At 51.1% G+C, this 57671-nt stretch carries 58 protein-coding genes (2 of these 58 cut by a window edge); 47 read left to right on the plus strand and 11 right to left on the minus strand.

The genetic code is table 11. From position 1 onward, the window contains the following. The 7 genes from WMO29_RS12320 to WMO29_RS12350 all read left to right on the plus strand — a co-directional run. Positions 1 to 750 carry the end of a V-type ATP synthase subunit I gene (locus WMO29_RS12320; RefSeq protein ID WP_349164995.1) on the plus strand. It extends 1179 nt beyond the left edge of the window, so only the last 750 of its 1929 coding nucleotides appear in the window; its start codon lies off the left edge, out of view; it ends in the stop codon at positions 748 to 750. A 71-nt stretch (positions 751 to 821) separates the two neighbouring features. Further along, positions 822 to 1256 (plus strand): ATPase, encoded by a 435-nt coding sequence (locus tag WMO29_RS12325; protein ID WP_178039860.1) that lies wholly within the window; start codon positions 822 to 824, stop codon positions 1254 to 1256. Between the two features lie 27 nt (positions 1257 to 1283). After that, complete coding sequence (locus WMO29_RS12330; protein WP_178039859.1) at positions 1284 to 1592, plus strand: V-type ATP synthase subunit F; 309 nt, start codon at positions 1284 to 1286, stop codon at positions 1590 to 1592. Between the two features lie 22 nt (positions 1593 to 1614). Beyond that, a complete protein-coding gene (locus WMO29_RS12335) occupies positions 1615 to 2202 on the plus strand; it encodes an ATPase (protein ID WP_178039858.1) in 588 nt (195 codons plus the stop codon). After that, the gene (locus WMO29_RS12340) at positions 2195 to 3961 is read left to right on the plus strand and encodes a V-type ATP synthase subunit A (protein WP_349164996.1); all 1767 of its coding nucleotides are present in this window, start codon (positions 2195 to 2197) and stop codon (positions 3959 to 3961) included. Before WMO29_RS12335 ends, WMO29_RS12340 begins: the two co-directional genes overlap by 8 nt. Before the next feature lie 15 nt (positions 3962 to 3976). Then, on the plus strand, positions 3977 to 5356 hold the full coding sequence (locus WMO29_RS12345; RefSeq protein WP_178039856.1) for a V-type ATP synthase subunit B: 1380 nt from the start codon (positions 3977 to 3979) through the stop codon (positions 5354 to 5356). 34 nt (positions 5357 to 5390) lie between these two features. Continuing rightward, a complete protein-coding gene (locus WMO29_RS12350) occupies positions 5391 to 6005 on the plus strand; it encodes a V-type ATP synthase subunit D (protein WP_349164997.1) in 615 nt (204 codons plus the stop codon). 85 nt (positions 6006 to 6090) lie between these two features. Here the strand turns inward: WMO29_RS12350 and WMO29_RS12355 are convergent, their stop codons facing one another. Genes WMO29_RS12355 through WMO29_RS12365 form a run of 3 tightly spaced genes read right to left on the minus strand, consistent with a single transcriptional unit; the run spans position 6091 to position 9602 of the window. Continuing rightward, positions 6091 to 7629 (minus strand): 2-oxo acid dehydrogenase subunit E2, encoded by a 1539-nt coding sequence (locus WMO29_RS12355; RefSeq protein ID WP_349164998.1) that lies wholly within the window; start codon positions 7627 to 7629, stop codon positions 6091 to 6093. A 12-nt stretch (positions 7630 to 7641) separates the two neighbouring features. Next, positions 7642 to 8625: an alpha-ketoacid dehydrogenase subunit beta gene (locus tag WMO29_RS12360; protein ID WP_349164999.1), complete on the minus strand. Its 984-nt coding sequence runs from the start codon at positions 8623 to 8625 to the stop codon at positions 7642 to 7644. After that, positions 8622 to 9602, minus strand: coding sequence for a thiamine pyrophosphate-dependent dehydrogenase E1 component subunit alpha (locus WMO29_RS12365; RefSeq protein WP_349165000.1), 981 nt, complete (start codon positions 9600 to 9602; stop codon positions 8622 to 8624). The genes WMO29_RS12360 and WMO29_RS12365 overlap by 4 nt, the downstream gene beginning before the upstream one ends. Positions 9603 to 10123: 521 nt before the next feature. Here WMO29_RS12365 and WMO29_RS12370 point away from each other — a divergent pair. From WMO29_RS12370 to WMO29_RS12445, 16 genes are all read left to right on the plus strand, one after another. Continuing rightward, positions 10124 to 10828 (plus strand): GntR family transcriptional regulator, encoded by a 705-nt coding sequence (locus tag WMO29_RS12370; protein ID WP_178039852.1) that lies wholly within the window; start codon positions 10124 to 10126, stop codon positions 10826 to 10828. 120 nt (positions 10829 to 10948) lie between these two features. Continuing rightward, positions 10949 to 12037, plus strand: coding sequence for a LacI family DNA-binding transcriptional regulator (locus WMO29_RS12375; RefSeq protein ID WP_349165001.1), 1089 nt, complete (start codon positions 10949 to 10951; stop codon positions 12035 to 12037). A gap of 116 nt (positions 12038 to 12153) precedes the next feature. Next, positions 12154 to 13269, plus strand: coding sequence for a sugar ABC transporter substrate-binding protein (locus WMO29_RS12380; RefSeq protein WP_349165002.1), 1116 nt, complete (start codon positions 12154 to 12156; stop codon positions 13267 to 13269). A gap of 114 nt (positions 13270 to 13383) precedes the next feature. Further along, positions 13384 to 14955: a sugar ABC transporter ATP-binding protein gene (locus WMO29_RS12385; protein WP_349165003.1), complete on the plus strand. Its 1572-nt coding sequence runs from the start codon at positions 13384 to 13386 to the stop codon at positions 14953 to 14955. Positions 14956 to 14957: 2 nt separating this feature from the next. Then, positions 14958 to 15944 carry an ABC transporter permease gene (locus WMO29_RS12390; RefSeq protein WP_349165004.1) on the plus strand — a complete coding sequence of 329 codons (987 nt, stop codon included), beginning with the start codon at positions 14958 to 14960 and terminating at the stop codon, positions 15942 to 15944. Between the two features lie 28 nt (positions 15945 to 15972). Continuing rightward, positions 15973 to 16965 carry an ABC transporter permease gene (locus WMO29_RS12395; RefSeq protein ID WP_349165005.1) on the plus strand — a complete coding sequence of 331 codons (993 nt, stop codon included), beginning with the start codon at positions 15973 to 15975 and terminating at the stop codon, positions 16963 to 16965. A 39-nt stretch (positions 16966 to 17004) separates the two neighbouring features. Beyond that, positions 17005 to 17793: an SDR family NAD(P)-dependent oxidoreductase gene (locus tag WMO29_RS12400; protein ID WP_349165006.1), complete on the plus strand. Its 789-nt coding sequence runs from the start codon at positions 17005 to 17007 to the stop codon at positions 17791 to 17793. Between the two features lie 13 nt (positions 17794 to 17806). Continuing rightward, entirely contained in the window at positions 17807 to 18853 is a 1047-nt protein-coding gene (locus WMO29_RS12405) for a zinc-dependent alcohol dehydrogenase (RefSeq protein WP_349165007.1), read from the plus strand. An 11-nt stretch (positions 18854 to 18864) separates the two neighbouring features. After that, complete coding sequence (locus WMO29_RS12410) at positions 18865 to 19968, plus strand: aldose 1-epimerase family protein (protein WP_349165008.1); 1104 nt, start codon at positions 18865 to 18867, stop codon at positions 19966 to 19968. Beyond that, positions 19952 to 20890, plus strand: a complete 939-nt coding sequence (gene rbsK, locus WMO29_RS12415; RefSeq protein WP_349165040.1) for a ribokinase — start codon at positions 19952 to 19954, stop codon at positions 20888 to 20890. Before WMO29_RS12410 ends, rbsK begins: the two co-directional genes overlap by 17 nt. Positions 20891 to 20906: 16 nt before the next feature. Further along, a complete protein-coding gene (locus WMO29_RS12420) occupies positions 20907 to 21413 on the plus strand; it encodes a hypothetical protein (protein ID WP_349165009.1) in 507 nt (168 codons plus the stop codon). Positions 21414 to 21430: 17 nt separating this feature from the next. Continuing rightward, positions 21431 to 21883, plus strand: coding sequence for a cupin domain-containing protein (locus WMO29_RS12425; RefSeq protein WP_349165010.1), 453 nt, complete (start codon positions 21431 to 21433; stop codon positions 21881 to 21883). After that, positions 21880 to 22812 (plus strand): ribokinase, encoded by a 933-nt coding sequence (locus WMO29_RS12430; protein WP_349165011.1) that lies wholly within the window; start codon positions 21880 to 21882, stop codon positions 22810 to 22812. The genes WMO29_RS12425 and WMO29_RS12430 overlap by 4 nt, the downstream gene beginning before the upstream one ends. Beyond that, positions 22809 to 23480, plus strand: a complete 672-nt coding sequence (gene deoC, locus WMO29_RS12435; protein ID WP_349165012.1) for a deoxyribose-phosphate aldolase — start codon at positions 22809 to 22811, stop codon at positions 23478 to 23480. The genes WMO29_RS12430 and deoC overlap by 4 nt, the downstream gene beginning before the upstream one ends. A 33-nt stretch (positions 23481 to 23513) precedes the next feature. Beyond that, positions 23514 to 24293: an MBL fold metallo-hydrolase gene (locus WMO29_RS12440; RefSeq protein WP_349165013.1), complete on the plus strand. Its 780-nt coding sequence runs from the start codon at positions 23514 to 23516 to the stop codon at positions 24291 to 24293. A gap of 267 nt (positions 24294 to 24560) precedes the next feature. Then, positions 24561 to 25520 carry an L-lactate dehydrogenase gene (locus tag WMO29_RS12445; protein WP_349165014.1) on the plus strand — a complete coding sequence of 320 codons (960 nt, stop codon included), beginning with the start codon at positions 24561 to 24563 and terminating at the stop codon, positions 25518 to 25520. A 113-nt stretch (positions 25521 to 25633) separates the two neighbouring features. Here WMO29_RS12445 and sucD read toward each other — a convergent pair whose 3' ends face one another. From sucD to WMO29_RS12470, 5 genes are read right to left on the minus strand one after another with little or no spacing between them, the layout of a single operon-like run. Next, complete coding sequence (sucD, locus tag WMO29_RS12450) at positions 25634 to 26518, minus strand: succinate--CoA ligase subunit alpha (protein ID WP_349165015.1); 885 nt, start codon at positions 26516 to 26518, stop codon at positions 25634 to 25636. Next, complete coding sequence (sucC, locus tag WMO29_RS12455) at positions 26515 to 27678, minus strand: ADP-forming succinate--CoA ligase subunit beta (protein ID WP_178039836.1); 1164 nt, start codon at positions 27676 to 27678, stop codon at positions 26515 to 26517. Before sucC ends, sucD begins: the two co-directional genes overlap by 4 nt. A 3-nt stretch (positions 27679 to 27681) precedes the next feature. Next, positions 27682 to 29049 (minus strand): aldehyde dehydrogenase family protein, encoded by a 1368-nt coding sequence (locus WMO29_RS12460; RefSeq protein WP_178039835.1) that lies wholly within the window; start codon positions 29047 to 29049, stop codon positions 27682 to 27684. A gap of 59 nt (positions 29050 to 29108) precedes the next feature. After that, positions 29109 to 30356, minus strand: a complete 1248-nt coding sequence (gene larAH6, locus WMO29_RS12465) for a nickel-dependent malate racemase, LarAH6 family (RefSeq protein WP_349165016.1) — start codon at positions 30354 to 30356, stop codon at positions 29109 to 29111. Then, positions 30353 to 31729: a transaldolase family protein gene (locus WMO29_RS12470; RefSeq protein ID WP_349165017.1), complete on the minus strand. Its 1377-nt coding sequence runs from the start codon at positions 31727 to 31729 to the stop codon at positions 30353 to 30355. The genes larAH6 and WMO29_RS12470 overlap by 4 nt, the downstream gene beginning before the upstream one ends. 540 nt (positions 31730 to 32269) lie before the next feature. On the opposite strand from WMO29_RS12470, the gene WMO29_RS12475 reads away from it, so the two are divergent. From WMO29_RS12475 to WMO29_RS12495, 5 genes are all read left to right on the plus strand, one after another. Further along, the gene (locus WMO29_RS12475) at positions 32270 to 33247 is read left to right on the plus strand and encodes a Bug family tripartite tricarboxylate transporter substrate binding protein (protein ID WP_349165018.1); all 978 of its coding nucleotides are present in this window, start codon (positions 32270 to 32272) and stop codon (positions 33245 to 33247) included. Positions 33248 to 33395: 148 nt separating this feature from the next. Next, on the plus strand, positions 33396 to 33854 hold the full coding sequence (locus tag WMO29_RS12480; protein WP_349165019.1) for a tripartite tricarboxylate transporter TctB family protein: 459 nt from the start codon (positions 33396 to 33398) through the stop codon (positions 33852 to 33854). 18 nt (positions 33855 to 33872) lie between these two features. Then, a complete protein-coding gene (locus WMO29_RS12485; RefSeq protein ID WP_349165020.1) occupies positions 33873 to 35378 on the plus strand; it encodes a tripartite tricarboxylate transporter permease in 1506 nt (501 codons plus the stop codon). A 21-nt stretch (positions 35379 to 35399) separates the two neighbouring features. Then, on the plus strand, positions 35400 to 35828 hold the full coding sequence (locus WMO29_RS12490; protein ID WP_349165021.1) for an HIT family protein: 429 nt from the start codon (positions 35400 to 35402) through the stop codon (positions 35826 to 35828). A 3-nt stretch (positions 35829 to 35831) separates the two neighbouring features. Beyond that, the gene (locus tag WMO29_RS12495) at positions 35832 to 36212 is read left to right on the plus strand and encodes a hypothetical protein (RefSeq protein ID WP_349165022.1); all 381 of its coding nucleotides are present in this window, start codon (positions 35832 to 35834) and stop codon (positions 36210 to 36212) included. Between the two features lie 73 nt (positions 36213 to 36285). Here WMO29_RS12495 and WMO29_RS12500 read toward each other — a convergent pair whose 3' ends face one another. Genes WMO29_RS12500 through WMO29_RS12510 form a run of 3 tightly spaced genes read right to left on the minus strand, consistent with a single transcriptional unit; the run spans position 36286 to position 39455 of the window. After that, positions 36286 to 37644, minus strand: coding sequence for a four-carbon acid sugar kinase family protein (locus tag WMO29_RS12500; protein WP_349165023.1), 1359 nt, complete (start codon positions 37642 to 37644; stop codon positions 36286 to 36288). Between the two features lie 34 nt (positions 37645 to 37678). Then, positions 37679 to 38515, minus strand: coding sequence for a class II fructose-bisphosphate aldolase (locus tag WMO29_RS12505; protein ID WP_349165024.1), 837 nt, complete (start codon positions 38513 to 38515; stop codon positions 37679 to 37681). A 25-nt stretch (positions 38516 to 38540) separates the two neighbouring features. Further along, positions 38541 to 39455 carry a carbohydrate kinase family protein gene (locus WMO29_RS12510; protein ID WP_349165025.1) on the minus strand — a complete coding sequence of 305 codons (915 nt, stop codon included), beginning with the start codon at positions 39453 to 39455 and terminating at the stop codon, positions 38541 to 38543. 270 nt (positions 39456 to 39725) lie between these two features. Between WMO29_RS12510 and WMO29_RS12515 the strand changes: the two genes are divergently transcribed. From WMO29_RS12515 to WMO29_RS12605, 19 genes are all read left to right on the plus strand, one after another. After that, positions 39726 to 40448, plus strand: a complete 723-nt coding sequence (locus tag WMO29_RS12515) for a FadR/GntR family transcriptional regulator (RefSeq protein ID WP_349165026.1) — start codon at positions 39726 to 39728, stop codon at positions 40446 to 40448. Between the two features lie 342 nt (positions 40449 to 40790). Next, positions 40791 to 41615 (plus strand): CoB--CoM heterodisulfide reductase iron-sulfur subunit B family protein, encoded by an 825-nt coding sequence (locus WMO29_RS12520; RefSeq protein ID WP_349165027.1) that lies wholly within the window; start codon positions 40791 to 40793, stop codon positions 41613 to 41615. Next, entirely contained in the window at positions 41602 to 41994 is a 393-nt protein-coding gene (locus tag WMO29_RS12525; protein WP_158364904.1) for a 4Fe-4S dicluster domain-containing protein, read from the plus strand. The genes WMO29_RS12520 and WMO29_RS12525 overlap by 14 nt, the downstream gene beginning before the upstream one ends. Before the next feature lie 17 nt (positions 41995 to 42011). After that, a complete protein-coding gene (locus WMO29_RS12530; RefSeq protein WP_349165028.1) occupies positions 42012 to 43997 on the plus strand; it encodes a 4Fe-4S binding protein in 1986 nt (661 codons plus the stop codon). Further along, on the plus strand, positions 43988 to 44428 hold the full coding sequence (locus WMO29_RS12535; protein ID WP_186872041.1) for a hydrogenase iron-sulfur subunit: 441 nt from the start codon (positions 43988 to 43990) through the stop codon (positions 44426 to 44428). Before WMO29_RS12530 ends, WMO29_RS12535 begins: the two co-directional genes overlap by 10 nt. Next, a complete protein-coding gene (locus WMO29_RS12540) occupies positions 44416 to 45390 on the plus strand; it encodes a 4Fe-4S dicluster domain-containing protein (RefSeq protein WP_349165029.1) in 975 nt (324 codons plus the stop codon). The genes WMO29_RS12535 and WMO29_RS12540 overlap by 13 nt, the downstream gene beginning before the upstream one ends. Before the next feature lie 2 nt (positions 45391 to 45392). After that, positions 45393 to 46445, plus strand: coding sequence for a 4Fe-4S dicluster domain-containing protein (locus tag WMO29_RS12545; RefSeq protein ID WP_349165030.1), 1053 nt, complete (start codon positions 45393 to 45395; stop codon positions 46443 to 46445). Beyond that, positions 46438 to 47301: an FAD/NAD(P)-binding protein gene (locus WMO29_RS12550; protein ID WP_349165031.1), complete on the plus strand. Its 864-nt coding sequence runs from the start codon at positions 46438 to 46440 to the stop codon at positions 47299 to 47301. Before WMO29_RS12545 ends, WMO29_RS12550 begins: the two co-directional genes overlap by 8 nt. Before the next feature lie 166 nt (positions 47302 to 47467). Then, positions 47468 to 48142 (plus strand): 4Fe-4S dicluster domain-containing protein, encoded by a 675-nt coding sequence (locus WMO29_RS12555; protein WP_178039819.1) that lies wholly within the window; start codon positions 47468 to 47470, stop codon positions 48140 to 48142. A gap of 14 nt (positions 48143 to 48156) precedes the next feature. After that, on the plus strand, positions 48157 to 49761 hold the full coding sequence (locus tag WMO29_RS12560; protein ID WP_349165032.1) for an FAD-dependent oxidoreductase: 1605 nt from the start codon (positions 48157 to 48159) through the stop codon (positions 49759 to 49761). Between the two features lie 40 nt (positions 49762 to 49801). Then, positions 49802 to 50965 (plus strand): aspartate-alanine antiporter-like transporter, encoded by a 1164-nt coding sequence (locus tag WMO29_RS12565; RefSeq protein WP_349165033.1) that lies wholly within the window; start codon positions 49802 to 49804, stop codon positions 50963 to 50965. A gap of 91 nt (positions 50966 to 51056) precedes the next feature. Beyond that, on the plus strand, positions 51057 to 51899 hold the full coding sequence (locus tag WMO29_RS12570; protein WP_178039816.1) for a fumarate hydratase: 843 nt from the start codon (positions 51057 to 51059) through the stop codon (positions 51897 to 51899). 1 nt (position 51900) lies between these two features. Next, positions 51901 to 52461, plus strand: a complete 561-nt coding sequence (locus tag WMO29_RS12575; RefSeq protein ID WP_178039815.1) for a Fe-S-containing hydro-lyase — start codon at positions 51901 to 51903, stop codon at positions 52459 to 52461. 23 nt (positions 52462 to 52484) lie between these two features. Beyond that, positions 52485 to 53177 carry a YoaK family protein gene (locus tag WMO29_RS12580; protein ID WP_349165034.1) on the plus strand — a complete coding sequence of 231 codons (693 nt, stop codon included), beginning with the start codon at positions 52485 to 52487 and terminating at the stop codon, positions 53175 to 53177. 66 nt (positions 53178 to 53243) lie between these two features. Beyond that, complete coding sequence (ybaK, locus tag WMO29_RS12585) at positions 53244 to 53732, plus strand: Cys-tRNA(Pro) deacylase (protein WP_349165035.1); 489 nt, start codon at positions 53244 to 53246, stop codon at positions 53730 to 53732. Between the two features lie 162 nt (positions 53733 to 53894). Further along, the gene (locus WMO29_RS12590; protein ID WP_349165036.1) at positions 53895 to 54572 is read left to right on the plus strand and encodes a response regulator transcription factor; all 678 of its coding nucleotides are present in this window, start codon (positions 53895 to 53897) and stop codon (positions 54570 to 54572) included. 2 nt (positions 54573 to 54574) lie between these two features. Beyond that, the gene (locus WMO29_RS12595) at positions 54575 to 56074 is read left to right on the plus strand and encodes a sensor histidine kinase (protein WP_349165037.1); all 1500 of its coding nucleotides are present in this window, start codon (positions 54575 to 54577) and stop codon (positions 56072 to 56074) included. Positions 56075 to 56091: 17 nt separating this feature from the next. Then, entirely contained in the window at positions 56092 to 56367 is a 276-nt protein-coding gene (locus WMO29_RS12600) for an acylphosphatase (RefSeq protein ID WP_349165038.1), read from the plus strand. A gap of 35 nt (positions 56368 to 56402) precedes the next feature. Then, positions 56403 to 57671: the 5' portion of an ASKHA domain-containing protein gene (locus tag WMO29_RS12605; protein ID WP_349165039.1), read on the plus strand. Its footprint extends 228 nt past the window's final position; 1269 of the gene's 1497 nt are visible here — the first part of the coding sequence; its start codon is at positions 56403 to 56405; its stop codon lies off the right edge, out of view.

Raw genomic sequence — 57671 nt, forward strand, 5'->3', positions numbered from 1 at the left:
GGTATCTTCTCTACCTTCTTCGGTTTCATGTACGGCAGCTTCTTCGGTTTCGAGGATGTGCTTCCGGCCCGCTGGCTGAAGCCCAAGGAAGCTATGATGACGCTTCCGGTGGTTGGTCAGATGAACACCGTATTCGTGGTAGCCATCGTATTTGGTATGTTCCTGATTCTGACTGCGATGATTCTTCATATTATCGTGGCGGTGCGGAATCATGATATCGAAGGCACCTGGTTTGATACCAACGGTGTGGCAGGCTTTATCTTCTACGGCTTTGTAGTAGCAAGCCTGATTCTCTTTATGAGCGGACATGCGCTTCCGGCTACCATCATTATGGTACTGGTTCTGGGACTGCCCCTTCTGGCTATGGCCTTTAAGGAGCCGCTGACCGCCTGGATGGAGAAGAAGAAAGCAGAGCTGGATGGCGGCGTGGCCATGTATCTGGTGCTGACCTTCTTCGAGATGTTTGAGGTGCTCTTAAGCTTCTTCTCAAACACTCTGTCCTTTGTCCGTATCGGAGCCTTCGCAGTCAGCCATGCGGCCATGATGGAGGTCGTTCTGATGCTGGCAGGCTTCGAGAACGGCGCTACCGGCAACTGGCTGGTCATCGTACTGGGCAATGCCTTTGTCTGCGCGATGGAGGGTCTGATTGTAGGTATTCAGGTACTTCGTCTGGAGTACTACGAGTTATTCAGCCGTTTCTACAAGGGAACGGGACATGCGTTCAAGCCTTATAAGATGAACGAGAAATAAAGATACAGAAGCAATAATTTAAATTATTTATAAAAATTATTACAAAAGGTATTTAAAGGAGGAAATTCAAAATGTCTATGTTAGTGAAAGTATTACTGGTTGCAGCTCTTGTTTTAAGCATTATGGTTCCGTTCGGAGCATATTTCCTGGGACAGCCCTCCCGCAGCCGTTATAAGAGAAGCCTTGGATGCAACTGCTTCTTCTTCTTTGGTACTCTGGCTCTGGCAGCCGTTCTTGCATACGGCGGAAACGTACAGGCAGCTGAGACTGCCGCAGAGACCGCAGCAGGCATGTCCACAGGTCTTGGATACATCGCAGCAGCACTGGCTACCAGCCTTTCCGGTATCGGTTCCGGTATCGCAGTAGCATCTTCCGCAAGCGCAGCACTGGGTGCAATCAGTGAGGATCAGAGCATCTTCGGTAAGTCCATGATTTTCGTAGCTATGGCCGAAGGTATCGCGCTGTATGGTCTGATCATCTCCTTCATGATTCTTGGTAAGCTGTAAATCTCTGACCCGAAAGGCGGAATCCATATGAAGATGTATTTGATAAGCGACAATATCGATACCTGCACAGGCATGCGCCTGGCAGGTATCGAGGGCGCTGTCGTTCATGAAAAAGAGGAGCTGAAGGCGGAACTGAACCGCGCCATGGCAGATAAGGATATCGCTGTGGTGGTTCTGACGGAGAAGTTCGGTCAGGAATTTCCGGAGGTCATCGCCGAAGCCCGCCAGGGCCGCAGCCTGCCGCTTCTCATTGAAATTCCGGACCGCCATGGCACCACCAGAGGAGAGAATTTTATTACCTCCTATGTGAACGAAGCCATCGGAGTCAAGCTTTAGAGTGAAAAGGAAGGTGATCGCAATGACGACAGAAGAAAAACTGCAGCATTTTACGACCTATGCCATGGAAGAGGCGAGAAATAAAAGCGACGCCATGATCCGCGAATATACGGATGCCATGCGGAAGATTTTTGAGGAGCATCAGGAGAAGAAGCGTCGTCAGGAGGAGCTTGAGATCAAGACCGAGACCGATCGTCTGGTACGTGAGAATAACAAGCAGTTCTCCGAGGAACAGATTGAAATCAAGAGAACCTTAAGCAAAAAGCAGGATGAACTGAAAGAAAAGCTTTTTGTAGAGGTAAAGGATCTGCTGGCAAACTTTGCGGAGACCAGGGAATATCATCAGATGCTGGTGAAACAACTGCGCGAGGCAAGGGAGTTTGCAGGCGGAGACGAAGTGATTTTATATATTGACCCGTCCGATGCGCAGAAGAAATACAGCATCGAGTCAGAAGTAGGCGCGCCGGTGACGGTCAGCGAATACTCCTTTATGGGCGGAACACGCGCCGTACTGCCGGGACGGAATATCCTCATCGATAATTCCTTTGAGAGCAAGCTGGCAGGGGCGAAGGAAAGCTTCCAGTTAAAAGGAGGAGCACACCATGAATAGAACAGGCGTTATCTATGGAATCAACGGCCCTGTTGTATACATCAAAGGCAACACCGGCTTTAAGATGGCCGAGATGGTCTATGTAGGCAAGGAAAAGCTGGTAGGCGAGGTCATCGGTCTGGATAAAGACAGAACAACCATTCAGGTATTCGAGGAGACCACCGGAATCAAACCGGGTGAAATCGTAGAGGCTACCGGAGACGCTATCTCCGTATACCTGGCTCCCGGAATCCTGCATAATATTTTCGACGGTATTGAGCGTCCCTTAAGTGAGATCGCGAAAATCGGCGGCGCTTATATCAGCCGCGGTACCGTTGTAGATTCTCTGGATAAGGAGAAGCTCTGGGACGCCCACATGATTGTAAAGGAGGGCGACCGCGTCAGCGGCGGATCCATCATCTGTGAGGTACCGGAGACAAAGGCAATCGTTCATAAGGTTATGGTTCCTCCGAATCTCTCCGGCGTACTGACAAAGGTAATGCCGGACGGCCAGTATACCATCTGTGATACCATTGCGGTTCTGCAGCTGGACGACGGTACAGAGAAGGAACTGACCATGATGCAGAAATGGCCTATCCGTGTGCCGAGACCGACCACCAGGCGTTACCCGGCTTCCAAGCCGCTGGTTACCGGACAGCGTATCCTGGATACCCTGTTTCCTATCGCCAAGGGCGGTACCGCAGCGATTCCCGGCGGATTCGGAACCGGTAAGACCATGACCCAGCATCAGATCGCGAAATGGTCTGATGCGGATATCATCATCTATATCGGCTGCGGCGAGCGTGGCAATGAGATGACACAGGTACTGGAGGACTTCTCCAAGCTGGTTGACCCGAAGACAGGCAACCCCTTGATGGAGCGTACCACCCTGATTGCCAATACCTCCAACATGCCGGTGGCAGCCCGTGAGGCAAGTATTTACACAGGTGTTACTCTGGCAGAGTACTATAGAGATATGGGCTATGACGTTGCCATCATGGCAGACTCCACCTCCCGTTGGGCCGAGGCGCTCCGTGAGCTGTCCGGACGCCTGGAGGAGATGCCCGCCGAGGAAGGCTTCCCGGCATACCTGGCGTCCCGTCTGTCCGCGTTCTATGAGCGCGCCGGCATGATGCAGAACTTAAACGGAACAGAAGGAAGCGTATCCATCATCGGAGCTGTATCCCCCCAGGGCGGCGACTTCTCCGAGCCGGTAACCCAGAATACCAAGCGTTTCGTCCGCTGCTTCTGGGGACTGGATAAGTCTCTGGCATATGCCCGTCATTTCCCGGCTATTCACTGGCTCAGCAGCTACAGTGAGTACGTATCCGATCTGGCGCCCTGGTACAAGGATCATGTGGCAAAGGATTTCATGGACTGCAGAAATCGTCTGATGGTCATCCTGAACCAGGAGAGCAGTCTGATGGAGATTGTAAAGCTGATCGGCAGTGATGTGCTTCCGGATGATCAGAAGCTGGTTCTGGAGATTTCCAGAGTAGTACGTCTGGGCTTCCTGCAGCAGAATGCATTCCATCCGGATGATACCTGTGTCCCCATGGAAAAGCAGATGAAGATGATGGAGATCATTCTCTATCTCTATGACAAGTCCAAGGCACTGGTTACACAGGGCATGCCCATGTCCGTGCTGAAGCGTGAAAATATCTTCGAGAAGGTCATTGCCATCAAGTATGATGTGCCCAACGACCACCTGGAGATGTTCGACGATTACAAGAAAGCGATCGATGAGTTCTACGATCGCGTACTGGAAAAGAACGCGTAAGGGGAGGAAGAGAAAATGTCAATTGAATATTTAGGCTTAAGTGAAATCAACGGCCCCCTGATTGCCCTGGAAGGCGTACAGAACGCGTCCTACGAGGAGATTGTAGAGATTACGGTGGACGGCAATAAGAAAGAGCTGGGCCGTATCATTGAGTGCTATAAGGATAAGGCGGTAATCCAGGTGTTCGGCGGAACGGACAATATGTCCCTTCGCAATACCCACACCAAGCTGACCGGTCATCCCATGGAGATTGCCCTTTCCCCGGAGATCCTGGGCCGTACCTTCAATGGTATCGGACAGCCTATCGACGGTCTGGGCGAGATCGTCTCCGATATTCACCGGAATGTCAACGGACAGCCGCTGAATCCGGTAACCCGTGAGTATCCGCGTAACTACATCCGTACCGGATTTTCCGCTATCGACGGTCTGACCACTCTGATTCGTGGACAGAAGCTTCCGATCTTTTCCGGAAACGGTCTGCCTCATGATCAGCTGGCAGCACAGCTGGTAAAGCAAGCTTCTCTGGGTGATGATTCGGATGAGCAGTTCGGTATCGTATTCGCAGCTATGGGTGTGAAGCACGACGTAGCGGATTTCTTCCGCCGCGCATTTGATGAGAGCGGAGCTTCCGAGCATGTTACCATGTTTATGAACCTGGCAAATGACCCGGTGGTAGAGCGTCTGATCACACCGCGTGTGGCTCTGACCGCTGCCGAGTACCTTGCTTTTGAGTGCAATATGCACATCCTGGTTATCCTGACGGATATGACTTCCTTCGCGGAGGCCATGCGTGAGGTATCTTCCTCTAAGGGAGAAATTCCGTCCAGAAAGGGTTACCCGGGTTACTTATACAGTGAGCTGGCTACCATCTATGAGCGTGCCGGCATTGTAGAGGGCGTCAACGGTTCTGTGACACAGATTCCGATTCTGACCATGCCCAACGACGATATTACCCACCCGATTCCGGACCTGACCGGTTACATCACCGAGGGTCAGATTGTACTGGATCGTGAGCTGCACGGACAGGCTGTTTATCCGCCCATCAGCGTGCTGCCGTCTCTGTCCCGTCTGATGAAGGATGGTATCGGTGCGGGCTACACCCGTGAGGATCATCAGGATCTGGCGAACCAGCTGTTCTCCTCCTACGCAAAGGTGGGAGACGCGAGAGCGCTGGCGTCCGTTATCGGCGAGGATGAGCTGTCTCCGATTGATAAGAAGTATCTGCAGTTCGGTAAAGCCTTCGAGGCCCGCTTTGTAGGCCAGGGTCCGGAGGAGAACCGTACCATCGAGGAGACTCTGAACATCGGCTGGGAGCTTCTCGGCATGCTGCCGAGAGAGGAACTGGACCGTGTGGATACCAAGATTCTTGATAAGTACTACAAGCCGGCAGAATAATGTAAACCGAGTTTTTTAAGAAGGAGGAAGCTGTATGGATAACAATGCAGTTCCTACAAAAGGCAACCTCATACGCGCGAAGAACTCCCTGAAGCTGGCAAAGCAGGGCTATGAGCTGATGGACAAGAAGCGGAACATTCTGATCCGTGAGCTGATGGGTCTGGTGGATCAGGCCAAGGATATCCAGGCTGAGATTCGCACCACCTTCACCACGGCTTACGCGGCGCTTCAGAGGGCTGACATGGAGCTGGGTATCAACGCAGTAGCCGATGTGGCCCGGAATGTGCCCATCGAGGATACGGTGGAAGTGAAGACCCGAAGCATCATGGGTACTGAGATTCCCCTGGTCCGCTATGACGCAGCCACCCGTACTCCGGCCTACGCCTTCTACAGCACGAAAGAATCTCTGGATATCGCCAGGGTCTCTTTTGAAAAGGTAAAGGATCTGACCATCAAGCTGTCCGCGGTAGAGAATTCCGCCTACCAGCTGGCGGCCAATATCAAGAAGGCCCAGAAGCGTGCCAACGCTTTGAAGAATATCACCATTCCCCGCTACGAGGCGCTGACGAAGGATATTTCCAACGCCCTGGAGGAGAAGGAGCGTGAGGAGTTCACGAGACTGAAGGTTATTAAGAGGATGCATTCGTAAAGAAAAAAGATATGAACTGACAAAAGAGCAGTGCTGACAGAATTCTCCGGAGAGAAGGAAGTCAGCACTGCTCTTTGTTTGAAAATCAGATCAGCAGCCCCGGATTCTCCAGCAGCTGCTTGATCCTGCGGAGGAACAGAGCAGCCGGAGCGCCGTCTACGACGCGGTGGTCGTAGGTCAGAGAAAGCTGCATCAGCGGTCGGATGACCAGTTGGTCATTGACGACAGCAGGTTTTTTCTCCATCTTGCCTACAGCCAGGATACCCACCTCAGGCTTGTTGACGATGGCAGTGAAACTCTCGATGTCAAACATACCCAGATTGCTGATGGTAAAAGTGCCGCCGGACATTTCGTCCGGGGACAGGCGGTTCTCCTTAGTGCGGGTTGCCAGATCATGGCTGATGGCAGAAATCTCAGGGAGAGATTTCAGATCCGCGTCGTGGATAACCGGAACCAGGAGACCCGTGTCGGTGGCTACTGCCATGCCAATATTTACGTAATCCTTGGTGGTGATAAAGGAGTCATCCATGGTAGCGTTCATCATGGGAAACTCAATCAGAGCCTTGGCGGTGCAGCGTATGACGATATCATTGTAGCTGATCTTCACATCCGCAGCTTTCAGCTGCTCACGCAGGCGAACCGCTTCCGTCATATCCACAGTGAGCCGATGGTTGGCTTGGGCCAGAGTATTCAGACTGTCTACCATGCGCTGCGCAATGATGCGGCGCATATTGGTGACCGGAATCTGATGCTCGCCGCGTACCGGTGTCACAGAAGTGTCCGGTGTGGGAATGGTTGCCGCAGTTGCTGTATTTGATTGGGTAACAGCGCCTAAAACATCGCGTTCAATGATCATTCCCATGGGGCCGCTTCCGGTGATGGTATGATAATCAACGCCAAGTTCTCTGGCACGCATGCGTGCTCGCGGAGAGGAAAAGCTGCGTGTTTCTTCTGACAGGGGTGTTGTCTCAGCCGGGGCAGAAACCGTCAGTTTATCAGGATTACCCGTCAGAATCGTCTGATAATCTGCACCTGCAGGTCCGATGACCGCAATAGGAGTCGCCACCTCGGCGGTTTCGCCCTCAGGGCAGAGAATCTTAAGAAGTGTACCGGAGGCCGGAGCGTCGATGGTGATGGCCAGCTTGTCGGTCTCCATGTCGAAGAGGGGTTCGCCTTCTTTGACAGTATCGCCCTCTTGGAAAAGCCAGGAGGAGATCATGCCCTCAGTCATCTGAAGCCCCTGTTTCGGCATGATAACAATGTGACCTTCCATAGGAGAAGTGTTATGTAATTCTGTATCTGCAGAAACAGGAGCAAGAGTGCTAGCTGTCGTTGCCTCTCCTGCGGAATCCGGATCGCCGGCCAGAATAGCCGCATAATCTGCACCCGGTTCGCCAATCACAGCAATGGGAGCTGCCACCTCGGCAGTTTCGCCCTCAGGGCAGAGAATCTTTAAGAGAGTGCCGGAGGCCGGAGCGTCGATAGTGATGGCCAGTTTGTCGGTCTCCATTTCAAAAAGAGGTTCGCCCTCTTTGACAGTATCGCCTTCCTGGAAAAGCCAGGAGGAGATCATGCCCTCAGTCATCTGAAGCCCCTGTTTCGGCATAATAACAATTTTGCCCATAATGATTCCTCCTTATGCCTGATAGAGAACAGCCTTGGCCGCCTTTATAATGTCTGCCACCTGTGGCGTCGCTGCGTTTTCCAGCCCCAGATTGAAGGGAAGGGGACAGGGAGCTGTGCCGAGACGAACCGGAGCGGCATCCAGATACGGGAAAGCAGCTTCTGTCACCTGAGCCGCGATCTCCGCTCCCCAGCCGGCATTACGGTGTGCCTCATGAACTACCACCAGACGTCCGGTCTTTTTGACAGATTTTATGATGGTATCGATATCCAACGGTACCAGAGTCCGGGGATCAATGACCTCGGCGTGAATACCCTCTTTTTCCAACTCATCGGCTGCTTCCAGCGCACGGCTCACATAGAGCAGGTTGGCTACGATAGTTACATCAGTTCCGGCGCGTTTCACATCAGCTTTGCCGAAGGGAATCAAGTATTCCGGATCATCGGGCACATCACCCTTGCGGGCGTAGAGGGCCTTGTGCTCAAAGAACATCACCGGATTGTCATCTCGGATGGCAGTGCGGAGCAGTCCGGCTGCGTCTGCGGGGGTGGAAGGACACGCTACCTTCAGGCCTGGAATGTGCATAAAGAAGGTTTCCACGCTTTGGGAATGAGTTGCCGCATTGCCACGCCCGATACCCTGTTGGCCACGGATGACAAGGGGAATTTTTGCGTTACCGCCAAAGATATAGCGGGTCTTAGCGGCCTGATTCAGCAGCTGGTCCATAGCTACAAAGGTGAAATCCATATACATCAGCTCTACAATAGGACGCATGCCTGCGCAGGCAGCTCCGATACCGGCACCCACAAAACCTGCCTCGGAAATGGGGGTATTGCGGACCCGTTCGGTTCCAAATTCCTTATAGAGATCTTTGGTGCAGCCAAATACACCGCCCAGAGTTTCTACGTCTTCGCCCATGATAAATACGCGATGATCCCGCCGCATTTCTTCAGCCATTGTATCCCGGATGGCCATTGCATAGGTCTTGATACTCATAAGGCAGCACCTCCTTCACCTTCATAGAAAACGTCATCCAGCAACTGGGCCGGATCCGGCTCAGGGCTGTTCAACGCAAATTCAGCAGCCTTGTCTGCTTCATCCTGCGCGGCTTTTTCGATTGCATCCAGTTCCTCAGCGGTAAACAGTCCTTCTTCCATGAGCTTCGTGCGGTAGCGCTTGATGGGGCATTTCTGCTTCCATTCTTCTACTTCATCGCGGGTACGATAGGGCTGCGGGTCACCGGTCCAGTGGCCCAGCCAGCGGTAAGTTTTGCACTCAATGAGGGTCGGTCCGTCTCCGGCTTTGGCCCGGGCAAGCGCAGTGGCAAAGGCTTCATCGATGGCTTCCACGTCATTGCCGTCCACAGTGACACCGGGAATATTGTAGGCTGCACCGCGGACACTGATGTCCTTGACAGAGGTGGACTGCCAGGAAGGTACGGAGATACCGTACAGATTATTCTCGCATATAAAGATAATCGGCAGCTTCCATACAGAAGCCAGATTCAGCGATTCATGGAAGGTTCCTTCATTGGAAGCGCCATCTCCGAAGAAAGAGACGCTGACATGACCGTTGTTCTGCATTTTGCAGGCCAGAGCGGCTCCGGTAGCGATGGGAATACCACCGCCTACGATCGCATTGGCTCCCAGATTACCTTTGGAGAGGTCTGCGATGTGCATGGAACCGCTGCGTCCTTTGCAGTAGCCGGTAGATTTTCCCATAAGCTCGGCCATGGCCCGATCGAGGGTAGCGCCCTTGGCGATACAGTGTCCGTGTCCCCGGTGTGTGCTGGCTATGTAGTCCTGATCCGTCAGTCGGGAGCATACAGTAGCCGCTACGGCTTCTTCGCCTACATAAAGATGTACGGAACCGCGCAGCTTGTTGGCTTCAAATAAAGAAACGGCTTTCAGTTCGAAGCAACGGATGCGGTTCATCGTCTGATAGATCAGGCGAGCCCGTTCTTTTTCTATCATAGGGTTACCTCCTTGTTAGTTTTTTTTTGATTGGTCTGACCAATTTTGCCTACATTATAGCATTGGAAAAAGCGCTTGACAAGTAGTTTGGATAAAAATTTAGAAAATTTAAAATATTAACTGCAATAACGTGATAAAATGGATAAAAAACCAAAAATAAGAAAAAACTTAACGGGAAAAAGACGGGATTGTACTTGAAAATATACAATCTGCACGAAAAATAGGGGCGAAAATATGGGGAAGAGGGGAAGAAAATACTGCACTTTTACTGAAAATGAGGTTTGGTAGGGGAAAACTATAAAAAAATATTGAAAACCAAAAGAGTCAGTGCTATAGTCAATTATAGAAAAAGCATTATTGGTCAGACCAATATTGCAAGAGCTCGAAAGGCCTTTGGATTACATTTTCAAACAGGGTTTGCAAAGGAAAGTTATAAGTGGGTTTACAAGAAATAAATTGCAAACGCGGAATATTATAAGTAAAATAGTAATATAGATAAAAAGAGTAACACAGGTGGGAAAATGTACGAAAAGACACAAAAGCTTTATGAAGAAGTAGCGGGAAAGCTGCAGGAAGAAATTAGAACAGGCACCTATCAGCCTGGGGACAGGCTTCCATCGGAGCGTATCCTGTCACAGGAATACGGGGTAAGTCGATCGGTCATCCGCGAAGCCTTTCGTTCATTGGAGCAGATGGGATGCGTGGAGGCGAGAACCGGAGGAGGCACCTATGTGAAGGCTCCGGAGATTTCGTCTATGGTAGACTCTATGTCGATGCTGATCAGTCTGGATGAAAGCTTTGCCATGGAGTTGGTGGAAGCCCGACTGGTGGTGGAGACCGAGATCGCGAGACTGGCAGCAGAACGACGGACAGAAGAACAGATAGTCATGATGCATAAGACCCTGGATGAGATGCGAAGAGAGGTATACGCGGGGGGCAAAGGCATTGAGCAGGACAGCAAATTCCACGGACAGTTGGCAGAGGCTGCCGGAAACCGGGTTCTTCAGATGATGTCCTCCAGTTGTGCGGAGGTCCTGAACCGGTCCATGGAAGTGACCCAGGCTATTGAAGGAGTTCCGAAGCTGGCATTGCTTGCCCACGAGGGGATCCTTTATCAGGTGGAGAAGCAGGACGGAGGAAAAGCAGAGGCTTGCATGAGAAAACATCTGATGAGCGCGGATGAGAATCTGCGACGGGTTTTTGCAGACAACACAAAAGTGTTGTAAAGCGCTGAAAAAGCCGCGAATCAAAAGCGGTTTTTTTAGCCCTATTTTCGTAAGCGCTTACGATTTATAAAATAACATTAAAATATACAAATTATCAGAAAAAATAATGAGGGACCACATTTGACAAATGGAGTAGACAAAAATAAGAAGATTACCATATATGATATTGCGCAGGAACTGCGTATTTCCATTGCTACCGTAAGCCGGGCGCTGAATGGAAAAGAGGACATCAGCGAGAAGACCAGAGAGGCGGTATATGAGGCGGCTGAGCGGATGGGATACAAGGCCAGCAAGACAGCAGCCAGTCTGTCCCGCAAGGAAAAGAAATTTGCGGCCCTGTTCCCGAATTTGATTCATGATTATGACAACGAGGTTCGCCGGGGAATCCAAAAAGCCGTAGAAGAGCTGCATGATTACCACGTAAGTGTGGAGATGATCACCATCGAGGGCAAGGCTGAAGGCTACATGGAGAAGCTGAAAGAGTTATCTTACAAGGATTACGATGGAGCACTTATCATTCCGCCGGAAGGGGAGGAGCAACTGTCGGAGCTTCTTCGAAGCACCCGGCTTGGCAAGCTGTCACTAGTGACCATGACCACGGACCTGGATCGGGATGTGAGAGTATTCGGAGTCCAGAGTAACGGTCTGGTAGCCGGACATATGGCAGGTGAGCTGCTGGCGACGCTTCTGGGACCGGGCAAAAAGGTAGCCCTGGTGACCGGACAGATGACCAGCCAGATACATAAAAGCACCGCAAAGGGCTTCCTGGACGAGGTGGAAGCGCAGAAGCTGACCTTTGCAGGCACTTACGAGCATTACGACGATCCGAAGAAGGCTTACGAGACAGCGGGAAGGCTGATTGCGGAGCATCCGGATCTGGATGGTATTTATCTGGCGACAGCCAACTCCGTCACCTTCTGCAGCAGACTGGTGGAGCTGGGATACGGCGGCAAGATCAAAATCATCGCGTCCGACGTATTTCCGAAAATGGTGGAGCTGGTCCGGTCGGGACTGGTGTACGCAACCATTTTCCAGAATCCTTTTAATCAGGGAAGGCTGGCAGTCCAGTACCTGTTCGAGTACCTGCTGGGGGAAAGAAAATTCGAGGAAGATGAGATTCTTCTGGATCCGCAGATTGTGATTCGCAGCAACATGGAGCTGTACGAAAAGAAATGCGTGGAGGTCATGAGCGAGGATATTTTGTTTTAGGTCATAAAAACAGGCAAAATAAATACTTTTTAAAGAAGGGAGGAAAGAAACAAGTCTGTTCAAAAAGGGAAAAGCAAAATAAGGGGTAACACTATAAAAATTAGGAGGGTTTTCGTATGAAAAAAAGAACAATTCAGAAACTTTGGGCACTGGGACTGAGTCTCGCAATGGTAGTTGGACTGACAGCCTGTGGAGGCGGCGGCTCTACTGAGACCACCACAACGGACACCACAGAGACCACAGAAGCAACCGAGACCACCGATACCGCGGAAGCGACGCCGGCAGACGATTTTGATCCGTCACAGTATTCCGTAGCCATCTGTATGGACAACATGAACCATCCGGTACACCGTATCGTACAGCTGGGCTTCCTGAAAGCAGCTGAGGCTCTGGGATATGACAATGCCAAGGTTATCGGTACCGAGGGTGGAGACACCAGCGAGGCTTTCGCGGCAGCAGAAGCATTTGCGGCAGAGGGCGGCAACGGACTTCTTCTCTGGGCAGGAGATTCCAGCTGCTACAACACCATCGCCAACGTGGCTGCTGAAGGCGTTATCGTAGGTATCCCGCACTTCAATCATCAGCAGGAAGACGGAAGCTATCCGGAAGGCCTGGCATTCAACATGGCATGTGATCCGAAGCTTTACGGCCAGCAGGTAGCAGAGCTGATGGCAAAGAGCCTGGACGGCAAGGAAGGCTCCGTAGCTCTGACCCAGAACACCAAGAACGTAACTGAGAACGCGGCAACCGATTCCTTCAAGGCAACCTGGGATTCTCTGAAGGGTACATACGATCTGAGCAAGATTAAGATTCTGGACGTACAGCTGGAAGGCGGCGTGGTAGACCAGGCAACCGCGATCAACCTTGCAATCATCCAGTCCAACCCGGATATCATCGGCGCTTTCGGTACCACCGGAAACTCCCCGATTACCTGGGCAGACGCAGCAACCAAGGCTGGTAAGAAAGACGGCGAAATCTTCATCGTAGGTATGGACGCAACCGAAGGCAACCTGGATTATCTGGAGGCAGGTAAGGTACAGGCAATCGTAGCTCAGCCGCTGTACGACGAGGCTTATAAGACCATGGAGTATCTGGATACTATCTTCCGCGGCGGTACTGTTCCGGAGTGGACCGACCTTGAGGCTCCTGTAGTTACCAAGGATGGCGAAGGCAAGAACGGTCTGGCATATCATCGCGACATTGCGAAGCAGGTAGAGGAGTTCTTCCAGTAAATCAAATAAGCAGCACAGATGTGTGACGGAAGGGTGCTACATGGGTGTTCCTGGTAACACCCTTCCATTTTTACAGACATAGTAAAGTTTACAGACATAGGAAGGGAAAATTGTATGGAGAGAGAATATGTACTGGAGGCTGTGGACATAACCAAAAGGTTTCCCGGTGTACTGGCGAATGACGCGGTCTGTCTGAATGTAAAATATGGCGAGGTGCTGGGTCTTATCGGAGAAAACGGTGCTGGAAAATCCACACTGCTGAAGATTTTAAATGGAATTTATCCACATGGAACCTACGAAGGAAAGCTGATTCTGGAGGGCCAGGAGGTACAGACCACCAGCACACAGGACGCTATGGCAGTGGGAATCGGCTATGTTCCCCAGGAGACCAACGTACTGAAGAATTTCAGCGTAGCAGAGAATATCTACATGTCGGATCTGCGTCTGACCAAGCTTCATCAGGGCGAAAAGCAGAGCAAGACTCCATTCGTAAATTTCCGGGAAATGTATCAGGCGTGTGAAACGCTTCTGAAAGAGAACCGAATCGATCTGGATCCCAAGGCGGACGTGCGGAAGCTTTCCGTAGGACAGCAGCAGATGCTGATGATTGCCCGGGCGCTGGCGACGAAGCCGAAGGTTCTGATTCTGGATGAGCCCACCACATCCTTATCAGGCAGCGATGTAAAGAGACTGTTTGAGGTAGTAAGAAATCTGAAAGAGAACGGAACGAGTATTATCTTTGTAACACATAAAATGGAAGAGATTCTGGAGCTGACCGACCGTGTCACGATTCTGCGGGACGGCAAGAACATCAGCACTTTTGAGAAAAAAGATTACGACACCGGAAAGATCATCGCGGATATGATTGGCCGTGAGATTTCCGAGCTGTATCCGGAACGGCATAACGAGATTGGGGACGAGGTTTTCCGCGTAGAGGGTCTGACAGTCGAGCATCCCTATATTGCCAACCGTGATCTGATTCACGACGTATCCTTCTGTGTACATGCCGGAGAGGTGCTTGGTCTCGGCGGACTGGTAGGAGCGGGAAGATCCGAGGTTTGCACGGCTATTTACGGCATGATGCCGATTAAATCAGGAAAAATATTCCTTAACGGGAAAGAAATACATATACGTAATACCGAAGAAGCGGTGAAGAACGGCATCAGCATGGTAAGCGAGGACAGAAAGCGTTACGGCCTGAACTTCAGCTGGGATATCGGAAAGAATATCGTAATTTCCAATCTGAAGCCGGTCAGCAAATGGAACTTTGTATCCACCAAGAAGCTTGCCGAGCGGGCAAAGCCCTATTTTGACAACCTGCATGTGAAGGCGCCCAGCCTCAATACCCGCGTGGCTACTCTTTCCGGAGGAAATCAGCAGAAGGTAGTTATCGCCCGCGCGCTGAACGCTTCCCCGAAGGTGATGATTCTGGATGAGCCTACCAAGGGAATCGACGTAGGATCCAAGAACGAGATTTATCAGCTGATCAATGAGCTGGCGGCCCAGGGCGTGGCAATCATTATGATTTCCTCGGAGCTGCCGGAGCTGATGGCCATGAGCGATCGCTTCGTCATTATGGCAGACGGCCATGTGGCGGGCGAGCTTGAGAAGGAAGAGACCAAGGAAGCAAGTATTATGCAGCTGGCAACAAAGAGCTTCCGACAGGACGGAAAGAAGGAGGCGTAGACATGAAGGAGAAACAGAAGACAAACAAATCAGGATTCTTGGTAAAGGTCCTGTTGAATCCGGAAATCGGTATCCTGATTCCGATTCTGATCATCTGTGTGGTAACCACCATGATCAAGCCCAATTTCCTGACCTGGAAATACATTTCCTCGATTCTGGTGGGAAGCATCTTTATCGGAGCGGCGACTCTGGGCGAATGTCTGATCATCATGTGCGGTGAGATTGACATGTCCCTTGGCTTCTGCGGCTGCCTGGCCGGCGTGATGATGGGAATCGCGGCAAGCGAATGGGGACTTCCCCTGATTCCCTGCATCCTACTCTGCCTGGCCACCGGAGCGGTAGTGGGACTGGTCAACGGACTGTGCGTCTGCAAGCTTGGCTTAAGCAGCTGGATTACCACACTGGCCACCCAGTTTATCTGCCAGGGTCTCGCGGTTACCATCAGCCAGGGACAGCCCATGTCTATCGCATCCCTTGGCACCGGCGCATTTACCAGAGCAAAACCTCTGGGACTGAACTGGCTGTTCTTTATCTTCGTTCTGATGATCTTGGCACTGGATGTGCTGCTTCGCAGAACCCGGTACGGCTATTATCTGAAATCCGTAGGCGGCAATCAGGACGCTTCTGTGATGGCAGGTATCAACGCGAAACGGATCAAAATCATCGCGTTCATTCTGGCAGGTCTGTTCGCAGCCATGGGCGGTCTGTTCGACGTACTGAACTCGGGAGCCTCCAACGCGGCATTCGGCAACGGACGTGAGTTCCGCGCCATCATCTGCTGTGCCATCGGCGGTATCTCCATGACAGGCGGCGCAGGTTCCTCCTTCGGAGTAGCCCTCGGCGTACTGCTGTTCCATACGCTCTGGTATTGCTTAAGAATCCTGGATGTAAATACAAATCTTCAGCTGGTGCTGATCGGTCTGATTCTGGTGCTGTCCGTAATCATGGACATCCAGCGCAAGAAGATCGAGGCACGGAAGCTGGTATAGAGTCTGGACGGAAGGAGAGTGAATACATATGAATGAGCAGGCAGTAAAAACAGGAAAATCCGGAAGTCTGAGAAAGATCTTCGGAAGTGACGAATTTGGCGTATTTCTGCCGCTGCTGGGAATTATCGTCGTGACAACGGTTCTGCGTCCGGACTTCTTATCTGTATCGAACTTTTCCGCCATGCTGGGACAGGTAACCTTCATAGCGCTGACCGCGCTGGGAGCAAGCTTCCCGCTGATGGTAGGACAGGTAGATATCTCTACGGGACGAGTGGCCGGCTTTGCGGGTATTATCATGTCGTCCATGGTAGTAGAGCATGGAATGGGAGCACTTCCGGCGATCCTTCTGGCCCTTGTGGCCTGCCTGATTGTGGGCGTAATCAACGGAATTCTGGTGGTCTATCTGGAGGTTCCGGATTTCGTGGCAACCATGGGAACCCTGTATATGGTAGGCGGAGCCAGATACCTCTTTGTAAAGGGTTATCAGTTCTCCCTGAATACCCAGGAGAATTTCCCGTTGGTAGAGATTTTTGACGGACGTTATCTGGGAATGCCGCTGTATTTCTGGATCATGGTTCTGATTTTTGTACTGGTGTATATCATCATCAAGAAGACTCTGTGGGGGCGGAGACTTCTGGCTACCGGCGACAACCGCGAGGTAGCGGCGCTGGCAGGTATCAACACCAACAAGATGCGGATGGAAGCCTATATGATTTCCGCGTTCCTGGCGGCTATCGCAGGTCTTCTGATTACGTTGGACGTAGGTATCGGTCTTCCGGAGACCGGAGACGGCTGGGAGTTCCGCGCGATCGCAGGCTGCGTAGTCGGCGGCGTCAGCCTGGCAGGCGGCAAGGGCTCGCCTCTTGGCGTACTGATTGGAACCGCGCTGGTATTCGTGGCGGAGAACGCGATTATCTTCCTGGGATGTCCGGCAACCATGAAGGTGGCTGTACAGGGTCTCCTGATGGCAGGCGCGGTATTGATTGACTTGTACAGGCAGAAGAGGAAGGTTCCGGCCTGATAAGGGGAGTTTTTACATTATATAAAGGAGGAGAAATTTATGCGGGTGGATTTGAAAGACAGAGTAGTGATCGTGACCGGCGGAGGCGGAGCCATCGGCGGAGCAATGGCGGAAGCGTTTGCGGAAAATGGAGCGAAGGTGGTAGTAGCCGGACGTACCATTAAGACGCTGGAAGCGGTGGTAGAGACCATCAAGGCAAAAGGGGGAGAAGCATCCGCAGTCATCGCGGACGTCAGCGACAGAGACAGCGCGGCCAATATGGTAGCGGAGACCGTGAAGCTGTACGGACGCCTGGATGTACTGGTAAATAACGCGGGAATCAACGGCGGACCGGATCAGAGAAAGCCGATTCACGAGTATTCCGACGAATTATGGGAGCGCATCATCAATGTAGATTTGAACGGCGTGTACTACTGCTCCAAGCCTGCGATTCAGCAGATGGAGAAGCAGGGCCAGGGCGGCAACATCATCAACATCGGTTCCATCGTGGGCCTGGCGCCCCTGAGACTGCAGTGCGCGTTTACCGCGGCGAAGGCGGGCGTATTCAACCTGACCAAGGCCATGGCTCTGGAGCTGGCGCCCTTAAATATCCGTGTCAATGGCATCGCGCCCGGATCCATTATGTTCGAGGGAACCAGAAAGCTCTTTTACGCGGATCCGGTGAAGGCGGAGGCTATGATGTCCCATATTCCTCAGCACAGACCCGGAGAACCGAAAGATATCGCCGGAATGGCCTGCTTCCTGGCTTCCGATGATTCCTCTTATATGACCGGAACAATCAATGTGGTAGACGGAGGCTGGATCTGCGGCTATACACGGGATTTCTGATAAAGGAGGGCCTATGAAGGTATTACTTGCTTATAAACCGGGCGAAATGCGGATCGTAGAGATGGAAAAGCCGGTACCGGGGCCCGGAGAAATTCTGGCGAAGGTGGCTCACTGCGGCATCTGCGCCACAGACGTAGCTATCGCGGACGGCACCCTGACGCTGGGCGACGGCATGGATCCCATCTATCCCGTGCGAATCGGACACGAGTGGTCCGGCGTGGTGGTGGAGACCGGCGAGGGAACCTGGAGACTGAAACCGGGCGATCGCGTCATCAGCGATACCGGATACTCCTGCGGCGAGTGCGAGGCCTGCCTGAATGGAGAATATCAGAGCTGTGAAAATGGCAGAGCCATCGGAACCACAGGAAACTGCTGGCCGGGAGCCTTCGCGGAATATATGCTGATGCCGGAGCGTCTGACCTTTAAAGTACCGGATAATGTACCTTTGGATGAAGCGGCGCTGGTAGAGCCCTCCAGCATCGGACTGTATGGTCTGCTGCGGGCCCATATCGGACCGGGCATGAATCTTCTGGTGGTGGGAACCGGCCCCATCGGTCTGGGCGGAATGGCCTGTGCCAAGGGCATGGGAATCGGCAAGACCATCCTGGCGGGACGGAAAGAGAAGAAGCTGGCCATCGGAAAAGAAATGGGAGCGGATATTCTGGTCAATACCACCAAAGAGGATCTGCATGAAGTAGTGATGCGGGAGACGAGAGGCCGCGGCATGGACGTGATTCTGGATACCACCGGAGATCCGAACATGTTAAACGATCTGCTGCTGATGCTTCGCGGAAGCGGAACCATCGTAATCCCGGGCTTTTATGAATGCGAGCTGAACGGCGTGAAGCTGGATCGGCTGATTGCAAAGAACTGTACCATGATCGGCGCGGCAGGAACGCCCAATATGGGCCGGAAGATTCTGGATATGCTGGCAAACGGCCACACATCCTTAAAACCCATGATTACCGAGCGGTATCCGTTCGATCAGGCCATTGAGGCGTTTGCGGCAGTGAAGGCGCACAATGACAGACGCGTAAAGATCATGATTGATTTTGACTGACGGAGGTCGGTATGAAGGACTGGAGACCGGAGGGAACGCAGCGATCCTGCGTGGAGCATTATGGCAACATGGCACAGCTGGCCGGGCTGAAACGCTATATTCTGGCGGACGGCAAAGCGGCGGGGGTAGTGGCTGTGGACGTGAATACAGGCGGAGGGCTGGAATTTACGGTCCTTCCGGGAAGAGGCATGGATATTGTGGGATGTCGTTACCGCGGTGTCCCGGTATCCTACCTTTCCAAGGCGGGGATTACCGCCCCGGGGTATCATGACCCCAGAGAAAACGAGTGGCTGAAGAATTTTTTCGCCGGACTTCTGACCACCTGCGGCATGTCCAACGCGGGGCCCTCCTGCAAGGATACGCATCCGTTCGCGGGAGAGATCCTGTACGGGCTGCACGGGGACGCGTCAAACATCGGGGCCGACCAGGTGGGAACCTGGGAGGACTGGACGGAGGACGGCTACGAGATGAAGGTCACCGGACGGATCAGCGAGGGACGGCTTCACGGAGAGCATCTGACCCTGCGGAGAACCATTTCCGCGAGGCTCGGTGAAAAGTGCTTCCGTCTTCGGGATGAATACCGGAACGAGGGCGATCAGCCGGAGCCGCTGATGTTTTTCTACCATATAAATATCGGTCATCCGATTTTGGATGAGGGATCCGTGTTCGCGGCAGCCGACAGGCGGGTATGGGCGGAGACGGAGGCGGCCAAAGCAGGCATGGAGCGCTACGCGGTCTGCGACGGGCCGAAAAAAGACGTGACAGAGCAGCAGTTCTTCCACGAGTTCTACACGGACGCGGAGGGGAAGACCTGGATCGCTCTGATAAACAAAAAGCTGGAGCTGGGCGTGTACCTGAGTTATCACCCGGAGCAGTTGCCCTACATGGCCCAGTGGAAGGTGGGGAGAACCGGGGAATATGTATTTGCCTTTGAACCGGGCAACTGTCATCCCATCGGAAGGGCCGAGCAGAGAAAACGGGGCGGACAGGAGATTCTGGAGCCGATGGCAAAGCACATCGTGGAGCTGGAACTGGGAATCCTGGACGGTTCGGAGGAGATAGCAGAATTTCAGGAGAAGCTTGAAAAGCTTATCGGAGGTGAAGAGCGTGGGTAAAAAGGTAGTTGTATTCGGAAGCTTTGTAGTGGATCTGACAGGAAGAACCAAGACGCTTCCGGTACCGGGGCAGACCGTCATGGGAAGTACCTTTGTGATGGGACCCGGCGGAAAGGGATCCAATCAGGCGGTAGCAGCCCACAGGGCCGGCGCGGATGTGACGCTGGTGACCAAGGTGGGTAAGGATGTATTCGGAAAGGTCGCTACGGATTTTTATGAAAAAGAGGGCATGAACACCGAATATATCTTCGTGGATGAGGAAAAAGAGACAGGCTGCGCGCTGATTACGGTGGAAGAGGGAACAGCCCAGAATGAAATCGTAGTCATCAGCGGCGCCTGCGGCAATATAACAGACGAAGACGTGGAGAAGAGCCGGGCGCTCATCGAGTCTGCGGACATTCTCCTGCTTCAGCTGGAAATCAATTTTGACGCTCTGTACAAGGTGATTGATATCGCCCATGCAGCAGGCGTGACCATCGTGCTGAACACCGCTCCGGCGGCAGAGCTTCCGGCGGAGGTGCTGAAGAAGCTGGATATCGTCACGCCCAACGAGACCGAGGCACAGATCCTCACCGGCGTGAAGATTGAAAATGGAGACGACGCGAAAAAGGCGGCAGAGGTTCTGATGGAAAAGGGCGTAAAGCAGGTAGTCATTACCTTGGGCTCCATGGGAGCATTCGCCATGAACAGCGAAAAATCCGAGCTGGTAGAGCGGCTGTCCGTGGACGCTATCGACACCACCGGCGCGGGAGACGCGTTTAACGGCGGCTTCGTCATGGCGCTGGCAGAGGGAAAGGATCTGTTCACGGCCCTGCGCTATGGCAATGTGACGGGAGCGCTTTCAGTAACCAGGAAGGGCACCGCGCCCTCCATGCCGGATCGGGAAGCCATCGACAGATTATATGCAGAAGCCTACGGCTGACAGAAAGGAGTTTCATATGGAAGGATATCCTCTGGGAGTAAGAAGAGACGGCTCTTATTACACAAGAATCGAATGGGCCAGCCACACGGAATCAGACCCTACCTTCTGGGTCGTGAATCTGATCCGCGACGATCTGGAACGCAACGGCGGTACCTGGGGAGCGAACACGCCGGGCCCGGCTACCGTAGTCTTAAGCTTCTTTGGCGAGACGCAGAAGATCAGCAAAATCCGCGTTTTCCGGAATGTGGGACTGGATATCAGCGTGCTGGAAGAGCTGGCGAAGGCCATCGACATCTATATCAGCGACACCGACGAGCCCAGAAAGCTTCGGAGAAAAGAAGATCAGATCGACGACGTTCCCTGGACCTTTGTAAAGCATGTGGAGATGGAAAAGGCCGAGGGCTGGCAGGAAATCCAGCTGGATACGTCGGTGGAAGCAAAATTTGTGCGTTTTGATCTTCTGGAGAATCACGGAACGCCGATTCCGTGGACAGAGACAAGTGAGATAAAGATTTATCCGTAAAAAGGGAGGATTTCATTATGGAAAAGAAAAAATGGTCATTTGTAAACGCGGAAAATGTCGTACCCTATGTATGTGACGAGACCTACAGCTCCAAGCAGCTGACCGGCGACGAGCTGGCAGGCTTCCCGGTGATTAACATCAACGAGGGAACCTTAAAGGGCGGCTGCCGGACCGGCGGCGGAGCTCACGAGGACACCGAGATCTACTACATCGTAGAGGGAACCGGCATCCTGTGGCTGGACGAGGACAGCATTCCGGTGAAGCCGGGCGATATCATCGTAATTCCGCCCCACACCTTCCACTGGATTGACAACACCATGAACAAAGAGGACTTTAAACTCTTTACCCTGTGGCCGAAGCAGGAGCAGAACGAGGTATACTTTGTCCGCAAGAAGGCATGGGGAACTTCTATGAAATATGTGGATGAGGACTATCTGAAAAAGCGCATTGAGGCCGGAGAGAAAAAATGAAAATAACCGTAATCGGAGATCTTCTGTACGATTGCTTTATCTGGGCAGATCGACTGCCGCGAAAGGGCGAAACCGTAAGCGGATACCGCAGTGGATTCTTCGCCAGCGGCAAAGGCGGCAACCAGGCGGCGCAGGCTGCGAAGCTGGGAGCTGACACCTTTATGATAGGAAAGGTAGGCTGTGATGAGCGGGGAGAAATCCTGATTCACACCATGCAGACGGCAGGCGTGTATACCGAGTTTATCACAGAGGATCCGAAAGAAAATACAGGAACGGACTGCGTTCTGGTAGATAAGGACGGCAACAACGCCATCATAGTCGCGCCTCAGGCCAACAGTAAGATTACTGTGGAAGAGGTGCGGCGGGCGAGAGCGGTGATCGAGAGCTCTGACGTGCTTTTAAGCCAGCTCCAGATCAACGAGGAAGCCATTACCGAGGCGCTGACCATCGCCCATGAGGCGGGGGTCACCACGGTGCTGAATCCCGCGCCGGCCAGAGCGATCCCGAAATGCTATTACGAGCTTGCGGATTACATTACTCCCAACGAGACCGAGGCCGAATTTTTCACCGGAATCCTGCAGAAGGATTATTCGGAAAATGAGTGGATCAAGCGGGTCACGGAGGAGTATCATAAGCTTGGAGCAAAAAATGTAATTCTTACACTGGGAGAGAAGGGCTGCGTCTATGCGGGAAGGGAGAGCAGATTCCGCGTTCCGGCATTTCCGGTGGAGGCGGTGGATTCCACGGCGGCAGGAGATTCCTTCAACGCGGCCTTCTGCGTAAGCCTGGCGTCCGGCATGGAGCTTCGGGAGGCGCTGGCCTACGCCAACGCGGCGGGCGCGCTGACCGCGTCGAAGCACGGCTCGCTTCCGTCCCTGCCTGATAAGGATGACGTGACAGAATTTATGAAAAGGAGAAAAACATTATGAAAATCAGTCGCTATTTTGATTCCGCAATTTTAAAACCCAATATGACCGAGGATGAGGTGAAGCAGGCCATCAAGGACTGCATCGCATGCGATTCCTACACCGTATGCGTACGTCCCTGCGATATCGCGCTGGCAGTAGAGATGTGTAAAGGCACCAATACTAAGGTCAGCTGCGTTCTGGACTTCCCTCATGGCGACAGCACCGCAGAGGGCAAGGCGGCTCTGGCAGAGCTCTACGCACCCACCGGCGTGGCGGAGATCGATATGGTTATGAACTACGGCTATGCCCGTTCCGGTAAATGGGACGAGGTAAAGCGCGGTATCGACGGCGTGGTAAAGGCAGCCAAGAAGCATGGCGTAGGCGTAAAGGTTATTTTTGAGACCTGTGAGCTGACCGAGGAAGAGATCCGCAAGGGAACCGAGATCTGCATCGAGGCAGGCGCGGACTTCGTAAAGACCTCCACAGGTTTCGCGGCATCCGGCGCAAGCATGGAAGCGGTATCTACGATGCTGGACGAGGCAAAGGGCAGAATCAAGGTAAAACCCTCCGGCGGTATCCGCAATTACGAGACCGCAAAGAAGTATGTGGACATGGGCGCATCCCGTCTGGGAATCGGCTTTGGATCTGCGCTTAAGATCTGCGAGGGAGAAAAAGAGGCAGAGAAATAGAACTGAGAAGCAAACGGGAAAGGAAGATTACGTATGAAGTTTATGGATCGTGTGAGAGGGACACGGGTAGAAAAGGATTCGGCTGCTGTCTTCTGGCTGGGACAGGCGGGATTTCTGATTAAGACGGCAGAGGGCAGACAGATTGTGATCGATCCCTATTTTTCGGATTGCGTGGAGCGGCTGATTCCCGAGGAGGGACTGGGCTTCAAGCGCCTGATGCCGCCGCCCTGCGAGGCCGGTGAGCTGGATACGGACGTACTGATCATTTCCCATGAGCATAACGACCATTTCGACGTGGACGCAGTGGGAGATCTGATCAAAGCGAAGACGGAAGTGTACACCAACTGTATCGTAGCCAAGGCCCTGGGGGAAATGGGCTTCGACCAAAACAGAATCCATGTGATGAAAAAGGGCGAGAAGATCGAGCTTTCCGAGTTTTCGATTCTGCCGGTGGACTGCGATCATGGCGAGCTGGCTCCCGAAGCGCTGGGCTTCATTCTGGATTTCGGATTTTCCAGACTGTACTACGCGGGAGATACGGCGCTGACGCTGCCGCGGCTTCAGGTTCCCATGGAGATTCAGCCGGAAGCGGCGATTCTTCCCATCAACGGAGCCTTCGGCAATCTGAATGGAAAAGAGGCCGCGAAGTACGCGGGTCTTCTGAAATGCAAGGTGTGTATCCCCTGTCATTTCTGGACCTTCCCGCTCCACCATGGTGATCCGCAGGAAATCATAGAGCATATGGGTGAGAGCGCACCTGATTGCAGGCTTATGCTTCTTTGTCAGGGTGAAAGCTTTCTGTTAAAAAAGTAATGAACTGACAAAAGAGCAGTGCTGACAGAATTCTCCGGAGAGAAGGAAGTCAGCACTGCTCTTTGTTTGAAAAGATGTGTCCAGCCGGAATCGTCGTTAAGTATTTATTAATTTCATGAAAAAATTGTACAAAAAGAAGTACAAAAAATCCATTTACCTCTTGCATAACAGGATTGTACGTGATATAATGCAATCGGTTGATAAAAAAATATCAATATTGTGAAAAAAATCACGTTGGGATGAGACGAGAAAGAGTGAGGTAACAGTATGGCAAATGAAACATCAAATAAGATCGTAGTAATTGGAGCTGGAAATGTAGGCGAGACTATCTGCTATACCCTGATGCTGCGGGCACAGGTAGGAGAAATCGTTCTGGTAGACGTAAACGAAGATCGTGCGAAAGGTGCAGCCCTGGATATCTCACACGGAACCGCTTTCTACAGCCAGGTACGCGTTCGTCAGGGCGGATATGAGGAGTGCGCGGACGCCAAGATTATCATTGTTACAGCGGGTGTTCCCCGGAAGCCGGGTCAGACCCGTCTGGAGCTTGCGAAGGTAAATACCGGAGTGGCAAGAAGCATTGCGAAGAACATCATGAAGTACGCAAAGAATCCGCTGATTATCGTGGTATCCAACCCGGTAGACGTGAATACCTATCTGATTCAGAAGGAAACAGGCCTGTCTCCGGAGCGGGTTATCGGAACCGGAACTTCTCTGGATACCGCGCGTTTCCGCTATCTCTTAAGCCAGCGCGCGAACGTAGATATCCGTGATATTCAGGGTTATATCCTGGGTGAGCATGGAGACAGCCAGGTACCGATCTGGAGCAGTGTCAACGTAGCAGGCGAGACCATCGACCATTTCCTGCCGGAGGATCCGAAGGAAAAGGAGGAAGTAAAGGACGCTATCGCACTGAAGGCAAAGACCGGCGGCGCGGACGTTATCTCTCTGAAGGGCGCAACCTTCGACGGAATCGCCATGTCCACCTTCCGGATTGTAGAATCCATTCTGAAAAATCAGAATACCGTACTTCCGGTGGCACACGTGCTGGGCAAGGAATACGGAGAGGAGCTGGAGGGATCCTGCATCAGTATCCCCTGTGTAGTCAACGCGGATGGAATTGCCAAGGCGATCAAGATTACCCTGACAGACGAGGAGCGGGAACAGGTAGAGCATTCTGCAGAGGTTCTGAAAAACTTCATCGACGACGTTATGAAAGAAGATTAAAAAGCACAAAAAAAGAACCGGACTTTTCGGAGTCCGGTTCTCTTTTTGTGAGACAGGAAATTTTTCGGAATTCCCTGTCTCACAGGTGCAAATGGCAGGTTAAGTAGACAAAGTTAGATTTTTCCTTCTGCTTTCAGCTGGAGTAAAATGTCAACAATGTGCTGGGTACTGTCGGCGATGTAGACGCCGGCTTCACCAAGAGCCTTTTCCTTGCTTGCGGCGCTTCCGGTTCCGTCAGCAGAAACAATAGCGCCTGCATGACCCATGCTGCGTCCCTTGGGAGCGTTTTTTCCGGCGATCAGGGCAACGACGGGTTTGGTAAAGTGATCCTTGATGTAGGCCGCTGCAAGCTCTTCCTCGCTGCCGCCGATTTCGCCGATGATAACTACGGCTTTTGTATCAGGATCTGCTTCAAAATCCGGAAGAAGCTCTACAAAGGTAGTGCCTGGAATCATATCGCCGCCGACGCCGACACAGGTAGACTGTCCGATACCATTGTCTGTAAGCATCTTTACGGTTTCATAGCAGTTGGTGGCGCTTCGGCTCATAACACCTACATTTCCGGGAGAGAAGAAGTAACCGGCCATGAAACCGGCCTTGGTTTTACCCGGTGAAATGACGCCAAAGGAGTTCGGTCCGAACAGCTTTACCCCTCTGGCCTTTGCCAGGTGGTAGCAGAACATCATATCGTGCACAGGAACGTGCTCAGCGATGGTAAATACCATTTTCATGCCGGCGTTGATGGCCTCCAGTACGGAATCCTTCATAAATTTTGCCGGAACAAAGATGACAGTTGCATCAGCGCCTGTAGCCGTCATAGCTTCCTTTACGGTGTTGAATACAGGAACACCACAGACCTCCTGTCCGCCCTTACCCGGGGTAACGCCGCCTACAACCTTGGTTCCGTATTTGAGCATCTGCTCGGTGTGATAGGAGCCTTCGCGACCGGTAATACCCTGTACGATTAATTTTGTGTTTTCATCAATTAAAATACTCATAGTCTGTCCCTCCTATCTGCAAGAGCTTTTACGCATTCCCGCAAACCGGGCACAGATACGATATCTACATCCTGAATGCTTGCAATTGTAGCCAGTCCGATGTCCTTGTTGGTTCCTTCCATGCGGACTACTACAATTTTGTCCTGATGTGCTTCTTCCAGAGCCATCTTAACGCCGCCTGCCACTTCATCACAACGGGTGATTCCGCCGAAAATATTAATAAGCAGAGCCTTGGCGCCCGGAGTAGACAGAAGGATGCGGACAGCCTCCTTAATACGGTCAGAGGTAGCGCCACCGCCTAAGTCGAGCACAGCGCTTACCTTCATGCCCTCCTTGGTAATCAGGTCAATACAGCTCATCAGCATACCGGAACCATTGGAAACAACGGTAACGGTTCCTTCCGGATCCACCGGAATATAAAGGAAATTGTATTTCGCGGCTTCTTTAATCAGAATATTGTCCGGCTGCAGCTTTTCAGCAAATTCCCGGATGTCAGGCAGACGGAACAGAGCGCTGTCATCAATATCAATTTTTCCATCCAGAGCTACCAGCTTATCTTCCGCATTGATAACCAGAGGGTTAATCTCTACCAGCATACAGCTGTAATCCATGAACGCGGCATACAGCTTTTTCAGCATATCAGCCAGCTGTTTTTTATAAGACAGATCCATGCCGGAGCGGGAAAGCAGTTCGATTGCCATATAGTCCTTGATGCCAACAAAAGGATCTACAACGATTTTGATGATTTTGTCCGGATCTTCCTTGGCAGTCTGCTCGATTTCCATACCGCCGTTGGCAGAGAAAATGATAATCGGGCATTTTGTCAGACGATCCAGCATGATGGACAGGTACAGCTCGGTTTTGTTATTCTCAGATTTTTCTACAATCAGAAGCTGGTTTACTTTATAGCCGCGGAGTTCGCTGAAAAGCAGATCCTCGCAGTGCTGCTTCGCCTCCTGTGGGGTATCAGCAAAGCGGATACCACCCGCTTTGCCGCGACCACCGATCTGAACCTGGGCTTTTACAACCACAGGATAAGACAGGCCGGCTTTTTCAATTTCCGCATCCATATTTTCAGAGGAATCGATGACACAGCCGTTCATGGTAGGAACACCGTATTTGTCAAAGAGCTCCTTCGCCTTATACTCTAATAATTTCAAGTTTTATTCCCCCCAGATTTCTTCATCGGTCGGTGCAACAGCGCCCGGTCTTACAGTAGCGATGCGGCTTACATTGAAGAGGTGTCTCCAGCTTAAGTTCTCGCTGATGGTATTGCCGCCCCAGCTTCCGCATCCGAGGGTAGTAGTAGCGGATAAGCTGTTGAAGAGGCTGCCGCCGTTGTTGGTAGCACAGATCTGATTAATCAGGAAACGGGATACCGGAAGGAGCTCAGCAGCCTTCTCGATATGTGCCTGGTTATTGGAATGGATAGCTACGCTGTGACCACGGCCTGCCACACTCAGATTTGCGTCTGCAATTGCAATCGCCTCATCCCAGGTATCATAGGTGTACAGAGCCATAACCGGACACATTTTTTCTTCAGAGAAGTAGTCATCCTTGCCATATGCAGGTGCTTTTACCAGAAGTACGCGAGTATCCTCCGGAACATCGATACCGGCTGCGGCTGCAACCTTTAATGCGGACTGTCCAACCAGATCCTTATTCATAACGCCGCCCGGGAACATGGCGCTGCGAAGAGCGTCAACCTGTGCGGGATCGTCGATCAGAACACCGTGATTTTTCTTGTATTCCGCAACCAACTCATCCACCTTGGAAGCGGGGGTGATAGCATTCTGCTCACCAGAGCAGATGATACCATTATCGAAGCAGCGGCCATCGATAATCATCGGAACAACCTTAGCGTAATCCACATCCTCATCCAGAATACACTGTACGTTTCCTGCGCCTACACCATAGGAGGGTTTTCCGGAAGAATAAGCAGCTTTTACTACGCCCGGGCCTCCGGTAGCCAGAACAACGTCACAGGTCTTCATCAGAAGTCCGGAGATTTCCATGGTCGGCTCCGGTACGCACTGAATCAGATTTTCCGGCGCGCCAAGCTTAGCCAGACGCTCGTTGATCAGTTCGACAGTTTTGGTGCTGCAGGCTTTAGAACGGGGATGCGGTCCGACAATGATAGCATTACGTCCCTTGACAGCAAACATAGCGTTGCACATGGGAGTAACAATGGGATTGGTGGTCGGAGTAATAGCGGCAACAACACCCATGGGCTTTGCAACCTCAATGATACCCTTTTCCGGATAACGGTTAATGATGCCGACACTCTTGCCATGCTTCATATCGTTCCAGATAACACGTGCCTTGCCCATATTTTTGGAAACCTTGTTTTCGTATACGCCCATGCGGGTTTCGTCTACAGCCATTCTGGCCAGTAACTCAGCATTGTCGTAAACGGTTTTCGCAATCTCGCGGCAGAGAACATCAACCTGCTCCTGGGTATAGCCTTCAATAACCTTCTGTGCAACACGGGCTTTTTCAACGAGACCTTCTACATATTCTTTTGCTTCCATAATTTATACCTTCCTCTCATTTATAATGGCTGTGCCATATTATGTTTAAAAGTGACTGCCTACTTTGTGCAGGGCAGTGTGGAGCCGCCGTAGGGCATTACAATGACACTTGCGTTCTCGCCGTAGCGGGAGAGCGCGGAATCAAGCTCTGCCTGCAGATCCTGACAGGGCTTCAGGTGGATGCTGCGTACAAAATCAGCGTCCATGTCGCTGTAGAGATAGATATCTGCCTTTTCCAGAACCATGGCGATGGCAGCGGCCTTGTGGCCTCCCAGCTGGAATTCGCGGGAGATATGCTCAATCATATCGTGGGCCTTCTCGTGACCGGTCATCCATTTTTCAAAAACTTCTGCGCCCAGTCCCTCTTTCGAAGAGGCAGCCCAGAGAATACAGCCGCCGTCCTTTACCGCATGCTTTGCGTTGTCCAGAGCCTTCTGAGCCTGGTAAAGATTGATATCCTTGGGATATCCGCCTGCAGAAACGATTACGATGTCTGCCCGGTGGGGAATCTGGATTTTGTAAAGCTGATCCAGAAAGCGGCAGCCCTCTCTGTGGGCCTTAATAAAATGTCCGGCCACACAGCGGCGAATGCGTTTTTTCTCATCCAGAATTACATTTACAATAAAGGTAATAGGAACAAAACGTTCACATACCTCGTCAATATCTTCGCGGATGGGATTGCCCTCGATAGCGCCTGCCTTTGCTTCGGCCTGCACCATGCGGGAGTGATTGCACTGGATGGCGTTCCGGGTGGATACGCCCGGCATAATGGCCTTGGAGCCTCCGCTGTATCCCGCAAAATAATGAAACTCAATGTTGCCGAGACAGATACGGACGTCTGCCTCTGCCACATCCCGATAGATATCAACAGGGGTTCCCCGGCTGGTAGTCCCCATATGTACAAAATCATCCTTGGAGTCTACACATTTTACCCGGTTAAAGACCTCTTCACCTACCAGATGAATCATTTCCTCTCTGGTATGGGCGCGATGGCTTCCGAGAGCGAAAATGATGGTAATATCGCTGTCAGAGATTCCTCCGCGGTTCAACTCCTTAAGAACAGGCGGAAGAACCAGGTAAGAGGGAAGAGGCCTTGTAATATCGCTGGTGACGATGGCTACCTTCTGACCCGGAGACACCAGATCCTTTAACCGCTCGGTGCCAATGGGATGTTCCAGTGCCCTGATTACTTCCTCTGTGCCCACAAGGTCCGTCTGGACCTCGTTGGGCAGAAGCGTCTGAAGAAAATGTCTGTCCGGGATAGAAAGCTCAAGATCTTCTTTTCCATAGGGAAGTTGTACTATCATTTAAAATCATCCTCAATTTCCTGATATGCTGCGACAAACTGTGTGAAGAATGCTACAAACGGGGGATACTCGTAGAGATTCTCCCAGGTGAGAAGTCCCTCGTCCGGTGTACAGATTGCTTTGTTGAATACATCGCTGGTCTTCAGAACCTCCAGGTATTTCTCCTCTATCGGCTGATCCATGAGAGAATCGAAGGGAGTCGGCTCTGCGTCAAACTGATTGATCTTTCCGGTAACCGTAGTAATCAGAACAGGAGCGCCGCCAACCGGTGCAAAGGAATTCTGAATGTGCCACGGTCCGCGGACTGCGGCAGTCATAATGGAAAGGTTCTTGTAACCTTTTTCAGCCAGAAGCCGGTAGGACTTTCTAATCACAGCTTCGGCACCGTGTTTCGCAATATCCTTGGCATTCTCAACACCCTTTGCTTCCAGTTCCTTTGCGATCTGATCATCCAGCTGGCCGCCCATCAGAACCAGGTATCCGTTTTTCTTACCCTTGCTGAGAATTTCAGCAAATCTCAGGTGCTGGGTTACAGTAAAGTTCAGGGTCATACATAATTTGTAATTCTTTTCCAGAAGAATGCGGGCAGCTTCCAGAGCGGCTTCCACAGCCGGGAGCTTGAATACTACGTTGGGCTCCTCTACACCGAGTTCCTTTTTCATGGCGTCATACCAGAACTCCACCTGCTTAATCATAGCGTCTGTATCCTTGATATCGCGCGGGTCTACCTGCATGCACACAAAGCCGTACTGCTTGTCGGTTGCCTTGAAAATGGGATACAGGGCTCTTGCGCTGATGGCACAGACCTTAGTAAACATCTGCGCTGCCATAACAGCAGGTGTGGCACCGGCATTTTCCCGTTTGATTTCGGCAATCAGCTCCTGGTAATAATCCGGAAAATCTTTCTTGAAAAGCTGAATTTTGCATGGGTTGCTGGTAACCCAGCGGGCGCCTCTTCTTAAGGAGTGTGTTAATCCGGAAGCATAATCATGACCCCATACGGTATTGGCCTTTCCTTCCTTATTCAAATCGCACAGCTTCTTCGTTGCGCTGGAAGCGATGGCTTCAATTTCCTTTTCGCCCTCTGCAGCAGCTTCGGCAGCGCCAAAATCCTTTGCGAACGCAAGCAGATTGTTGGAAGCAGCCGTAATATCCTCTGTTTTTACCAGGTCAACCAGAACCCATTCAGCCAGCCAGGAGCGAAGATCTACGGCTACGTCTACGGCTGTTTTCAGATAAAAATCTTTTCCCTCCGGATTGTCTGCCATCAGGGCCTTGAGCTCGGTTTTAAGAGTCTCTAACTGTTTGGAAAAATCAGCAGCTGACTCCGGAAACAGAATCGGATTGCGTTTTTCAATTAAAAACTGGTTCATATCGAATCCTCCTTTGGTGTAATTTGATGATTTAGCACTATTCGCACAAATTTGGTTTTTTATTTCAACCGTTACTTGAATTTTATGCTTCAAAATTCTGTATGTCAATAGAAAATATACAAAAAAAGATGGTTTTTAAAAAGCCAGAAATTATCGTATATAAGGCGTTTATGCGATGATTCTATTGCTGAAAATGAATAAAAATGCATAATCAAAGAATAAATATTCAATTTAAAAGAAGAATAAAAAATTGGTTTTTTTTAGACCGTTGTGTAAATGGTGGAGAAAATACGATACCAAGCTAATGAAGAGCTGCTGAAAAAATATAAGATGTATAAAAACACATTTATAAACGAAAAAAAGCAATGTATAATAAGCATGATATACAATAAAAATAAAGTGATAAAAATACAATGGGTAATAATAGACAAATGAAAGGCGGGTTTTTTTAAAACCGCTTGACAATATATACAAAAGACGCTAACCTAAAAACATAAAGTGCTCGAGATTAAAAAATAACAAGGAGAAAGGGGATTTTATATGAGAGCAAAAAAAGTTTTAGCGCTGGCGGTAAGCGCGGTTCTGGCAGTGGGAATGCTGAGCGGGTGCGGAGGTGAGAAAGCGTATCCGAGCAAAAACATTAGTGTCATTGTACCGTTTGGAGCAGGTGGAAATACGGATATGTCCATTCGCGCACTGCTGAACACAGCTACAGAGAAGGTAGACGACAAGTACACGTTCGTTGTTGAGAACAAGACAGGAAACGCAGGTCTGGTAGGAATGGAGGCCCTTGCAAATTCTGACGCCGACGGATATATCCTGGGAGCTACCTGTATCGACCTGATGTTACATATGTGTTTCGGACGTACCGAGACTACGATGGATGATTATATTCCGATTGCATGTACTATGGCAGATCCGTATGGACTGGTTGTAAGTGCATCCAGCCCGAATTACAAGACATTGGAAGAGTTTGTGGATTATGCAAAAGCAAACCCGGGCAAAGTTAAAGTAGGCGATTCCGGTGCGGGCGCAGCTCCGAATGTTGCCGCAAAGGCATTTGAGATGTACTTCGGCGTGCAGTTTGACATTTATAGCTACGATGGCTCCGCTGATTGTGTAACGGCTATTGAGAACGGCGAAATTGACGCAACCTTTACACAGCCGAGCCCCGCAGTTGCTTCCCTGAAGGCAGGCACGCTGAGTATGCTGGGTGTTCTGGCCAATGAGCGTCTGAGCGGATTCCCGGATGTTCCGACTATCGTTGAGACATATGGCGAGGATTACAATCTGGTTATGATGGGATGGGTTGCGCTGACAGCTCCGAAGGGCACTCCGGATGAGGTTATCGAGACTCTGAGCGATGTAATGGGCAAAGCGCTGCAGACGGACGAATACAAAGAGCAGATTCAGTCCCTGGGAATGGAATATATTGTACTGTACGGCGATGAGCTGACCTCTTTCCTGGCAGACCAGATGGAATTCTATGAAAAGGTTTGTGCTACTATCGAATTATAAAATCAAAATCTGAATACATAATTTTACTTGAGTAATGACTTGAAAGACATATGTTATGTGTTTAATGAGAACAAATGGTCATCGGGGCATCGCCTCAATGACCGTTTGTTTTTTTTGAGAGTTCTGTCAGAAAGAGAGAAAGTGAAAAATGAGAAAGTACAATTATATTGTTTCTGTTATTATGATGGCGCTGGGAGGTTACATTCTTTATGAGGCAAGCGCCTATGAAATCGGAACGTCAGCTCAGAAAAATCCTGCACTCTGGTTACAGTTTCTGGCCGGCGCGCTGATTCTGCTTTCTGTTGCGTTGATTATAGAGACTATTTTCAGTCACGCCCCGGAAATGGATACGGTTCTCATTGACTGGAAGAGTACCGGTATGAAAAAAGTATATATGATGTTTGGCTTCGTGGTTGGCTTCGTAATTATCATGAAGATTTTTGGAATGCTGGTTGCATTGTTCTGCATCGATGTAGCGATTGAATGGATTATGGGCTGCAGAAATAAAAAGATGCTGATTGGTTTTCCGCTGGCCTTGATGATTTTTGTATATCTGTTTTTTGGACTTTTGATGAAGCTTACGCTTCCGGGCCCTATCTGGATGTAAAAAAGGAGGAAAATAATTGTGAATGTAAATGCTTTAATGATGGCTTTTTCTGCCGTTTTTACACCCTATAACGTGCTTGTTATTTGTGTAGGTACGGTTCTGGGTATTTTTATAGGAGCAATGCCGGGTATGTCATCCGTTATGGGTCTGTCCATTTTGCTTCCGTTTACCTTCCAACTGCATGGCTATGCCAGCATTATGATGCTGCTTGGAGTGTTCTGCGGATCTATTTATGGAGGATCTATTTCCGCGACTTTGATGAATACGCCGGGTACGGCAGCCTCCGCCGCAACCTGTCTGGACGCGTATCCGATGGCCGTAAAACAGAGACAGCCGGGACGGGCGCTGGCGATTTCCACGTTTTCATCTCTCTGCGGAGGCCTGTTCAGCTGCGTAGTGCTGGTATTTGGCGCTACTCTGCTTGCGAAGGTAGCATTGAATTTCAAATCTCCGGAGTATTTTGCGCTGGCTTTCTTCGGAATTAGCATTATTACGGGTGTTTCCGGAAAATCTGTTATTAAGGGTTTGATGGGAGGCGTCCTTGGCTTATTGTTCGCTTCCGTAGGCGTAGACAATTTTACGGGAACAGCGAGACTGACCTTCAATAACTCTTTTTTGAAGGGTGGTCTGGGTATGGTTCCGATTCTGATCGGTGTATTTGCGTTTGCGCAGGCGCTGAAGACGATTGAAGAGAAGTATAATGAGGTGCCGTTTACAGAAAAGGTAGTGATTGAGCGTGTACTTCCCAGAAGAGAAGACCTGAAGCGGATTGGACCGACAATTCTCCGTTCCGCTATCCTTGGCACATTCATTGGCGCGATCCCGGGAACCGGCGGAGATATTGCTTCCTGGGTAGGATATAATGAGGCGAAGCGGTGGTCAAAGCATAAAGAAGAGTTTGGTCATGGAGCGCCGGAAGGAATTGCCGGCTCGGAGGCCGCCAATAACGCAATTGCCGGTGGTGCTTTTGTTCCGCTTCTGGCACTGGGTATTCCGGGTGATGCCGGTACGGCGGTTATGCTGGGCGCATTGACTATGATGGGAATTGTCAGCGGACCAATGCTGTTCGTTGAGAGCCCGGAGCAGGCATATACCATTTTTATTGGACTTTTTGTAGCGAATATTCTCATGGGCGTTTTTGGATTCTCCATGATTCGTATATTTGGTAAAGTAATCAATATTCCAAACAAATATCTGGTTCCGGTTATTGTGACCTTCTGTGTGTCTGGTACTTTTGCGCTGAATCGATACCGTGAAGAGATTTTTCTGATGCTGATTATCGGTATTATCGGATATTTTCTGATTAAACTGGATTTCGCAATGCCGCCGATTATCCTTGGCCTGGTTCTGGGAGGACTTGCGGAAAAAAATGCCAGACGTGGTCTGGATTTACTTTCAGGTACAGAGACTATCTGGCAGCATCCGATTGCCATTGCCTTCGTAGTCCTCGGAATTATTTCCCTGGCGTCGCCGGCTATTGGTACAATGCTGAAAAAAAGGAAAGCAGCAAAGGCGAACGGATAGAAGCGAAAGAGGAGAGACTTTATGGCAGAAGGGTGTATGTATTGTGAAGCAGGGGATGAACGCAGACTGGAACTGATGACCCCGATTGTTGACTTGAAAGTTTCCACCCTACATTTCTATCGGGAACAGTCCTACCCGGGCAGATGTGTTTTGGTTTATCATAAACATATCCAGAAGCTGACGGATTTGGAACCGGAGGAATATATGGCATTTTTCGAGGATGCTTCGAAAGCTGCTCAAAAGCTGACAGAATTATATCATCCCGACAAGATCAATTATCTGATACTGGGAGATCTCTGCCCGCATCTTCATCTGCACCTGGTTCCCAAGTATCAGGGCGGAACAGATTGGGGAAGGATGTTTCAGATGATGCCGGAGGCTCACAAAATTTTGACGGCGGAAGAAGAAGCGGCTGAGGTCCTGAAGATTAAAAGGGCATTGGAGGAATGAGGTATGGATTTTAAGAGAAGAAGTGAAATAGGAGAAAATCATCTGCCCGGACGTGTTGTCCAGAATGCGGTGGGAAGAAACAGCGCGGTAGCCAGTGAAAAAATGACGGTCAGTTATTGTACTTACTCTGCGGAGAGTGGACCGATGGCACCTCATAACCATGCGGAAGAGTCAGTGGTTGTTTTGGATTGCAAGGATGCTTATGTGAAGTACGGTTCCGGTCCTGACAGCCTGGAACATACTGTAAAGCTTCAGAAGGGGGATTTGATGCATTTCCCGGAGCTGGAGTGGCATGTGTTTGGATACGAGGAGGGCGGCTTTCTGGATGCGCTTTGCATCTATGGTCAGGTGACCAACATTCGTCCTGAAGAGATTCAGAAATAAAGAGATAAAAAAGGCGTGTGGAACATGATGTTTCACACGCCTTTTTTGATGGTGCGCCTGGCGGCGCACGTTTCTAAGAATCAGCAGTCAGTATTTCCGCAATTTCCCGTAAAGTTGATGTTTCTCCGACATTTCCAGGGAAAATAATATAAGGAATGCCGGGAAAGAGACTCTCTGCATCGGTTTTCCAGACCGGAATACCGGGCTTTACCTGCCCCATGACAAAGGCGCGTTTTACACAGAGAGCTTTTGTGGCAATATCGCTGGAGGTAATACCGCCTTTAGCGATAAGAAATGCCGGTGTGACCTTTAAATGCTTTACAATGCTTTGCAGACCATCGGAAATACGTACCGAGCGCAGCAGGGCGCTTTCCGGAGTATCATCTTCCTGTGCGATAAGAGATCTTCCGGTGTATATTACCACATTTTTTCCTTCTTTCAGGGCATTTTCACATGCAGATCTTGTCCGGATAATTTCTTGCTGAAATCTATCGTTTCCTTCAAGAACAAGCTCGGAATGGAAGGGAATATCTTCAAAAGCAGAAAGCTTCAGAAGCTCCTGGAGCTGGGAAGTGGATTTCTGTGTATGGGATCCGACTACAACAAGACCTGCTCCTGTGTGTGTTCCCAGCATAGCTTCACGAGACAGGAGAGGCTGGGAGGAAACGCCGCCGAGCACCTTTACGATGGAAGCGGCAGAGCGGAGCATATAATGCTTTCCGCTGTTTATAGCGGCTGCCAGAGCCTGACAGAAGGGAATCAGGTCAGAATATTCTGTCGCGTTTATCACAATCTTGCAAAAATGCTCTGCGCGAAGAAGCAGTTCCCGGATGGAAGCGATGTCCTTTGAGCGTAACAGATCCAGTGAAACGCAGAGAACAGAATCCGCGGGATACTGCCCTGCGGTCTTTTCTTCAATATAATGGCGCAGATCAGATGAAGTGTAACCGAAGGTCGGGTCTTTGGCAAATTCTGTTTCCGCAGCCGGAATCAACTGCTCACCGGATTTTACATAATGAATATTGTCCATGGTGAGGCGTCCGCCCTCCAGAAAGAAAGGACAGAGGATTTCCCCGTCAAAATGGGGAGCGCCCAGGGCTTCCAGAGTCTGTCGTAAGGTTTCGGTTTCCAGAGGATAATGTCCGCGCAGAGTGGAATCACTGCGGCTGATCAGAAGGAACGGAATACCTGTTTCCTGCGAAACCTGCCAGACGCGTTCTGCAATTTGTGTATGAACCTCTTTTGTCTGTTCTGCCGTAAAGCTTCTGGAATTGGTAAGAATGTAAAAGAGAGGTTCAGATCCCGTGAAGCCGGCGCGGATATTCTCCAGGCTCCAGTCGGTATAAACGTAAATATCATGTACGGTCTGTACGCCAGTTGGGTCGTCATCCAGAACCACAAGCTTGTGCTTGGGTAGATAGGGAGTCATCATGGTGCTTCCTCCTGTTTAAATGAAATAGATGCTTTTATACATTGCCGTTTTTAAAAAGATGGATTTTCTCTTTGGCAAGGGCAACAACTTCTGCTTTTCCGGAATTGGACATGGTATAAAAGTCACCGCTTTCCACTTCCTTTGTGAGACCTCTGACATAAGCCAGACGAATTTCTGTTGCCACGTTGATCTTGCGGATGCCGAGAGAAATAGCCTTTTGAATCATATCTCCCGGGATGCCGGAACCGCCGTGGAGAACAAGCGGAACAGAAGATATATCGTTGACCTCGGAGAGGCGGTCAAAATCGAGGTTGGGAAGTCCTTTATAGATACCGTGGGCATTTCCGATTCCGACGGCAAGGGCATCTACGGTAACGGCTCTGTTGAAAGCTTCCACATCTTCTGTGCGTACCAGAAAGGGCTTACTGTCATCATGGCTGATGTCGTCCTCTACCCCCAGAATGCAGCCGAGCTCGGCCTCCACGGTAGCGCCTGCGGCTCTGGCCATTTCCAACGCTCTTTTAGAAATTTCTACATTTTCATGGAAAGGAAGCTTAGAGCCGTCGATCATGACAGAAGTAAAGCCACAATCAAGAGCCATACGCACCTGCTCCAGACTCTGTCCGTGATCCAGATGAAGGACTACGGGGATGGGAGATTTTTTGGCCAGAACCTGCGCAGTGGCAGCCAGGAGAGCCAGCTTACCGTCTTTGATGGCAGCCTGTCCCACGGCCAGAATAACAGGGTAATTTTCTTCCTCAGAAGCTTTAATAATGCTCTGGACGATTTCCATATTGTCAATGTTAAAGGCTGGAATTGCGGCTTTTTTTTCTTCGGCAAATGCCAGAACTTCCTTTAGGGTTGTAAGCATTTTATAAGTCCTCCTTTTGTGTGTTTTATATCTGTGATGATAAGGTCTCGTTCATATATTTCAGGACCTTGTCCAGTGTGGGAGCTGCGATGCGACCTCCCAGTCCTTCGCAGGACAGACTGGCAAATACATTGGAGAAGTAGAGACGTTTGTTCATATCCCAGTCCTGGCTCATGGCATAGAGAAATGCCCCGTGGAAATTATCTCCGGCACCCAGGGTGTCAACCAGCTGAACGGAGATAGCCGGAGCGTGATACCAGTTTTCCCCGTCAAAGCCGATAGCGCCTTTTTCTGCTGCAGTTACAGCTGCAAAACGAGCGCCGTGTTCTACATAATATTGGCAGGCTTCACGGGGCTCCAGTCCAAGTGTTTTCATGGCAGTTTTATGGTCCGGAATAAAAATATCCGTGTAGGGAAGAAGCTGATCCATCAGCTTGCGTGGAATATTACCGCCGTCAATGGACAGTAATGCATCCGTATGTTCCTTGCAATATTGCGCAAGCTGCAGCATCAGCTCTGGATTCATGACACCTAAGTGAAGAAAACGGGTTCGATGAAGAGGGGATAAATCGATCCGGTCAAAGGTCATTTCACGAATACAACCGCCATAACTGGTAATACATCGCTTTCCATTTTTTTCCACTTGAATCATGCTGATGGAAGAGGGCGCCTTATCCGTGTGCAGGAGCTGAAGACAGGCGTAATTCTGGGCAAGCATGTCTGCACTGATATATTCTCCGGTTTCATCTTCTCCTACGATAGAAATCAAAGCTGTTTTTCCGCCAAGCTTATGGTGTGCGGCAGCGGCAGTGCTTGCGACGCCCCCCAAAGATATAACAAACTGGCTGGCAGAGATACGCTGATCGCTTTCGGGCGGGGTGTCTACCAGCATGATCATATCTTTTGTACTGGAACCGATAAACAGAGCGTTATAGTCCATAAAAGATACTCCTTTCAAATATTCTGTTATTTTCAGTATAACATATATATTGTGAAAAAAAAGTGGTTTAAAAAGAACCTTAAACCAGGAAGGCTGGATATGGGAATAAGGATTCATACCGTGTTGTTTTGAGGGCCGGAATTCAGAGAAAGTGATATTAGGATGCATATTCCTGATTGAAATTTCAGAAAGCATTGTACTCGCGGAGAAAAACGTCTATAATGATAGAAAATGAAAAAATAGACCAGATATAGTAAGGGAGCAGAAGAGATGGCGACGAAAGAAAGGCCTATAAAAAAAGGAAAATTGTCTGAAGTGGTAGTGGAAAGATTGAACGCGAAAATTCGTTCCGGGGAATTAAAGGCAGGAGAAAAGCTTCCGACGGAAAGAGCTATGGCAGAGAGTATGGGAGTAAGCCGGACTGTCATCCGGGAAGCAATCCGAATTATGGTGGATAAGAATGTACTGGAGCTAAAGAATGGCTGCGGTTACGTGCGTCAGCTTTCCTTTGATGAAATCATGGAAAATATGTCAGAGATGTTCGATTTGGACGAGGTATCCATTTTGGAAATTATGGAGGTCCGAATGGTGCTGGAAAATTATATTGTAAAAAAAGCCGTAAAGAATATTACCGGGGAGCAGATAGAAGAGCTTCAGAAAGAAATTGATAAAATGGCACAGATTATGAATGAGAGGGACGACGCAGTTGAACAGGAAAGCGCCTTCCACAGAGGTCTGGCAGAGGCTACAGGAAATAGCGCCTTAAAAAGTGTCTACGTGTTATGTGAGGACTTGCTGAGAAGGGCACAGAGAGACAGCTGGCGGGTTGCCAAAGCAATCGGGGCGCCCAACACAGCTGTTGCGGATCATCAGGCGATTTTAGACGCGATTCAGGAAAAGAGTGAAAATCGCGCGGAATTATTGATGCAGGCCCATATGGATTATGCGTATCAGAATCTGAAGCATCTGTATGGAAAAGAAGAAAAGAAATAGTTGAAAATATACCTGAGGCTCCGGTTTATCCGGAGCTTTTTTGCCCCCTTTATAAGCGAAAATCTGCAAGATTGACAAAAGAATGACAAACACGGAGAAACACCAAAAATCACCATTTTATACAAAAACTGGAAAATATAACAGAGGATTGTGTTAATTTAACATAAAAACCTAACTGAATTGCGGGAATCTATCAAAAAATAACATGAAATCCGGGTTGGGGGGTTGTTAATGGTTTAACATTGTAGTATAATGATAAAGATTGATAGAAATTTATCAAAAAACAAAATTTATCAAAAAAATACCAAAAAAGAACCAAAAAAAACAAAAGGAGGTAGTCAAATGGTGTACAGCTACTATCCGGGCTGCACGTTAAAGAACAAAGCGCAGGACCTGGACCGATACGCCAGAATGTCGGCAGAAGCCCTGGGATTTACCCTGGAGGAAATCGAAGCCTGGCAGTGCTGCGGAGCCGTCTATCCGCTGGCGTCCGATGAGATCGCCACAAAGCTGTCCGCAGTCCGCGCCCTGAACGACGCAAAGGAGAAGGGACAGGATCTGGTAACCCTCTGCTCCGCCTGTCATCACGTAATCAAGCGTGTCAACGACGATATGCAGAATGTGGAAGATATCCGTACCAGAGCCAACAATTATCTGAACCTGGCAGAGCCCTATGAAGGAGAGACAAAGGTCCTTCATTATCTGGAGGTTCTCCGTGACCGCATCGGTTTTGATACCATTCGGGAAAAGGTGACACATCCCCTGACCGGACGGAAAATCGGCGCGTATTATGGCTGTATGCTGCTTCGCCCCAGTGATATCATGGCCTTTGACGATCCGGAGAATCCGACCATTATCGAAGACTTTATCCGGGCCCTGGGCGCTGAGCCGGTGGTGTATCCCTACCGGAACGAGTGCTGCGGCGGTTATGTGTCCCTGAAGGATAAGCCCCTGGCCGGTACGATGGTAGACCGGGTCATGGAATCCGCGGCAGATCACGGAGCGGAAGAACTGATTACCGCCTGTCCTCTGTGCCTCTATAATCTGAGAACCAGCGGAAGCGCGAAAAAGCTTCCGGTTACGTATCTGACAGAGCTTCTGGCAGAGGCTCTTGGCCTGATTCCTGAGAAAAATGCGGAAGGAGGAGCAGAAGATGCAGAAGGCTGATATGGCGAAGGCCGATAGACTTCGGGAGATGAGCGGCGTCAACACCCGGAAATGTATGAAATGCGGAAAATGCTCCGCGACCTGTCCCGCTTATGAGGAGATGGATATCCGTCCCCATCAGTTTGTTTCTTATGTGGAGAATGGCGACATAGAGCCCCTTTTAAATTCCACCACCATCTGGAAATGTCTTTCCTGCTTTGCCTGCGTAGAGCGTTGTCCCAGAGATGTAAAGCCTGCGAAGCTCATTGAGGCGGTACGGCAGATGGTAGTAAGACAGCGGGGCGGCAATTATTTAAGCCCCAACGAGATACCCGAATTACTGGATGAGGAATTGCCCCAGCAGCTGCTGGCCAGCGCGTTCCGCAAATACAGCAAATAATCAGGAGGTGAAAAAACGTGCAGAGAATAGGAGTATTTGTCTGTCATTGCGGTACAAACATAGCTGCGACGGTAGATATCGGACGGGTGGTAGCGGCAGCAGCGAAGGAGCCGGGCGTCGTTCACGCGGAAGATTATCAGTATATGTGTTCCGAAGCAGGACAGCTGAAAATCCGGGAGGCCATCGAGCAGAAACACCTGACAGGTATCGTTGTCTGTTCTTGTTCCCCCAGAATGCATGAGAATACATTTCGCCAGGCGGCAAAGCGGGCCGGTATCAATCCCTACATGGTAGAGATTGCCAATATCCGCGAGCATTGCTCCTGGATTCATAAAGATATGGAGGAAGCGACCGAGAAGGCCATTATCCTGGCCCGGGCAGCCATCGCTAAGGTTATGCTGAACGCGCCTCTGACGCCGGGCACCAGCCAGGTTGTAAAGCGCGCCCTGGTGATTGGCGGCGGTATCGCGGGTATCCAGACCGCACTGGATATTGCGGAGGCAGGCTACGAGGTAGATATCGTAGAGAAGACTCCCAGTATCGGAGGCCGTATGTCCCAGCTTGATAAGACCTTCCCGACTCTGGACTGCTCCGCCTGCATCCTGACTCCGAAAATGGTGGAGGCTGCGGCCCATGAGAAGATTACCATTTATACATATAGCGAGGTAGAGAAGGTCAGCGGCTTCGTAGGCGATTTCCATGTGGATATCCGGAAAAAAGCCAGAAGCGTGGATATGAGCAAGTGTACCGGCTGCGGCGTCTGCCAGGAGAAGTGTCCTTCCAAGAAGGCTCCCAATGAATTCAACCGGGGACTGAATACACGAAGCGCGATCTATACGCCCTTCGCCCAGGCGATTCCCAATGTTCCGGTGATTGACCGTGAAAACTGTATAAAATTCAAGACCGGAAAATGCGGCGTCTGCGCCAAGGTATGTCAGGCGGGCGCAATTGATTACGAGCAGAAGGACGAGATCATTACCGTGGATTACGGCGCTATCGTCGTGGCGACCGGCTTTGATACCATTAAGCTGGATCAGTACGATGAATATGCGTATAACCAGAGCCCGGATGTCATCACGTCCCTGGAGCTGGAGCGTATCATGAACGCGGCAGGCCCCACCAAGGGCCACCTGGAGCGTATGTCCGATCACAAGGCTCCCAAGTCCATCGTATTTGTCCAGTGCGTGGGTTCCCGCTGCGCGGACAAGAGAGGAAAGAGCTACTGCTCCAAGATTTGCTGTATGTATACAGCGAAGCACGCCATGCTGATTCGTGACAAATATCCGGACGTAGATGTGACCGTCTTCTACATCGACGTGCGTACTCCCGGCAAGAACTTCGACGAGTTCTATCGTCGGGCAGTGGAGGAGTATGGAGTCCATTACATCAAGGGTCAGGTAGGAAAGGTAGCGCCCCAGGGCGATAAGCTGCTGGTACAGGCCTCTGACCTGCTGGACAACAGACAGATTCGTATGGAAACAGATATGGTTGTCCTGGCTACTGCCATTGAGCCGAATCCGGATGTGAGAAAGATTGCCACCATGCTGACAGCCAGCATTGATACCAACAATTTCCTGACTGAGTCCCATGCCAAGCTGCGTCCGGTGGAGTCCCCCACAGCGGGAATCTTCCTGTCCGGCGTCTGCCAGGGACCCAAGGATATTCCGGAGACCGTAGCCCAGGCCGGAGCCGCTGCTGTAAAGGTGATAGGACTTCTGGCGAAGGATCATCTGGTTACCAACCCCTGTACGGCCAAAGCAGATCCGATCTTCTGTAATGGCTGCTCCACCTGTGAAAAGGTATGTCCTTACGGAGCGATTTCCTACGAGGATCAGCTGGTAAATGATCACGGTATCCGTGAGACGAGACGGGTAGCCGTTGTGAACAGTGCTCTCTGTCAGGGCTGCGGAGCATGTACCGTTGCCTGCCCGTCCGGAGCTATGGATCTGCAGGGCTTCTCAAACAGACAAATTCTTGCGGAGGTAGATGCGATATGCAGGTAGAAAATACAGAATTTAGACCGAAGATTGTAGCGTTCTGCTGCAACTGGTGCTCCTACGCAGGCGCAGACCTGGCGGGAAGCAGCCGACTTGCTTACCCGGCGGATGTAAAGATTATCCGCGTGCCCTGTTCCTGCCGTGTGAACCCCATGTTTATCCTGAGAGCCTTCCAGAGGGGAGCGGACGGCGTGATTCTCTGCGGCTGCCATCCGGGAGACTGTCATTACACCACAGGAAACTATTACGCAAGAAGACGTATGACGCTGCTTTTCTCCATGCTGGATTACCTGGGCGTGGAAAATGGACGTACCCGCGTAGAGTGGGTGTCTGCGGCCGAGGGCGTGAAGTTCTCCACCACCATGAATGAATTTGTAGCGAAAATTCATGAACTGGGAGAAAATGTAAGATTGGAGGATCTGCGATGCAAGGGTTAATCGAGAGAGCGAAAGAGCTTCTGGCAGACGGAACCGTAGCGCAGGTTCTGGGCTGGAGAAAGGGCGATATGGGATACGATCCGGAGCCGGCTTATTTCTATAAGGAAGAAGATTTACAGGATTTTGTTTACGACGCGTTCTGCGGCGCAAACTTAAGCAAATATATGATTGAGGCCTCCAAGCTGGAGGGCAGGACGCTGGTATTCTTAAAGCCCTGCGATACCTACAGCTTTAACCAGCTGATCAAGGAGCACCGGGTTGACCGGGAAAAGGCTTACATCATCGGTGTGGGCTGCAAGGGTACCTTAAAGCCGGAGAAAATCCGCGACGCGGGTATCAAGGGCATCAAGAGCGTGACCATCGACGGCGATACCCTGAAATTTGAGACCATCTATGGCGAGAAGGAGCTGCCCTTTGCCGACGCCCTTCTGGAACGCTGCAAGGTATGTAAGGGTAAGAAGCACATGGTATATGACGAGCTGATTGGCACGGCAGAGGACGAGGAGGCAGGTCCGGTGGGCAACCGCTTCGAGGAAGTGGAGAAGCTGGAGGCCATGAGTCCGGAGGAGCGTTTTCATTTCTGGCAGGAGCAGCTTTCCAAATGTATCCGCTGCAACGCCTGCCGCAATGTGTGTCCGGCCTGCAGCTGCCGCAAATGTGTCTTCGACAGCAGCCAGTATGACAGCAATCAGAAGGCGAATGCCGATACCTTTGAGGAGCAGATGTTCCATATTATCCGTGCCTTCCATGTGGCAGGACGGTGTACCGACTGCGGCGAGTGCAGCAGAGTCTGTCCCCAGGGCATTCCGCTTCACCTTTTAAACCGCAAGTTTATCAAGGATATTGACACCTTCTACGGCGAGTATCAGGCGGGAGCCGATACGGATTCCAGAGGCCCGCTGACGGACTTCACCTTTGATGACGTGGAGCCTGGCATTGTACAGACGAGAGGGGGACATTAAGCATGTATCAGATAGCGAAGAATAAGCTGAACGAGCTTTACGGAGCCATCAGTGCAAGGGAAGACTTATTTCTCCCGGTACAGAAAGCCGGACAGACCAATTACGGACTGTGGACCGAAGAGGCCGTGGTGGATATCGATACGCTGAAGACCGTGAAGTCCGGTAAGGACTGCTTCTTCCCCCAGAGCGAGGTGCTCTACAAGAGCCGTTATGAGGGCGGAAAGGTCAGTATCGACCCGGCAGAGCTTCAGAATCAGCCCTTTGTGGTATTCGGCATGCGTGCCTGCGATGTGCGTGCGGTGAAGGTTCTGGACAATGTGTTCCTGACGGATCCGGTGGATACCTATTACGCGGCCAGAAGAGAGCATGGCACCATTGTATCCCTGGCCTGCAAAGAGCCGGATGAAACCTGCTTCTGCAAAAACTTTGATGTGGATGCGGCGGAGCCGGGCGCGGACGTGGAGACCTGGTTTGTGGGCGACACTTTGTATTGGAAATCTCTTACAGAAAAAGGTGAGACCCTGACTGCATTCGTGAAAGAAGCCCTGGCAGACTCCTTTATGGAAGCAGACGCAGCAGGAGAAAAAGCAGTGGCAGAGGAGCAGGCGACGATTCGCGCCATCATCGAGAAGCTTCCCCTGTCTCACCTGGATTTGTCCCGGTTCAAACCGGAAAATACCATGGAGCTTTTTGATTCCCCGCTGTGGGAGGAGCTGTATAAGCCCTGTCTGGCCTGCGGAACCTGCACCTTCGTGTGTCCCACCTGCCAATGCTACGACATCCGTGATTTTGATGGAGGCAAGGCCGGAATTCAGCATTACCGGTGCTGGGATTCCTGCATGTATTCCGATTTTACCATGATGGCTCATGGCAATATGCGTACCAGTCAGCTTCAGCGCTTCCGTCAGAGATTTATGCATAAGCTGGTTTATTATCCGGCCAACAATGACGGCATGTATTCCTGCGTAGGCTGCGGCCGCTGCGTCAGCAAGTGCCCGTCATCCTTAAATATTGTAAAAGTTATTAAGAAACTGGGAGGTGAGGGAAATGAGTGAATGTACCTGCGGCGGACATGCAAATGATATCAGAGTAGACGCGCTGATTCCTATGATTGGCGTGGTGACGGATATCCGCACGGAAACTCCGGACGTTAAAACCTTCCGGGTAGTGGGAAGAGACGGCAAGAAGCTTTTTGAGCATATGCCGGGTCAGTGTGCCATGGTATCGGTTCCCGGTGTGGGCGAGGCAATGTTCTCTATCACATCTTCCCCCACCAACAAAGAGTATCAGGAGTTCAGCATTAAGCGTTGCGGCTCCCTGACAGATTACCTGCATGGAATGAATGTGGGAGACGAGATTACCGTGCGCGGCCCCTACGGAAATGCCTTTCCGGTGGAGACAGCGCTGAAGAAGCAGAATCTTCTGTTTATCGCCGGAGGAATCGGTCTTGCGCCCCTTCGCTCTGTCATCAACTACGTGCTGGATAACCGGGACAATTACGGTACGGTAGATATTCTCTACGGTTCCCGTTCCGCGGACGATCTGGTGCAGCTTAAGGAGATTCAGGAGGTCTGGATGAAGACGCCGGGCGTCAATGTATATCTGACCATCGACCGGGAGCAGGAGGGCTGGGACGGCCATGTGGGCTTCGTTCCTTCCTATTTGAAAGAAATCGGCTTCGATACCAATAAGACCGTACTGGTCTGCGGACCGCCCATCATGATTAAATTCGTACTGACGGGTCTGATGGAGCTGGGCTTCAACAAGACCCAGGTGTACACCACCCTGGAGCTTCGTATGAAATGTGGTATCGGCAAATGCGGCCGCTGCAACATCGGCGCCAAATACGTCTGCAAAGACGGCCCCGTATTCCGCTGCGACGAAATTGATGAACTTCCCCCTGAATATTGATAGGCAATGAGCAGTGCATAGACAGGAAGCATCCGACAGGCGTCGTGCTAGCACGTAAGAATGGAGGAGGGTTCCTGGATATATAGGGCGAAGCCCACAAGCGAGAAGAAGCGAAGCTTTTTCGAGCCTGAGCACTGCGGAGTAGAGAGAGAAAGGAAAAAAGAACATGCAGGAAATGGTAAACGTATATTTCTATGGAAAAAAGTATTCCGTACCCGCTGAGCTTACCATCATGACGGCTATGGAATACGCAGGCTATAAGCTGGTGCGCGGCTGCGGCTGCCGCCACGGCTTCTGCGGAGCCTGCGCAACCATTTACAGAATCAAAGGCAATAACGAGCTGAAGACCTGCCTGGCCTGTCAGACACAGGTACAGGAGGGCATGTACATCGCGACCCTGCCCTTCTTCCCGGCAGACAAGCGAAACTACGATATGGATGAGATCAGTGCGAAGCAGCGTGTGATGATGGATCTCTACCCGGAGATCTACAGCTGCATCGGCTGCAATGCCTGCACCAAGGGCTGTCCCCAGTCCTTAAATGTCATGCAGTATATCGCTTACGCTCAGCGCGGTGATTTCGAGAAGTGCGCGGAGGAATCCTTCGACTGTATCGGCTGCGGTATCTGTACCTCCCGCTGCCCGGCAGGCATTTCCCACCCCATGGTAGGCGTGCTGGCCAGAAGACTGACCGGAAAATACATTGCCCCGAAGGCGGAGCATCTGGAGAAGAGAGTGGAGGACATTCACCACGGCGCTTTCGACGACCTGATCGAGCAGATTATGCAGAAGCCCATCGAGGAAATGAAGGAACTGTACAACAACCGAGAGATTGAGAAATAGGAGGGGAGCGGACTATGTATACAGCGGAAATGCTGGAATCTATTAAAAAAGTAGAGGCCACAAGAGCACAGCGTATCGGTGTAGAGCCGAGACGAATGACAGCAGAGGAAAAGGACGCGCTCCTGAAAGAGTTCCATCCGGATTACCGGGAGGATGGATTCCAGGAGATCAAGGTCGGCCCCAATAAGGGCGAAAAGGCTCCCTATGAGCTTGGTACCCTGCTCCATTCCAACAGCCGGATTTTAAATGTACCGATTGATCTGGATAAAGTAGATTATGATGTGGATGTTCTGATCATCGGCGGCGGCGGAGCCGGTTCTTCCGCAGCTATCGAGGCGCATGAGGCAGGTGCCAACGTTATGATGGTGACCAAGCTTCGGATCGGTGACGCCAACACCATGATGGCAGAGGGCGGTATCCAGGCTGCGGATAAGGAAAATGATTCTCCTCAGCAGCATTATCTGGACGCCTTCGGCGGCGGACATTTTGCGGCAAGACCCGAGCTTCTGCGCCGCCTGGTTATGGAAGCACCGGACGCAATCCAGTGGCTCAATGACCTGGGCGTTATGTTTGATAAGGACAAGGACGGCCGGATGATTACCACACACGGCGGCGGAACCTCCAGAAAGAGGATGCACGCCTGCAAGGACTATTCTGGAGCGGAGATCATGCGTGTGCTCCGCGACGAGGTATGGAACCGTCAGATTCCGGTGGTAGATTTTACCGCGGCTGTAGAGCTGATTAAGGATGACAAAGGACAGGTGGCAGGCGCTGTCCTCCAGAATATGGAAACCGGAGAGTATAAGGTGGCGAGAGCCAAGACCGTTATCATTGCTACCGGCGGAGCAGGAAGACTGCATTATCAGCACTTCCCCACCTCCAATCATTACGGAGCAACTGCAGACGGACTGGTGATGGGCTATCGTGCGGGAGCGCCGCTTCTGTACCAGGATACAATTCAGTATCACCCCACCGGAGCGGCTTACCCGGCGCAGATCTTCGGCGCGCTGGTTACAGAGAAGGTTCGTTCCGTAGGCGCAATGCTGATCAATGTGGACGGCGAGGCCTTCATGCATCCGCTGGAGACCCGCGACGTATCCGCAGCCTCCATTATCCGGGAGTGTACGGCAAGAGGCAAGGGTGTTCCCACGCCGACCGGTTATGGTATCTGGCTGGACACCCCGATGATTGAGATGATTCACGGAGAGGGCACCATTGAAAAGAGAATTCCGGCTATGCTTCGTATGTTCTTGAACTACGGTATCGATATGAGAAAGCAGCCGATTCTGATTTACCCGACCCTTCATTATCAGAACGGAGGTCTGGAGATCGGCGGCGAGGGCTTTACCAAGGTAATCCCGAATCTGCTGGTAGCAGGCGAGGCGGTAGGCGGTATCCACGGAAGAAACCGTCTGATGGGCAATTCCCTTCTGGATATCATTGTATTTGGCCGCAATGCAGGTAAGGCTGCGGCACGCAAGTGCAAAGAGGTAGAACTGGGAACGATGAATCTGGATCATCTTAAGAGCTATGCACAGGAGCTGGAAAAGGCAGGACTACATACAAACGAGGTTTCTCCGATGCTGCTGCCAAACTATACCTTCGGTATGCCGAAGTAAGAGAAGCAGACGGAAAATGACAGCAATTGGGGGTTGTGCTATGGGGATTATTACATGGTTTCAGGAGTCCGTACTATCGAATACGCTGATGATGGTGTTTCTGATTGCCGTTATCGGTTATCTGGTAGGAAGTATTAAAATCTGCGGCCTTGAGCTGGGGACCGCCGGCATTTTGCTGGTGGCCCTGGTCTTCGGCCACTTTGGGGTAGAGATTCCCTCCCTGGTGCGGGAACTGGGATTGATTTGTTTTGTAACCTCGGTAGGCTTTATTGCCGGACCGAAATTTTTCCGGAATTTTAAAAATAACGCCACGTCCTATATTTTACTGGGTATTCTGGTTATCGGCGCGGGCGCGCTGACCTGTGTGGCTGTGATTAAAATTTTTGGAATTCCGGTGGATATCAGCGTGGGTATGATGACCGGCGCGCTTACCAGTACGCCGGGACTGGCGGCAGCCCTGGAGGCGACCGGCTCTGACGCGGCCTCTGTAGGTTATGGCATCGCGTATCCCTTCGGCGTTGTGGGCGTGGTGCTTTTCGTCCAGCTGGTTCCAAAGCTTCTGCATACGGATATGGCGGCAGAGCGGGCGAAGTTCGAGGCTGCTGCAGGCGTGGAGGTGGCGGAGTTCCACAAAACCAAGAAGGAAGATTTGTTCTATGCGGACAGTATGGGCTTCTTCCCGTTTTCTCTGGCCATTGCTCTGGGCATCATTCTGGCGAAGATTGAAATCCCCCTTCCGGGAGGTGCGGTCTTTTCCCTGGGTACTTCAGGCGGTCCGCTGATTGCGGGACTGATTCTCGGTCACTTCGGTCATTTCGGAAAATTGAGCGTACAGGTGGAGAAGCATGTCCTGGAGTGCCTAAGGGAATTCGGCCTGGCGCTGTTCCTTCTGGGAGCCGGAACCCAGGCGGGCGCGGGCTTCATCGAAATTCTGAAGGAGCACGGGGCGCTGCTGTTCCTGTACGGAGCTCTGATGACTCTTGTTCCCATGCTGCTGGGATACGTCTTTGCGGTAAAGGTGCTGCATCTGTCGCTGTTTAACTGTCTGGGATCTATCTGCGGCGGTATGACCAGTACGCCGGCCCTGGGAACCCTGATTCGTGTGACGGAGACCGACGACGTGGCCAGCGCCTATGCGGCGACCTATCCCATTGCGCTGGTGGCGGTGGTGCTGGCCAGCCAGTTTATCAGTTTGTTATTATAAACTCATAGGCCAGAACTATAGAATTATAAAATGTATCGAATTGTTTTATACATGGCAATGTGCTATATTACAGCTATGGAGGTGAAGTATCATGCGCGAGATTAAGACCGCTGAGATCACAGACGTCGTAGAGCGCCTGTGTATTGAAGCCAATGAGCAGCTGCCGGAGGACATTAAAGGAGCCATCCGCCGCTGCAGAGCATGTGAAGACTGGGAGACAGCCCAGGGGGTTTTAGACAAAATTATCGAGAACTTTGAAATTGCGGGAGAGGAGCATGTACCCATCTGTCAGGATACGGGTATGGCCTGTGTATTCCTGGAGATTGGTCAGGACGTACATATCACAGGCGGCGATCTGCGGGAAGCCGTAGATGAAGGCGTACGCCGCGGCTATGACAAGGGATACCTTCGAAAATCCGTTGTAAAGGATCCGGTACGCCGCGGTAATACCGGCGACAATACCCCGGCTATGCTGTATACGGAGATTGTACCGGGTGAGCAGATTAAGATTACCGTGGGTCCCAAGGGATTTGGAAGTGAGAATATGAGTGCCATCCGCATGTTTAAGCCGTCTGCGGGAATTGAGGGCATCAAAAGCTTTATCCTGGAAACCGTAGAGGCAGCAGGACCGAATCCATGTCCGCCCATGGTAGTCGGCGTAGGTATCGGAGGTACCTTCGATAAATGCGCGCTGCTGGCGAAAAAAGCACTGATGCGCAATACCGAGGAGCCGAATCCGGATCCCTATTATGCAGATTTGGAAAAAGAAATGCTGGAAAAGATCAACGAGCTCGGCATCGGACCCCAGGGCTTCGGCGGAAAGACCACCGCTCTGGCTCTGAACATTGAGACTATGCCGACCCATATCGCAGGCATGCCCTGTGCAGTCAATATCAACTGTCATGTAACACGCCATAAGACGGAGGTGATCTAGGATGGAGAAACATATTCAGCTGCCTCTGACAGAGGAGCTTGCGAAAACCCTGCACGCAGGCGACAGCGTGTATCTGACCGGAACCATCTATACATCCCGTGACGCGGGACACAAGCGCATGTGCGAGGCTCTGGCGCGTGGGGAAAAGCTTCCCTTTGATCCGACGGACGCCACCATTTACTATGTGGGACCGACTCCGGCGAAGCCGGGTCAGGTCATCGGAAGCGCGGGACCGACCACCAGCGGCCGTATGGACGCTTACGCGCCGACCATGATGAGCGTGGGCGCCAGAGGTATGATTGGCAAGGGCGCCAGACTTCCGGAGGTGGTGGAAGCCATGAAGAAGTATCATGGTGTTTACTTTGGGGCGATCGGAGGAGCGGGAGCGCTTCTGGCGAAATGCATCAAAAAATGTGAACTGATCGCATACGAGGATCTGGGCGCGGAAGCGCTTCGAAAGCTCTATGTGGAAGATATGCCGCTCGTAGTTATTATTGACAGCGAGGGAAATAATCTGTATGATGAGGGAAAAGCAGCCTATCTGGCCAGTAAAAAGAACTAGATTTACGAAAGGATGATTTTCCCATGTCTTTGATTCATGAAACAGAACAAGAGAAACAGATGTCCGAAGCCTTCGTGAACAGCGCCTTTCTGGCGCTGTCCGGAGGCTTTCAGGACGCTTATACCTATTTTACGAGAGAAGAGGTCTTCTCCAATGCCCAGACCGGCAACGTGGTGCTGATGAGTCAGCATTTCATGTGCGGCGAGTGGATGGCGGGTCTTCGCTACCTGTTCCCGATTCTGTCTTTTGCGGTGGGCGTCTGGGTGGCCGAGCAGATTCAGGGTCGGTACCGGTACGCAAGGAAGCTTCACTGGCGGCAGAGTATTCTTCTGCTGGAAATTGTTATTTTGTTTGTAGTCGGGTTTATTCCCACCCGTCTGGATATGATGGCGACCGCCCTGGTTTCTTTTTCCTGCGCCATGCAGGTACAGTCCTTCCGCAAGGTCAACGGTTATTCCTACGCCAGCACCATGTGTATCGGCAACTTAAGAAGCGGTATTGCGGCGCTGTCCGGCTATGTGAGGGAGCACAAATCCTCCCAGGCAGAACAGATGCTTTATTATTTTGGTATCATTTTCCTGTTTGCCCTGGGCGCAGGCGTGGGCGGCGTGCTGTCTATGAATCCGGCTGTGAGCATCCGGGCCATCTGGGTGTCCTGCGCGCTGCTGCTTGTGAGCTTCTGTCTGATGTTTATTGAAAAACCGAAGATATCTTAACGGTCAGAAACGCAGCACAACGACTGGACAAGACAGAGTGACAGATGGTTGAAAAGGAGAGCGAAGATGGCAAAAAAAGAAAAAGAAATCAAGACCAACGCCATGCGTCTTCTGGAGCAGAAGAAGATTCCCTACACGGTACATACCTACGACGGTGAGGAATTCCACGACGGCGTCAGCGTGGCGGATATGCTGGGTCAGCCCCATGAGATTGTATACAAGACTCTGGTGACGGTGGCGAAGAGTAAAGAACATTATGTGTTTGTAATCCCCATTGAGGCGGAGCTGGATCTGAAAAAGGCGGCGAGAGCCGTTCATGAAAAATCAGTTGAAATGCTTCCCTTAAAGGAACTGACGGATCTGACCGGCTACGTCCGGGGCGGCTGCACCTGCATTGGTATGAAGAAGCAGTTTCCGGCGGTGCTGGACGAGAGCGCGAAGCAGTTTCCACGAATTATGGTCAGCGGCGGACGGCGCGGCTCCCAGATCGAAGTGAATCCGGAAGATCTGATGCGGGCGGCAGGCGGGACCTTTGCCGACGTTGTGATGGAATAGACTTATCATATAATAGAAGAAACAAAAGGAGGCGGAAGCGAACATTCCGCCTCCTTTTCTCTGTATTTTTCACAAAACGATCATATTTCCCTGTTATAATAGACAGAAATCAAGTATAATAAAAAATAATTTCTGTATAAATAAGAGGCAGGAGGATTCGTGATGGATAAATTAAAAATTCTGGTAGTGGACGATGAGAGCAGAATGCGGAAGCTGGTCCGGGATTTTCTGGTAAAACAGAACTATGAGGTACTGGAGGCCGGGGACGGCGCGGAGGCCCTGGACATTTTTTTCGGCACGGAGGGAATCGCCTTGGTGATTCTGGACGTGATGATGCCGAAGATGGACGGCTGGCAGACCTGCCGGGAGATTCGTGCGTATTCCAAGGTGCCGATTATCATGCTGACAGCCAAATCTGACGAGCGGGATGAACTGCAGGGCTTCGATCTGGGCGTGGACGAGTATATATCCAAGCCCTTCAGCCCCAAAATTCTGGTAGCCCGGGTGGAAGCGATTCTCCGGCGTACCAGCGCCAGAGGCGTGGACGAGGTGCTGGATGCAGGAGGCATTTCCCTGGATAAGGCGGCGCATATCGTGACCGTGGACGGCAGGCAGCTGGATTTGAGCTTTAAGGAATTTGAGCTGCTGACTTATTTTATGGAAAATCAGGGAATCGCCCTTTCCAGGGAGAAGATTCTGAACAATGTGTGGAACTACGACTATTTCGGTGACGCCCGGACCATCGACACCCATGTGAAGAAGCTTCGAAGCAAGCTGGGCGACAAGGGTGACATGATCAAGACCATCTGGGGCATGGGCTATAAATTCGAGGTGGGCTGAGTATGGAACATTCTGTCAAGCATCCGGGAAAGCATTCTATCAAGCGGCAGATGGCCGCTATCTTCATCGGTGTATTGGCGGCGGCATTTCTGTGTGTTGGCCTGATCAATGCTTTTTTTCTGAAGGATTATTATATGTCTGAAAAACAGAAAGCCATCATCAGTGCTTACGAAGCCCTGAATAAGGGCGTCAGCAACGGGCTTACCAATGACGACGATTTCAAGGCAGGCATGGAGCTTATCTGCAACACGGACAATATCTCCATCTTCGTTATGGATAACAGCGGCGAGCCAAAGCTTGCCACAAACCGGGATTATCAGATTCTGCAGAAAAAGCTGTACAGTTATATTTTTGAGGCGGACACTCAGAATTCCATAGTGTTGGATACTGCGGACAATTACACGATTCGGGAGAGCCGGGATCATTTTTCCCAGGCGGATTACCTGGAGATTGTGGGCACCCTGGATTCCGGCGAGCCCTTTATTATGCAGACGGCCATCGAGAGCATCCGGGACAGTGCAGCCATTTCCAACCAGTTTTTCCTCTATGTGGCGCTGACGGCCATGGTATTCGGTTCCCTTCTGATCTGGTGGCTGTCCAGACGGATTTCTGAGCCGCTGCTGGAGCTGACGGACATCTCCAGGCGCATGGCGGATCTGGATTTTAACGCGAAATTTACGTGCGATATCGACAATGAAATTGGTGTGCTGGGCAAGCATATGAATGAGATGTCGGAAAATCTGGAAAAGATCATTTCAGAGCTGAAGACTGCCAACAACGAATTGCAGCGGGATATCGAGCAGAAGACCCAGATCGATGAGATGCGAAAGGAATTCCTGTCCAACGTATCCCATGAACTGAAGACGCCCATCGCCCTGATTCAGGGCTACGCGGAGGGTCTGAAAGAGTGCATCAATGATGATGCTGAAAGCCGGGACTTTTACTGCGAGGTCATCATGGATGAGGCCCGGAAGATGAACACCATGGTGAAAAATCTGCTGTCCTTAAATCAACTGGAATGTGGCAACGATGTGGTTACCATGGAACGGTTTAATATTGTATCACTTATCCGAAATGTTTTAAATTCTTCGAAAATTCTTATGGAGCAGAAGGGAATCCATCTGATTTTCAAAGAAGAGGAGCCGGTCTACGTATGGGCCGATGAATTTAAGATCGAAGAGGTCGTGACCAATTACATCAGCAACGCCATCAATCACTGTGATTTCGATAAAGTTATCGAGGTCAAGCTTCACCGGGAAAATGAGCTGGTGCGGGTATCTGTCTTTAATACCGGCAAGCCGATTCCGGAAGAGGATCTGGATAAGGTCTGGATCAAATTCTATAAAGTGGACAAGGCCCGGACCCGGGAGTACGGCGGCAGCGGCATCGGTCTGTCCATCGTCAAGGCCATTATGGATTCCCTGCACCGGGAGTGTGGTGTGCGTAACTATGATAATGGCGTGGAGTTCTGGTTTGAGCTGGATGCCAAGGTGCAGGCGTAAGAGAGAGGCATTTTTATATGATAAGAAAACACATATACTTTTCTGGCCGCGTCCAGGGTGTAGGCTTCCGCTATCAGGCAGCGTACTCTGCCCGGAACCTTGGCCTTACCGGCTGGGTGCGGAACCTGAGCGACGGACGGGTGGAGATGGAGGTTCAGGGGAGGGAGTCCTTGATTTCCCAGCTGATCCTCAGGCTGAAAAATCAGCCCTATATCCGGATTGAGGGCGTAGAATATCAGGAACTTCCGGTGGAAGTGGGAGAAACGAAATTCAGCACCCGGTTTAGCTATTGAATAAACCGGGAGAAAAAGAACAGGGAGAACAGAAGATGTGTGAATTATATTTCAGAAACGAAGGGCTTCGATGGAAGGCGAGGGAAGGACAGACCCTTCTTGAGGCAGCGGTGGAAGCGGGAATATCTCCGGACGCGCCCTGCGGAGGAAAGGGAAGCTGCGGAAAATGCCGTGTACGGGTAAATGGTGAGCTTGTGCTTGCCTGCCAGACGAAGGCTGCGGACGGTATGGAGATCGATACCTTATGGGAAAGGGAACAGGACACACAGATTCTGACCGAGGGACATACAGAAGACAGAAAAAAGACAATAGTGAATCCGGGAACGCTTCCGGGAGACGTAAAAGATCCGCTTCTGGCGGCGGCAGATGTGGGCTCTACCTCTGTGGTGGTGTATCTTATGGACGCCCGGACCGGAAGAGAACTGGCGGTCAGAAGTATGCTGAATCCTCAGCGCCAGTATGGGGCTGACGTGGTGGAGCGGGGAAATTATGTGTTGAAGCACGGGCCGGAGCAGCTGTATCGCTGTATCCGCCGGGCGGTCAGTGATTTGCTTGCCCAGGCGGCGGAGGCAGCAGGAAGAACTGCGGAGGATATTGTCCGGGTAGCGCTTGTGGGCAACAGCTGTATCCACCATCTGTTTCTCGGGCTTCCGATTGACACGTTGGTAAAAGCTCCTTATAATCCGGTGGTGAAGGGAGCGCTTAAGCTTCCGGCGGCGAAATTTGATGTGCGGATCCATCCGCAGGGGGAGATACTCTGGCTGCCCAATATTGGGGGCTTTGTAGGCGCGGATACAGTCGGCGGCATTTTGGCGTCCCGTATTTATGAGAAAGAAAAGCCGACTCTGTTGGTGGATATCGGAACCAATGGGGAAATTGTTCTGGGAGACAGGCAGGGACTTATGGCCTGCTCAACGGCAGCGGGACCGGCCTTTGAGGGTGCCAAGATTACCTGTGGTATGCGTGGAACCGAAGGAGCGATTGATAAGGTATGGCTTGAGAATGGAAAGCTTTCCTGGCATGTAATCGGGGAAGGGGAGCCGAAGGGGATCTGCGGATCCGGTCTTCTGGATGCGACGGCCTGTCTCCTCCGTCTTGGAAAGCTGGACGAAACCGGGCGCATGGAAGAGCAGACGGTATCTTTTACGGAGCAGGTGTATCTGAATCAGCGTGATATCCGGGAGCTGCAGCTGGCGAAGGCGGCTATCTGCGCAGGTATCCGGCTGTTATGCAGTCATCGCGGCATAAAGGTGGATGAGATAGATACCCTCCTGATAGCCGGAGCCTTTGGCAATTATATGAAT

Origin of the sequence: Laedolimicola intestinihominis (assembly GCF_040096155.1) — a bacterium.
GTDB lineage: Bacteria > Bacillota > Clostridia > Lachnospirales > Lachnospiraceae > Laedolimicola > Laedolimicola intestinihominis.

Excerpts from the sequence above, each read along its gene's own strand:
- ybaK (WP_349165035.1), top strand. The coding sequence starts at position 53,244 with ATGGCAAAAAAAGAAAAAGAAATCAAGACCAACGCCATGCGTCTTCTG.
- WMO29_RS12350 (WP_349164997.1), top strand. The coding sequence starts at position 5,391 with ATGGATAACAATGCAGTTCCTACAAAAGGCAACCTCATACGCGCGAAG.
- WMO29_RS12365 (WP_349165000.1), bottom strand. The coding sequence starts at position 9,602 with ATGATAGAAAAAGAACGGGCTCGCCTGATCTATCAGACGATGAACCGC.
- WMO29_RS12600 (WP_349165038.1), top strand. The coding sequence starts at position 56,092 with ATGATAAGAAAACACATATACTTTTCTGGCCGCGTCCAGGGTGTAGGC.
- WMO29_RS12360 (WP_349164999.1), bottom strand. The coding sequence starts at position 8,625 with ATGAGTATCAAGACCTATGCAATGGCCATCCGGGATACAATGGCTGAA.
- WMO29_RS12460 (WP_178039835.1), bottom strand. The coding sequence starts at position 29,049 with ATGGAAGCAAAAGAATATGTAGAAGGTCTCGTTGAAAAAGCCCGTGTT.
- WMO29_RS12345 (WP_178039856.1), top strand. The coding sequence starts at position 3,977 with ATGTCAATTGAATATTTAGGCTTAAGTGAAATCAACGGCCCCCTGATT.
- WMO29_RS12440 (WP_349165013.1), top strand. The coding sequence starts at position 23,514 with ATGAAGTTTATGGATCGTGTGAGAGGGACACGGGTAGAAAAGGATTCG.
- WMO29_RS12535 (WP_186872041.1), top strand. The coding sequence starts at position 43,988 with ATGCAGGTAGAAAATACAGAATTTAGACCGAAGATTGTAGCGTTCTGC.
- WMO29_RS12430 (WP_349165011.1), top strand. The coding sequence starts at position 21,880 with ATGAAAATAACCGTAATCGGAGATCTTCTGTACGATTGCTTTATCTGG.
- WMO29_RS12520 (WP_349165027.1), top strand. The coding sequence starts at position 40,791 with ATGGTGTACAGCTACTATCCGGGCTGCACGTTAAAGAACAAAGCGCAG.
- WMO29_RS12325 (WP_178039860.1), top strand. The coding sequence starts at position 822 with ATGTCTATGTTAGTGAAAGTATTACTGGTTGCAGCTCTTGTTTTAAGC.
- WMO29_RS12575 (WP_178039815.1), top strand. The coding sequence starts at position 51,901 with ATGGAGAAACATATTCAGCTGCCTCTGACAGAGGAGCTTGCGAAAACC.
- WMO29_RS12480 (WP_349165019.1), top strand. The coding sequence starts at position 33,396 with ATGAGAAAGTACAATTATATTGTTTCTGTTATTATGATGGCGCTGGGA.
- WMO29_RS12565 (WP_349165033.1), top strand. The coding sequence starts at position 49,802 with ATGGGGATTATTACATGGTTTCAGGAGTCCGTACTATCGAATACGCTG.
- WMO29_RS12505 (WP_349165024.1), bottom strand. The coding sequence starts at position 38,515 with ATGCTTACAACCCTAAAGGAAGTTCTGGCATTTGCCGAAGAAAAAAAA.
- WMO29_RS12335 (WP_178039858.1), top strand. The coding sequence starts at position 1,615 with ATGACGACAGAAGAAAAACTGCAGCATTTTACGACCTATGCCATGGAA.
- WMO29_RS12410 (WP_349165008.1), top strand. The coding sequence starts at position 18,865 with ATGAAGGACTGGAGACCGGAGGGAACGCAGCGATCCTGCGTGGAGCAT.
- WMO29_RS12425 (WP_349165010.1), top strand. The coding sequence starts at position 21,431 with ATGGAAAAGAAAAAATGGTCATTTGTAAACGCGGAAAATGTCGTACCC.
- WMO29_RS12545 (WP_349165030.1), top strand. The coding sequence starts at position 45,393 with ATGTATCAGATAGCGAAGAATAAGCTGAACGAGCTTTACGGAGCCATC.
- WMO29_RS12515 (WP_349165026.1), top strand. The coding sequence starts at position 39,726 with ATGGCGACGAAAGAAAGGCCTATAAAAAAAGGAAAATTGTCTGAAGTG.
- WMO29_RS12595 (WP_349165037.1), top strand. The coding sequence starts at position 54,575 with ATGGAACATTCTGTCAAGCATCCGGGAAAGCATTCTATCAAGCGGCAG.
- WMO29_RS12510 (WP_349165025.1), bottom strand. The coding sequence starts at position 39,455 with ATGGACTATAACGCTCTGTTTATCGGTTCCAGTACAAAAGATATGATC.
- WMO29_RS12400 (WP_349165006.1), top strand. The coding sequence starts at position 17,005 with ATGCGGGTGGATTTGAAAGACAGAGTAGTGATCGTGACCGGCGGAGGC.
- WMO29_RS12490 (WP_349165021.1), top strand. The coding sequence starts at position 35,400 with ATGGCAGAAGGGTGTATGTATTGTGAAGCAGGGGATGAACGCAGACTG.
- WMO29_RS12380 (WP_349165002.1), top strand. The coding sequence starts at position 12,154 with ATGAAAAAAAGAACAATTCAGAAACTTTGGGCACTGGGACTGAGTCTC.
- WMO29_RS12385 (WP_349165003.1), top strand. The coding sequence starts at position 13,384 with ATGGAGAGAGAATATGTACTGGAGGCTGTGGACATAACCAAAAGGTTT.
- larAH6 (WP_349165016.1), bottom strand. The coding sequence starts at position 30,356 with ATGATAGTACAACTTCCCTATGGAAAAGAAGATCTTGAGCTTTCTATC.
- WMO29_RS12475 (WP_349165018.1), top strand. The coding sequence starts at position 32,270 with ATGAGAGCAAAAAAAGTTTTAGCGCTGGCGGTAAGCGCGGTTCTGGCA.
- WMO29_RS12445 (WP_349165014.1), top strand. The coding sequence starts at position 24,561 with ATGGCAAATGAAACATCAAATAAGATCGTAGTAATTGGAGCTGGAAAT.
- WMO29_RS12560 (WP_349165032.1), top strand. The coding sequence starts at position 48,157 with ATGTATACAGCGGAAATGCTGGAATCTATTAAAAAAGTAGAGGCCACA.
- WMO29_RS12550 (WP_349165031.1), top strand. The coding sequence starts at position 46,438 with ATGAGTGAATGTACCTGCGGCGGACATGCAAATGATATCAGAGTAGAC.
- WMO29_RS12340 (WP_349164996.1), top strand. The coding sequence starts at position 2,195 with ATGAATAGAACAGGCGTTATCTATGGAATCAACGGCCCTGTTGTATAC.
- WMO29_RS12355 (WP_349164998.1), bottom strand. The coding sequence starts at position 7,629 with ATGGGCAAAATTGTTATTATGCCGAAACAGGGGCTTCAGATGACTGAG.
- WMO29_RS12590 (WP_349165036.1), top strand. The coding sequence starts at position 53,895 with ATGGATAAATTAAAAATTCTGGTAGTGGACGATGAGAGCAGAATGCGG.
- WMO29_RS12525 (WP_158364904.1), top strand. The coding sequence starts at position 41,602 with ATGCAGAAGGCTGATATGGCGAAGGCCGATAGACTTCGGGAGATGAGC.
- WMO29_RS12540 (WP_349165029.1), top strand. The coding sequence starts at position 44,416 with ATGCAAGGGTTAATCGAGAGAGCGAAAGAGCTTCTGGCAGACGGAACC.
- WMO29_RS12470 (WP_349165017.1), bottom strand. The coding sequence starts at position 31,729 with ATGAACCAGTTTTTAATTGAAAAACGCAATCCGATTCTGTTTCCGGAG.
- sucD (WP_349165015.1), bottom strand. The coding sequence starts at position 26,518 with ATGAGTATTTTAATTGATGAAAACACAAAATTAATCGTACAGGGTATT.
- WMO29_RS12500 (WP_349165023.1), bottom strand. The coding sequence starts at position 37,644 with ATGATGACTCCCTATCTACCCAAGCACAAGCTTGTGGTTCTGGATGAC.
- WMO29_RS12420 (WP_349165009.1), top strand. The coding sequence starts at position 20,907 with ATGGAAGGATATCCTCTGGGAGTAAGAAGAGACGGCTCTTATTACACA.
- WMO29_RS12555 (WP_178039819.1), top strand. The coding sequence starts at position 47,468 with ATGCAGGAAATGGTAAACGTATATTTCTATGGAAAAAAGTATTCCGTA.
- deoC (WP_349165012.1), top strand. The coding sequence starts at position 22,809 with ATGAAAATCAGTCGCTATTTTGATTCCGCAATTTTAAAACCCAATATG.
- WMO29_RS12390 (WP_349165004.1), top strand. The coding sequence starts at position 14,958 with ATGAAGGAGAAACAGAAGACAAACAAATCAGGATTCTTGGTAAAGGTC.
- WMO29_RS12405 (WP_349165007.1), top strand. The coding sequence starts at position 17,807 with ATGAAGGTATTACTTGCTTATAAACCGGGCGAAATGCGGATCGTAGAG.
- WMO29_RS12370 (WP_178039852.1), top strand. The coding sequence starts at position 10,124 with ATGTACGAAAAGACACAAAAGCTTTATGAAGAAGTAGCGGGAAAGCTG.
- WMO29_RS12570 (WP_178039816.1), top strand. The coding sequence starts at position 51,057 with ATGCGCGAGATTAAGACCGCTGAGATCACAGACGTCGTAGAGCGCCTG.
- WMO29_RS12395 (WP_349165005.1), top strand. The coding sequence starts at position 15,973 with ATGAATGAGCAGGCAGTAAAAACAGGAAAATCCGGAAGTCTGAGAAAG.
- WMO29_RS12330 (WP_178039859.1), top strand. The coding sequence starts at position 1,284 with ATGAAGATGTATTTGATAAGCGACAATATCGATACCTGCACAGGCATG.
- WMO29_RS12580 (WP_349165034.1), top strand. The coding sequence starts at position 52,485 with ATGTCTTTGATTCATGAAACAGAACAAGAGAAACAGATGTCCGAAGCC.
- WMO29_RS12495 (WP_349165022.1), top strand. The coding sequence starts at position 35,832 with ATGGATTTTAAGAGAAGAAGTGAAATAGGAGAAAATCATCTGCCCGGA.